55 protein-coding genes, 2 tRNA genes and 2 pseudogenes are annotated in these 56,537 nt (G+C 59.3%); 38 read left to right on the forward strand and 21 right to left on the reverse strand.

What is annotated here, in order from left to right; all coding sequences use genetic code 11:
- Positions 1-364: 364 nt before the first annotated feature.
- Positions 365-949: a YajG family lipoprotein gene (locus AK821_RS00355; protein WP_007912832.1), complete on the reverse strand. Its 585-nt coding sequence runs from the start codon at positions 947-949 to the stop codon at positions 365-367.
- Positions 950-1,154: 205 nt separating this feature from the next.
- On the opposite strand from AK821_RS00355, the gene AK821_RS00360 reads away from it, so the two are divergent.
- The gene (locus AK821_RS00360; protein WP_007912834.1) at positions 1,155-1,388 is read left to right on the forward strand and encodes a hypothetical protein; all 234 of its coding nucleotides are present in this window, start codon (positions 1,155-1,157) and stop codon (positions 1,386-1,388) included.
- 708 nt (positions 1,389-2,096) lie between these two features.
- Entirely contained in the window at positions 2,097-3,605 is a 1,509-nt protein-coding gene (mqo, locus tag AK821_RS00365) for a malate dehydrogenase (quinone) (RefSeq protein ID WP_064387622.1), read from the forward strand.
- Between the two features lie 125 nt (positions 3,606-3,730).
- On the opposite strand, the gene AK821_RS00370 is transcribed toward mqo, so the two are convergent.
- The 3 genes from AK821_RS00370 to AK821_RS00380 form a co-directional block, all read right to left on the reverse strand.
- On the reverse strand, positions 3,731-4,018 hold the full coding sequence (locus AK821_RS00370) for a PA4642 family protein (RefSeq protein ID WP_064387623.1): 288 nt from the start codon (positions 4,016-4,018) through the stop codon (positions 3,731-3,733).
- A gap of 63 nt (positions 4,019-4,081) precedes the next feature.
- Positions 4,082-4,561 (reverse strand): hypothetical protein, encoded by a 480-nt coding sequence (locus AK821_RS00375; RefSeq protein WP_064387624.1) that lies wholly within the window; start codon positions 4,559-4,561, stop codon positions 4,082-4,084.
- A 183-nt stretch (positions 4,562-4,744) separates the two neighbouring features.
- Positions 4,745-5,302, reverse strand: a complete 558-nt coding sequence (locus AK821_RS00380) for a hypoxanthine-guanine phosphoribosyltransferase (RefSeq protein WP_064387625.1) — start codon at positions 5,300-5,302, stop codon at positions 4,745-4,747.
- Positions 5,303-5,465: 163 nt separating this feature from the next.
- Between AK821_RS00380 and upp the strand changes: the two genes are divergently transcribed.
- Positions 5,466-6,104, forward strand: a complete 639-nt coding sequence (gene upp, locus AK821_RS00385; protein ID WP_007912842.1) for a uracil phosphoribosyltransferase — start codon at positions 5,466-5,468, stop codon at positions 6,102-6,104.
- A gap of 2 nt (positions 6,105-6,106) precedes the next feature.
- On the forward strand, positions 6,107-7,381 hold the full coding sequence (locus AK821_RS00390) for a uracil-xanthine permease family protein (protein ID WP_064387626.1): 1,275 nt from the start codon (positions 6,107-6,109) through the stop codon (positions 7,379-7,381).
- Between the two features lie 102 nt (positions 7,382-7,483).
- On the opposite strand, the gene hemH is transcribed toward AK821_RS00390, so the two are convergent.
- Both hemH and AK821_RS00400 read right to left on the reverse strand, forming a co-directional pair.
- Positions 7,484-8,509 (reverse strand): ferrochelatase, encoded by a 1,026-nt coding sequence (hemH, locus tag AK821_RS00395; RefSeq protein ID WP_064387627.1) that lies wholly within the window; start codon positions 8,507-8,509, stop codon positions 7,484-7,486.
- A gap of 13 nt (positions 8,510-8,522) precedes the next feature.
- The gene (locus tag AK821_RS00400; RefSeq protein ID WP_064387628.1) at positions 8,523-9,425 is read right to left on the reverse strand and encodes a TIGR01777 family oxidoreductase; all 903 of its coding nucleotides are present in this window, start codon (positions 9,423-9,425) and stop codon (positions 8,523-8,525) included.
- 197 nt (positions 9,426-9,622) lie between these two features.
- Between AK821_RS00400 and AK821_RS00405 the strand changes: the two genes are divergently transcribed.
- The 12 genes from AK821_RS00405 to AK821_RS00460 all read left to right on the forward strand — a co-directional run bounded on the left by AK821_RS00405 (position 9,623) and on the right by AK821_RS00460 (position 19,746).
- On the forward strand, positions 9,623-10,609 hold the full coding sequence (locus AK821_RS00405; protein WP_064387629.1) for an NAD(P)/FAD-dependent oxidoreductase: 987 nt from the start codon (positions 9,623-9,625) through the stop codon (positions 10,607-10,609).
- Positions 10,606-10,821, forward strand: a complete 216-nt coding sequence (locus tag AK821_RS00410) for a TIGR02450 family Trp-rich protein (protein ID WP_064387630.1) — start codon at positions 10,606-10,608, stop codon at positions 10,819-10,821. Before AK821_RS00405 ends, AK821_RS00410 begins: the two co-directional genes overlap by 4 nt.
- A gap of 214 nt (positions 10,822-11,035) precedes the next feature.
- Complete coding sequence (locus AK821_RS00415; protein WP_064387631.1) at positions 11,036-11,998, forward strand: YbgA family protein; 963 nt, start codon at positions 11,036-11,038, stop codon at positions 11,996-11,998.
- Complete coding sequence (locus AK821_RS00420; protein WP_064387632.1) at positions 11,998-12,939, forward strand: MerR family transcriptional regulator; 942 nt, start codon at positions 11,998-12,000, stop codon at positions 12,937-12,939. Before AK821_RS00415 ends, AK821_RS00420 begins: the two co-directional genes overlap by 1 nt.
- 20 nt (positions 12,940-12,959) lie before the next feature.
- Complete coding sequence (phrB, locus tag AK821_RS00425) at positions 12,960-14,402, forward strand: deoxyribodipyrimidine photo-lyase (RefSeq protein ID WP_177330932.1); 1,443 nt, start codon at positions 12,960-12,962, stop codon at positions 14,400-14,402.
- Positions 14,395-14,817, forward strand: coding sequence for a nuclear transport factor 2 family protein (locus AK821_RS00430; RefSeq protein WP_064387634.1), 423 nt, complete (start codon positions 14,395-14,397; stop codon positions 14,815-14,817). Before phrB ends, AK821_RS00430 begins: the two co-directional genes overlap by 8 nt.
- A complete protein-coding gene (locus AK821_RS00435; protein WP_064387635.1) occupies positions 14,814-15,596 on the forward strand; it encodes an SDR family NAD(P)-dependent oxidoreductase in 783 nt (260 codons plus the stop codon). The genes AK821_RS00430 and AK821_RS00435 overlap by 4 nt, the downstream gene beginning before the upstream one ends.
- Positions 15,593-16,840: an NAD(P)/FAD-dependent oxidoreductase gene (locus AK821_RS00440; protein WP_064387636.1), complete on the forward strand. Its 1,248-nt coding sequence runs from the start codon at positions 15,593-15,595 to the stop codon at positions 16,838-16,840. The genes AK821_RS00435 and AK821_RS00440 overlap by 4 nt, the downstream gene beginning before the upstream one ends.
- A complete protein-coding gene (locus tag AK821_RS00445) occupies positions 16,837-17,652 on the forward strand; it encodes a DUF1365 domain-containing protein (protein WP_064387637.1) in 816 nt (271 codons plus the stop codon). Before AK821_RS00440 ends, AK821_RS00445 begins: the two co-directional genes overlap by 4 nt.
- On the forward strand, positions 17,639-18,904 hold the full coding sequence (locus AK821_RS00450) for an SAM-dependent methyltransferase (RefSeq protein WP_064387638.1): 1,266 nt from the start codon (positions 17,639-17,641) through the stop codon (positions 18,902-18,904). Before AK821_RS00445 ends, AK821_RS00450 begins: the two co-directional genes overlap by 14 nt.
- The gene (locus tag AK821_RS00455) at positions 18,897-19,388 is read left to right on the forward strand and encodes a DUF2878 domain-containing protein (RefSeq protein WP_064387639.1); all 492 of its coding nucleotides are present in this window, start codon (positions 18,897-18,899) and stop codon (positions 19,386-19,388) included. Before AK821_RS00450 ends, AK821_RS00455 begins: the two co-directional genes overlap by 8 nt.
- Before the next feature lie 52 nt (positions 19,389-19,440).
- Positions 19,441-19,746 (forward strand): YkgJ family cysteine cluster protein, encoded by a 306-nt coding sequence (locus tag AK821_RS00460; RefSeq protein ID WP_064387640.1) that lies wholly within the window; start codon positions 19,441-19,443, stop codon positions 19,744-19,746.
- A gap of 129 nt (positions 19,747-19,875) precedes the next feature.
- Here AK821_RS00460 and AK821_RS00465 read toward each other — a convergent pair whose 3' ends face one another.
- From AK821_RS00465 to hemA, 6 genes and pseudogenes are all read right to left on the reverse strand, one after another.
- Positions 19,876-20,394 (reverse strand): acyloxyacyl hydrolase, encoded by a 519-nt coding sequence (locus tag AK821_RS00465; protein WP_064387641.1) that lies wholly within the window; start codon positions 20,392-20,394, stop codon positions 19,876-19,878.
- A gap of 112 nt (positions 20,395-20,506) precedes the next feature.
- Positions 20,507-21,298 (reverse strand): glutamate racemase, encoded by a 792-nt coding sequence (murI, locus tag AK821_RS00470; RefSeq protein ID WP_064387673.1) that lies wholly within the window; start codon positions 21,296-21,298, stop codon positions 20,507-20,509.
- Positions 21,291-22,045: pseudogene (gene moeB / locus AK821_RS00475) on the reverse strand (molybdopterin-synthase adenylyltransferase MoeB). The gene murI and the pseudogene moeB overlap by 8 nt, the downstream one beginning before the upstream one ends.
- Entirely contained in the window at positions 22,039-22,869 is an 831-nt protein-coding gene (gene prmC, locus AK821_RS00480; RefSeq protein ID WP_064387642.1) for a peptide chain release factor N(5)-glutamine methyltransferase, read from the reverse strand. The pseudogene moeB and the gene prmC overlap by 7 nt, the downstream one beginning before the upstream one ends.
- The gene (gene prfA / locus AK821_RS00485; protein WP_064387643.1) at positions 22,870-23,952 is read right to left on the reverse strand and encodes a peptide chain release factor 1; all 1,083 of its coding nucleotides are present in this window, start codon (positions 23,950-23,952) and stop codon (positions 22,870-22,872) included.
- Positions 23,949-25,235: a glutamyl-tRNA reductase gene (hemA, locus tag AK821_RS00490; protein WP_064120441.1), complete on the reverse strand. Its 1,287-nt coding sequence runs from the start codon at positions 25,233-25,235 to the stop codon at positions 23,949-23,951. Before hemA ends, prfA begins: the two co-directional genes overlap by 4 nt.
- A gap of 318 nt (positions 25,236-25,553) precedes the next feature.
- Between hemA and AK821_RS00495 the strand changes: the two genes are divergently transcribed.
- From AK821_RS00495 to ychF, 8 genes are all read left to right on the forward strand, one after another.
- Positions 25,554-27,278: a tetratricopeptide repeat protein gene (locus tag AK821_RS00495; RefSeq protein ID WP_064387644.1), complete on the forward strand. Its 1,725-nt coding sequence runs from the start codon at positions 25,554-25,556 to the stop codon at positions 27,276-27,278.
- 3 nt (positions 27,279-27,281) lie between these two features.
- The gene (gene lolB, locus AK821_RS00500) at positions 27,282-27,899 is read left to right on the forward strand and encodes a lipoprotein insertase outer membrane protein LolB (RefSeq protein WP_016987219.1); all 618 of its coding nucleotides are present in this window, start codon (positions 27,282-27,284) and stop codon (positions 27,897-27,899) included.
- A gap of 3 nt (positions 27,900-27,902) precedes the next feature.
- On the forward strand, positions 27,903-28,754 hold the full coding sequence (ispE, locus tag AK821_RS00505; protein ID WP_064387645.1) for a 4-(cytidine 5'-diphospho)-2-C-methyl-D-erythritol kinase: 852 nt from the start codon (positions 27,903-27,905) through the stop codon (positions 28,752-28,754).
- 36 nt (positions 28,755-28,790) lie between these two features.
- Positions 28,791-28,865: transfer RNA gene (locus AK821_RS00510), tRNA-Gln, on the forward strand.
- A 45-nt stretch (positions 28,866-28,910) separates the two neighbouring features.
- Complete coding sequence (locus AK821_RS00515) at positions 28,911-29,852, forward strand: ribose-phosphate pyrophosphokinase (RefSeq protein ID WP_003171603.1); 942 nt, start codon at positions 28,911-28,913, stop codon at positions 29,850-29,852.
- Positions 29,853-29,994: 142 nt separating this feature from the next.
- Complete coding sequence (locus tag AK821_RS00520; protein ID WP_064387646.1) at positions 29,995-30,594, forward strand: 50S ribosomal protein L25/general stress protein Ctc; 600 nt, start codon at positions 29,995-29,997, stop codon at positions 30,592-30,594.
- A 171-nt stretch (positions 30,595-30,765) separates the two neighbouring features.
- A complete protein-coding gene (gene pth / locus AK821_RS00525; protein WP_008079560.1) occupies positions 30,766-31,350 on the forward strand; it encodes an aminoacyl-tRNA hydrolase in 585 nt (194 codons plus the stop codon).
- A 22-nt stretch (positions 31,351-31,372) separates the two neighbouring features.
- Positions 31,373-32,473: a redox-regulated ATPase YchF gene (gene ychF, locus AK821_RS00530; RefSeq protein ID WP_007912904.1), complete on the forward strand. Its 1,101-nt coding sequence runs from the start codon at positions 31,373-31,375 to the stop codon at positions 32,471-32,473.
- A 185-nt stretch (positions 32,474-32,658) separates the two neighbouring features.
- Here ychF and AK821_RS00535 read toward each other — a convergent pair whose 3' ends face one another.
- Complete coding sequence (locus AK821_RS00535; protein WP_064387647.1) at positions 32,659-33,876, reverse strand: MFS transporter; 1,218 nt, start codon at positions 33,874-33,876, stop codon at positions 32,659-32,661.
- Between the two features lie 445 nt (positions 33,877-34,321).
- Between AK821_RS00535 and AK821_RS00540 the strand changes: the two genes are divergently transcribed.
- Positions 34,322-36,379 carry a methyl-accepting chemotaxis protein gene (locus AK821_RS00540; protein WP_064387648.1) on the forward strand — a complete coding sequence of 686 codons (2,058 nt, stop codon included), beginning with the start codon at positions 34,322-34,324 and terminating at the stop codon, positions 36,377-36,379.
- Positions 36,380-36,494: 115 nt separating this feature from the next.
- Positions 36,495-36,571 (forward strand) — tRNA-Met (locus AK821_RS00545).
- Positions 36,572-36,586: 15 nt separating this feature from the next.
- On the opposite strand, the gene AK821_RS31240 is transcribed toward AK821_RS00545, so the two are convergent.
- Both AK821_RS31240 and AK821_RS30765 read right to left on the reverse strand, forming a co-directional pair.
- Positions 36,587-36,748 carry a SymE family type I addiction module toxin gene (locus AK821_RS31240; protein WP_442965567.1) on the reverse strand — a complete coding sequence of 54 codons (162 nt, stop codon included), beginning with the start codon at positions 36,746-36,748 and terminating at the stop codon, positions 36,587-36,589.
- Positions 36,749-36,759: 11 nt separating this feature from the next.
- Positions 36,760-36,906, reverse strand: coding sequence for a hypothetical protein (locus tag AK821_RS30765; RefSeq protein WP_158260952.1), 147 nt, complete (start codon positions 36,904-36,906; stop codon positions 36,760-36,762).
- A gap of 195 nt (positions 36,907-37,101) precedes the next feature.
- Between AK821_RS30765 and AK821_RS29235 the strand changes: the two genes are divergently transcribed.
- The 3 genes from AK821_RS29235 to AK821_RS00565 are packed head-to-tail and all read left to right on the forward strand — an operon-like array spanning position 37,102 to position 38,893.
- Complete coding sequence (locus tag AK821_RS29235; RefSeq protein WP_082355399.1) at positions 37,102-38,349, forward strand: S-type pyocin domain-containing protein; 1,248 nt, start codon at positions 37,102-37,104, stop codon at positions 38,347-38,349.
- 4 nt (positions 38,350-38,353) lie between these two features.
- Entirely contained in the window at positions 38,354-38,611 is a 258-nt protein-coding gene (locus AK821_RS00560; RefSeq protein WP_064387650.1) for a bacteriocin immunity protein, read from the forward strand.
- A gap of 30 nt (positions 38,612-38,641) precedes the next feature.
- Positions 38,642-38,893, forward strand: coding sequence for a bacteriocin immunity protein (locus AK821_RS00565; RefSeq protein ID WP_064387651.1), 252 nt, complete (start codon positions 38,642-38,644; stop codon positions 38,891-38,893).
- 74 nt (positions 38,894-38,967) lie between these two features.
- Here the strand turns inward: AK821_RS00565 and AK821_RS00570 are convergent, their stop codons facing one another.
- Positions 38,968-40,080 (reverse strand): DUF2817 domain-containing protein, encoded by a 1,113-nt coding sequence (locus AK821_RS00570; protein WP_064387652.1) that lies wholly within the window; start codon positions 40,078-40,080, stop codon positions 38,968-38,970.
- Positions 40,081-40,349: 269 nt separating this feature from the next.
- Between AK821_RS00570 and ggt the strand changes: the two genes are divergently transcribed.
- The 3 genes from ggt (at position 40,350) to AK821_RS00585 (ending at position 43,109) form a co-directional block, all read left to right on the forward strand.
- Positions 40,350-42,182 carry a gamma-glutamyltransferase gene (gene ggt, locus AK821_RS00575; protein ID WP_064387653.1) on the forward strand — a complete coding sequence of 611 codons (1,833 nt, stop codon included), beginning with the start codon at positions 40,350-40,352 and terminating at the stop codon, positions 42,180-42,182.
- A gap of 249 nt (positions 42,183-42,431) precedes the next feature.
- On the forward strand, positions 42,432-42,734 hold the full coding sequence (locus AK821_RS00580; RefSeq protein ID WP_064387654.1) for a type II toxin-antitoxin system HigB family toxin: 303 nt from the start codon (positions 42,432-42,434) through the stop codon (positions 42,732-42,734).
- 3 nt (positions 42,735-42,737) lie between these two features.
- Positions 42,738-43,109 (forward strand): helix-turn-helix domain-containing protein, encoded by a 372-nt coding sequence (locus tag AK821_RS00585; RefSeq protein WP_064387655.1) that lies wholly within the window; start codon positions 42,738-42,740, stop codon positions 43,107-43,109.
- Between the two features lie 41 nt (positions 43,110-43,150).
- Here AK821_RS00585 and AK821_RS00590 read toward each other — a convergent pair whose 3' ends face one another.
- The 5 genes and pseudogenes from AK821_RS00590 to AK821_RS00605 form a co-directional block, all read right to left on the reverse strand.
- Positions 43,151-43,783, reverse strand: coding sequence for a LysE family translocator (locus AK821_RS00590; protein WP_064387656.1), 633 nt, complete (start codon positions 43,781-43,783; stop codon positions 43,151-43,153).
- Between the two features lie 76 nt (positions 43,784-43,859).
- Entirely contained in the window at positions 43,860-44,459 is a 600-nt protein-coding gene (locus tag AK821_RS00595) for a flavin reductase family protein (protein ID WP_064387657.1), read from the reverse strand.
- Between the two features lie 182 nt (positions 44,460-44,641).
- Complete coding sequence (locus AK821_RS31245; protein ID WP_371748318.1) at positions 44,642-45,202, reverse strand: methyl-accepting chemotaxis protein; 561 nt, start codon at positions 45,200-45,202, stop codon at positions 44,642-44,644.
- Positions 45,182-46,189: pseudogene (locus AK821_RS31250) on the reverse strand (PAS domain-containing protein); the annotation flags it as partial. The gene AK821_RS31245 and the pseudogene AK821_RS31250, both read right to left, overlap by 21 nt.
- The gene (locus AK821_RS00605; RefSeq protein WP_064387659.1) at positions 46,075-47,388 is read right to left on the reverse strand and encodes an MFS transporter; all 1,314 of its coding nucleotides are present in this window, start codon (positions 47,386-47,388) and stop codon (positions 46,075-46,077) included. The gene AK821_RS00605 and the pseudogene AK821_RS31250, both read right to left, overlap by 115 nt.
- A 312-nt stretch (positions 47,389-47,700) precedes the next feature.
- Between AK821_RS00605 and AK821_RS00610 the strand changes: the two genes are divergently transcribed.
- From AK821_RS00610 to AK821_RS00635, 6 genes are all read left to right on the forward strand, one after another.
- A complete protein-coding gene (locus tag AK821_RS00610) occupies positions 47,701-49,119 on the forward strand; it encodes a short-chain fatty acid transporter (RefSeq protein ID WP_064387660.1) in 1,419 nt (472 codons plus the stop codon).
- Between the two features lie 188 nt (positions 49,120-49,307).
- Entirely contained in the window at positions 49,308-51,005 is a 1,698-nt protein-coding gene (locus AK821_RS00615; protein WP_064387661.1) for a molecular chaperone HscC, read from the forward strand.
- 11 nt (positions 51,006-51,016) lie between these two features.
- Positions 51,017-52,744, forward strand: coding sequence for a J domain-containing protein (locus AK821_RS00620; protein WP_064387662.1), 1,728 nt, complete (start codon positions 51,017-51,019; stop codon positions 52,742-52,744).
- 98 nt (positions 52,745-52,842) lie between these two features.
- A complete protein-coding gene (gene acpA / locus AK821_RS00625; protein ID WP_064387663.1) occupies positions 52,843-54,537 on the forward strand; it encodes an acid phosphatase in 1,695 nt (564 codons plus the stop codon).
- 119 nt (positions 54,538-54,656) lie between these two features.
- Entirely contained in the window at positions 54,657-55,838 is a 1,182-nt protein-coding gene (locus AK821_RS00630; RefSeq protein ID WP_064387664.1) for a hypothetical protein, read from the forward strand.
- Positions 55,839-56,015: 177 nt separating this feature from the next.
- Positions 56,016-56,528 carry an SET domain-containing protein-lysine N-methyltransferase gene (locus AK821_RS00635; RefSeq protein ID WP_064387665.1) on the forward strand — a complete coding sequence of 171 codons (513 nt, stop codon included), beginning with the start codon at positions 56,016-56,018 and terminating at the stop codon, positions 56,526-56,528.
- Positions 56,529-56,537: the final 9 nt, after the last annotated feature.

Below are 56,537 nucleotides of genomic sequence, written 5' to 3' on the forward strand. Positions count from 1 at the left end.
AACGAAGCTGCACGGTGGACACCTCTTCCCAGGACACAGGTCATCTCCTTGGTGATGAGCAATGTGTCTATTAAAATGTGTCCACCATGTCTCCGAACACCCGTCCACCATGTGTCCGGTACATACACTCCCGGAGGGAGAGGGAACCGACCGAGTTGCTTGGTCGAGGTACATCGACCTGAAACATCCAGCCGAACTCCGGTTCTGAAAAGCCCCCGATCGGCTCCCTTCCCCCTCGCCCCCTTGGGGAGAGGGCTGGGGTGAGGGGGATCGATTTCCCATACGCCACAAGTCCCGAACCTGACACCCACAAAAAAGCCCGAAACCATCACTGGCCCCGGGCTTTTTCACATCCGTCGAAAACTTACTCAGCCAAAACCTGACCCACAGTCGGATCCTTGAACAGACGCGTCAGCGCATCACTCAACACATCGCTGACCAGTTTGGTGTTGGTTTCCTGGTTCGGCGCCATGCCGAAACGCTGGTCCAGCGACGCGCCGTAACGGCCGCTGTAACGGCGGTTGGCGTTCTGCACGTCGGAGCGGAACGTCGCGCCGATGGTCGCCTCGGTTACGTACATGCCTTCTTTCGGCGACTGATACTTCAGCTCGGCCAGGGTCACGGTCAGCTGTGGCGCGTTCGGCGCGTTGTTGGTCGGGGTGAAACCGAGCAGACGCACGGCGGCTTCAGCCTGAGCCTGCAGCTTCGGCAGGATCTGCTCGCGCTGCACGGTGATGGCGCTGGTTTCCGGGTACAGGCCGCCACGGGTACCGAGGGTTGGCGACGGGCGACCGTCGACCACACGCACGACGACTGGCTGGCCACGGCCGACCGCTGGCAGCTGGGTGGTCAGCTTCGGCTCCGGGCTCAGTTGTTGCGGGCTGTGGGCGCAGCCGGCCAGGGTCAAACCGGCCACAGTGATCAAACCGAACAACAGGCGTTGCAACATGCTCTTCTCTCCAGAATCAGGCACAAACAGGCCGGCAGTATAGCGGTGGGCCACTGCGGGTAACCAGCGCCCGGCAGCGAATACTGAAATGTCTGACAAACCCCGTTGAAGGCGGTTCCTGTCACAGATTGTTCACCGGCCATACACGTTCGCGTCACGGCGTGTTGCCAACCTTCACACAAGTCCTCCAGCAAGGTACTCAGCCATGCGTTATCTGATCTCGTTGTTCGCTCCACGCCCGCTGCATCGCAGCTTTGCCCTGCTCGACCGCAACGGCCATTGCCAGGCATTCAAGCAGTGCAGCCTGCAACCGATGGGCGACGGTTGGGTGGAAATCGAAGAAATCCGCCTCAACTGGTTACACCAGCCATTGCCCGCCAGCGCCCGCGTCATAGCGTCGCAGCCTCGCGCACGGGTGCAAGCGATGTTGAGCATCTGACCGGATGCCTAATAAAAGTCATTAAACACGAGCAACACCGCGCATTTCTTCGATACAATCTCCCCCCGATTATAAGGACGTCTCCTGATCGGGCCCCGCAACAGCGTCAATGCGCATGCATCGACACCCAAAATCGCCCACAGAGAGCCGCCCACACAGATCGAGTGAAGTTGGCGCGCTTGCCTGTTCTTCCGGCAAAAACCCGCTTTTCGCGAATCTGCAGAGCTGTCATGACGCTCGGCCACCGCGTTGTTTTGCCTTTGCGGGCAAGGTGCCAGGCCTGGACAGCCCTTTTTTGAGGTTCACGTCTTCAAAAGAGCGTGAAAAAAACGGGTTTTCACAACTTCACAAGAGTGTGGCGAGCAAATGAAAAGTTTTGCGTCTGAACATGCACCATTAGCGTCTGAAACAGCCCAACGACACAGGACCGGGTATACCTCGAATATCGGAGCCTGAAGCCTGTCCGCTACGGATTTGGTTGCACAAAAACGGATGTCTCGACCATAAGTCGAATTGCCAGCTGCGTGCTGAAATGAGTTCATGGAGCTCTTGAAAGCCAAGCCGCATACATCCGTCGAAGTTGCGAAAAATTGCGAAGATTCGGACATGACGACCTGACCACGGATAGCTGGGGCATAACTGATCTGTCCCGGAACGCCTGGCAGCCATGCCGACAATTTGGTGCTGCAGATTTTGGAGACGCGTTAAATGGCGCATAACGAAGCAGTCGACGTAGTTCTGGTTGGGGCGGGCATCATGAGTGCCACCCTGGCCGTGCTGCTCAAAGAGCTCGACCCCGCGATCAAGCTGGAAGTCGTCGAGCTGATGGATTCCGGTGCTGCGGAGAGTTCCAACCCTTGGAACAACGCCGGTACCGGCCACGCCGGCCTGTGCGAGCTGAACTACACGCCGCAAGCCGCCGATGGCACTGTCGACATCAAGAAAGCCGTGCACATCAACACCCAGTTCGAGGTGTCGAAGCAGTTCTGGTCGTACCTGACCAAGAAAGGCACCTTCGGCTCGTGCAAATCCTTTATCAGCCCGGTGCCGCACCTGAGCTTCGTCCAGGGCGACAGCGGCGTGTCTTTCCTCAAATCGCGCTTCGACGTGTTGAGCAAGCACCACGCCTTCGCTGACATGGAGTACACCGAAGACAAGGCCAAGATGGCCGAGTGGATGCCGTTGATGATGCCGGGCCGCTCACCGGACGAAGTCCTTGCCGCGACCCGCGTGATGAACGGTACCGACGTCAACTTCGGCGCCCTGACCAATCAGTTGCTCAAGCACCTGACCAGCGCCCCGGACACTCAAGTCAAATACTGCAAGCGCGTGACCGGCCTCAAGCGTAACGGCAGCGGCTGGACCGTCAGCATCAAGGACGTCAACAACGGCAACACCCGTGAAGTCGACGCGAAGTTCGTCTTCCTCGGCGCCGGTGGCGCGGCCCTGCCGTTGCTGCAGGCCTCGGGCATCGAAGAAAGCAAAGGCTTCGGCGGCTTCCCGATCAGCGGCCAGTGGCTGCGTTGCGATAATCCGGAAGTGGTCAAGCAGCACCAGGCCAAGGTTTACAGCCAGGCCGCTGTAGGTTCGCCACCGATGTCGGTGCCGCACCTCGACACCCGTGTGGTCGATGGCAAGAAGTCCCTGCTGTTCGGACCATACGCCGGTTTCACCACCAAGTTCCTCAAGCACGGCTCCTTCATGGACCTGCCGCTGTCGGTTCGCGCCGGCAACATCGGGCCGATGCTGGCGGTAGCGAAAAACAACATGGACCTGACCAAGTACCTGGTCAGCGAAGTGATGCAGTCGATGGAACAGCGTCTGGATTCCCTGCGCCGTTTCTACCCGGAAGCGAAAGCCGAAGACTGGCGCCTGGAAGTGGCCGGCCAACGGGTACAGATCATCAAGAAAGACCCGAAAAAGGGCGGCATCCTGCAGTTCGGTACGGAACTGGTGTCGGCCAAGGACGGTTCCCTTGCCGCACTGCTTGGCGCTTCGCCGGGTGCGTCGGTGACCGTTTCGATCATGCTGGAACTGATCGAGAAGTGCTTTCCGGCCAAGGCCAAGGGTGAGTGGGCTGGCAAACTGGCGGAGATCTTCCCGGCCCGTGAAAAAGTGCTGGAAACCGATGCTGCGTTGTATCGCAAGATCAACACGCAGAACAACATCGCGCTGGAGCTGGTTGAAGAAAGCAGCGAGACCCCAAGCTACGCTTGATCTTGCCGCATAAAAAACGCCCCGATCGGGGCGTTTTTTTATGCCTGTCAAAAGCAAAAGATCGCAGCCTTCGGCAGCTCCTACATGACCGTGTAGGAGCTGCCGAAGGCTGCGATCTTTTGATCTTAAGCGCGGGACTTTTCGATCAGCTCGATGTATTCCGGGGCGTTGCGCTGATCGGCGATCAGCTCAACGAAGGTCTTGCCCTGCTCGTCCTTGCCATCGACGTCGTAGCCAGCTGCAACGAAGAAACCCAGAAAGCGCTCGAAGTCATCGATGCGCAAACCACGGTAAGCCTTGATCAGTTTGTGCAGCGACGGCGAAGTGGCGTCGACCGGTTCAAAATCGAGGAACAGCTTGATCTGCTCATCGCCGATCTCGTCACCAATCACTTGTTTCTTATCTTTACGCATTGCCGACTCCAGCTCGCAGACATTACACGGGGCGGGCAGTTTACCCCTGCCCGACCGCCAGGCTCAACGCGAACGCACCGCCCCGGTGTGCAAATCGGCCCAGATGTGGCCGTTGGCGTAACTGAGGAACTGCACATACACGGTGTCATTGCGCAGCAGATCGATGATCACGCGGTATTGGGCCTGTGGATAAAACAACGTCAGGGTTTTGCTCTTGTCGTCGTAGATCGGCTTTTTCAGGCTTTTACTCTCGCCGTCGAAATTGACCAGCACCTGAGTAATGCTCGCGCCTTTGTTCAGGGACTTGCCCTTGAGGCGAATCATCAATGGCGAGGTGACCGGAATCGGCTGCTGATTGGACTGGCGTTGCGCGCCCACCACTACGGAATAGTCGGTGACCTGCATGAGTTGCTGCTGCTCAGGCTCGGCATCGCGCAGGGTCAGATCGTCCGGCGGCAGGAACTGGCTGTGCATCGGCGCGGCGGACAGCGGCAGGCTGACGGCCAGCAACAGGGCGGCAAAGCTGCGGATCAAGAGGCGCATGACAGGCTCCGGAGGGCGGGGCCGAGCACTCTAGCATGGGTGTACGAAATAGAATCAGCATACAAAAATCTCTGTGGGAGCGTGGCTTGCCCGCGATAGCGTCAGCACATCCAACATCAATGTGTCAGACATTCCGCCATCGCGGGCAAGCCCGCTCCCACAGGGATTGGGGGATGCCAAGGATTACATGCCTTTAACGGCAAAGATCCCGTTGGCGTTACGCCAGTAGCCTTTGTAGTCCATGCCGTAACCGAAGATGTAGCGGTCGATGCACGGCAGGCCGACGAAATCGGCTTTCAGGTCAGGACGTGCTTTGCGGTCGTGATCCTTGTCGATCAGCACGGCGGTGTGCACTTTGCGCGCGCCGGCGTGTTTGCAGAAGTCGATGATCGCGCCGAGGGTGTGACCTTCGTCGAGGATGTCGTCGATGATCAGCACGTCGCGGTCGATGAACGAAACTTCCGGCTTGGCTTTCCAGAACAGGTCGCCGCCGCTGGTTTCGTTGCGATAACGGGTCGCGTGCAGGTAGGACGCTTCCAGCGGGAAGTGCAGATGGGTCAGCAGCTTGCCGGAGAAGATCAGGCCGCCGTTCATCACGCAGAACACCACCGGGTTGCTGTCAGCCAGTTGTTCGTTGATTTGTGCACCGACACGGGCGATGGCCGCCTCGACTTCAGCTTCGGTGTACAGGCAGTCAGCCTCTCGCATGATTTGACGGATATGCTCGAGATCAGCGGACATGGCGCTCTCCAGGGGGGGATGTTTTCGGAAAAGCGGGCAAAGGTACGCATCCATTGAGGCCGAATCAAGCCTTTATGGACTAACGTACAGAATGTCCTATAGGACATCACCCTCGGATAGATTAATCTAGGCCGGTTTTTTTGCCCGCCGCCGGAGTTTTTCCATGCCCATCCTCGAGATCCGCCATCCGCTGATCCGTCATAAACTCGGCCTGATGCGCCGCGCCGATATCAGCACCAAGAACTTCCGTGAGCTCGCTCAGGAAGTCGGCGCCCTGTTGACCTATGAAGCTACAAAAGATTTGCCGTTGGAGTCCTACGATATTGCAGGCTGGTGCGGCACCGTGTCGGTCGAGAAGATCGCCGGCAAGAAGATCACCGTCGTGCCGATCCTGCGCGCCGGCATCGGCATGCTTGAAGGCGTGTTGAGCCTGATCCCGGGTGCAAAAGTCTCCGCTGTGGGCGTCGCCCGCAACGAAGAAACCCTGCAAGCGCACACTTATCTGGAAAAACTGGTTCCGGAAATCGACGAACGGTTGGCGATGATCATCGACCCGATGCTCGCCACCGGCAGTTCGATGGTTGCGACCATTGATCTGTTGAAGAAAGCCGGCTGCAAAGACATCCGCGCCATGGTGCTGGTTGCCGCGCCGGAAGGTATCGCAGCAGTCGAAAAAGCTCACCCGGACGTGACCATCTACACCGCGTCCATCGATGAGCGCTTGAACGAGCACGGTTACATCATCCCTGGACTTGGCGACGCCGGTGACAAGATCTTCGGCACCAAGCAGAAGGACGCGTAACCATGCAGCAAGAGTTCAACGATCCGCTCTGGCGCACGGTGCTGTCCGGCGCCCAGATGCTGTTCGTGGCTTTCGGCGCCTTGGTGCTGATGCCGCTGATCACGGGCCTGGACCCGAACGTGGCACTGTTTACCGCAGGTCTGGGAACGATCCTGTTCCAGATCGTCACCGGGCGTCAGGTGCCGGTGTTTCTGGCGTCGAGCTTCGCTTTCATCACCCCGATCATTCTCGCCAAGGGCCAGTTCGGCCTCGCCGCGACCATGGGCGGCGTGATGGCGGCCGGTTTCGTCTACACCTTCCTCGGCCTTGCCGTGAAGATCAAAGGCACCGGTTTCATTGACCGTTTGCTGCCGCCGGTGGTGATTGGTCCGGTGATCATTTCCATCGGTCTGGCCATGGCGCCGATTGCCGCGAACATGGCGATGGGCAAGGCTGGCGACGGTTCGGAACTGATCCACTACCAGACCGCAATGATGATCTCGATGCCGGCACTGCTGACCACGTTGATCGTGGCGGTGTTCGGCAAAGGCATCTTCCGTCTGGTGCCGATCATTTCCGGTGTGCTGGTCGGTTTTGCCATGGCGTTCTATTTCGGCGTGGTCGACACAGCGAAGATTGCCGCAGCGCCATGGTTTGCGATTCCGCATTTCACCGCGCCGGAGTTCAACTGGCAGGCGATTCTGTTCATCGTTCCGGTGGCCTTGGCCCCAGCCATTGAACACATCGGCGGCGTGATTGCTGTGGGTAGCGTGACCGGTCGCGACTATCTGAAGAAGCCGGGCCTGCATCGCACCCTGCTCGGTGACGGCATTGCCACCACCGCAGCCGGTCTGTTCGGTGGCCCGCCGAACACCACCTACGCCGAAGTGACTGGCGCCGTGATGCTGACCAAGAACTACAACCCGAAAATCATGACGTGGGCGGCGATTTTCGCCATCAGCCTGGCGTTCATCGGCAAATTCGGCGCGCTGCTGCAGAGCATTCCGGTACCGGTGATGGGCGGGATTCTGTGTCTGTTGTTCGGTTCGATCGCGGCGGTGGGCATGAACACCCTGATCCGTCACAAGATCGATCTGGGCGAAGCGCGCAATCTGGTGATTGTTTCGGTGACGTTGGTATTCGGGATTGGCGGTGTGCTGGTCGGCACTGGCACCGGTCCGGACGACTTCGGCCTCAAAGGCATCGCGCTGTGCGCGGGGGTGGCGATTGCGCTGAACCTGATTCTGCCGGGCAATGACGGCTGGAAAAACAAGAAGGCGGATGAGCCACTGATCTGAACCTTTAGATCTTCATCGCCTGACAGATAGCCATCGCGAGCAGGCTCACTCCTACAAGGTCAACGCAATACCTGTAGGAGTGAGCCTGCTCGCGATTCGCTTTCAGAGCGCCAGCGGCGCTCGTTCGCAAAGAGTTGCCAACGCCTTCGCCCAATGCGTGTCGTCGTTCAGACAAGGCACCAGCACCAACTCCTCGCCCCCCGCTTCGCGGAACTGTTCCTTGCCGCGATCACCAATCTCTTCCAGCGTCTCGATGCAATCGGCGACAAACGCCGGGCACATCACCAGAATTTTCTTCACGCCGCTTTTCGCCAGTTCATCCAGGCGCGCTTCGGTGTACGGCTCGATCCACTTCGCCCGCCCCAGACGCGACTGAAACGACACCGACCATTTGCCATCAGGCAGGCCCATGCGCTGAGCAAACAACGCCGCTGTACGCAGGCATTGCGCGCGATAACAGGTCGCCATGACCGCAGGAGAGGCGTTCTTGCAGCAGTCGTCATTCTTGAAGCAATGATTGCCGGTCGGATCGAGTTTGGTCAGATGCCGTTCCGGCAATCCATGGAAGCTCAGCAGCAAGTGATCGTAATCCTGCTGCAAATGCGGCCTGGCGCTTTCGACCAGCGCATCCAGATATTCCGGCTGATCGTAGAACGGTTGCAGCACTGACAATTTGACATCGAGCTTTTTCTCGCGGATCACCCGCTTGGCTTCCTCGATCACTGTGGTCGTGGTGCTGTCGGCGAACTGTGGATACAGCGGCGCCAGCGTGATGCGCTTGTGCCCCGCCGCGACCAGTTTCAGCAGGCCGGTTTCAATCGACGGCTCACCGTATCGCATCGCCAGCTCTACCGGCCCCTGCTTCCATTGCGCCTTCATCTGCTGTTGCAGGCGACGGCTGAGCACCACCAGCGGCGAACCCGCCTCCCACCAAATCGAGGCGTAGGCATGGGCCGATTGTTCCGGACGCTTGATCAGGATCAGCGACACCAGCAGACGCCGCACCGGCCATGGCAGGTCGATCACGTACGGGTCCATCAGGAATTGATTGAGGTAGCTGCGTACATCGGCCACCGAAGTGGAGGCCGGGGAACCCAGGTTGACCAGAAGCAAGGCGTGATCGGTCATGCAACGTCCTATTTCAGAGGCGGCTGGAAAGATCGTCCAGAGCCGCGCGTAAATCCGTGAACTGGAAAGTGAAACCCGCTTCCAGCAAGCGTGCTGGCAAGGCCTTCTGGCCACCGAGCAACAACAAAGACATCTCGCCGAGGCCGACCTTCAGCGCCAGGGTCGGCATCGGCATGAACGCCGGGCGGTGCAGAACGCTGCCCAGCGTCTTGGCAAATTCGCGATTGCGCACAGGTTGCGGCGCGCAGGCATTATAAGGACCACTGGCCTGATCGCGGTGCAGAAGAAAATCAATCAGGGCGATTTGATCGTCGATATGAATCCACGGCATCCACTGCCGCCCATTGCCCAAAGGCCCGCCGAGCCCGAGTTTGAACGGCAGCAACAGCCGTGACAAAAAGCCGCCCTCGGCCGACAGCACCAGACCGGTTCGCACCAGCACCACACGAATGCCTTGGGCCTCGGCACGCTGTGCGGTTTCCTCCCAGGCAATGCACAACTGGCTGGCGAAATCGTCGATCACCGGCGGTGAATCTTCCGTCAACTCGCGCTCACCACCGTCGCCATACCAGCCGATCGCCGAACCGGAAATCAGCAATGCCGGTTTCTGCGCGCGGGTTTCGAGCCACGCCAACAATGTTTCCGTCAGCTTGATGCGGCTGCTCCACAACAACGCCTTGCGGCGATGGGTCCACGGCCGATCGGCAATCGGCGCACCGGCCAGATTGATGATCGCGTCCACAGGCTCCTCGCCGAGATCTTCCAGACGCGCGATGCCACGCACCTGCGCGCCGCAGATCTTCGCGACCTTCTCCGGTTTACGGCTCCACACCGTCAGGCGATGGCCCTGCTGCGACCAGTGTCGGCAGAGCTGACGTCCGATCAAACCAGTACCGCCGGTCAGCAATATGTGCATGACATCTTCCTCGCGTGGCGTTTTACCCTGATCACTAGTCTATTTTTATAAACAGGGATCTTTTCTATCGGGCAGGCTCTATTGTTTAACCATAGGCCAAGCTGTCAGAACGAGAACGCTAGAAGTTATACCAAAAAACAAAATTGTACAGGTTTCATCCACGGCGTAGTCTGTACAGAAAGGTAAACGAGGCCCCTATGACTGTACCTATCGCAATCATCGGCACCGGCATCGCCGGACTCTCCGCCGCCCAGGCTCTGACAGAGACCGGGCATACCGTTCAATTATTCGACAAAAGTCGCGGCAGCGGCGGGCGCATGTCGAGCAAGCGTAGCGACGCTGGCTCACTGGACATGGGTGCGCAATATTTCACCGCACGTGACCGCCGCTTCGTCACCGAAGTGCAGCGCTGGCAAAGCCAGGGCTGGGTCGCCGAGTGGACGCCGCAGCTCTATACCTGCCAGGGTGGCCAATTGAACCTGTCGCCGGACGAACAGACCCGCTGGGTTGGTGCGCCGCGCATGAGCGCCATCACCCGTGGTTTGCTCGACGGTCTGGAAGTGCATTTCGCCTGCCGGATTACCGAGGTTTTTCGCGGTGAAGAACACTGGCATTTGCAAGACGCCGAAGGCTTCACCCACGGCCCGTTCAGCCACGTGGTGATTGCCACGCCGGCACCGCAAGCGACCGCGCTATTGGCCGCTGCACCGAAACTCGCCGGCGCCGCTGCGGGGGTGAAGATGGATCCGACCTGGGCCGTCGCCCTCGCCTTCGACACGCCACTGGATACGCCAATTGAAGGCTGCTTCGTGCAGGACAGTCCGCTCGACTGGCTGGCGCGCAACCGCAGCAAACCGGGGCGCGACAACACCCTCGACACCTGGGTACTGCATGCCACCAGTGCATGGAGTCGGCAACACATCGATTTGTCCAAGGAAGCAGTGATCGAGCAACTGCACGGCGCCTTTGCCGAGTTGCTGCACAGCGCCATGCCCGCGCCGACCTTCAGCCTCGCCCACCGCTGGCTCTATGCTCGCCCTGCGACAGGTCACGAATGGGGCACCTTGGCCGATGCCGATCTGGGCCTGTATGCCTGCGGCGACTGGTGCCTTTCTGGCCGCGTCGAAGGGGCCTGGCTGAGCGGTCAGGAGGCTGCACGTCGCTTGCATGAGCACCTGCAGTGAAGCGCATCAATCCGCAAAAATTGCTGCTGTCGAAATGGACAGCAGCCCATCCGCAGAACCGTGAAAAACACTTTCTGGTGACCGAGTTGTTCCGTGATGAGGAAGGCACGGTGCTGGAAGTCGAGTTGCAGGCGGTGTTGACCAAACGCGTTGAACGCTTCGATTGGCAAGTCCTCAAGAACAACGATCACTGGCTATTGGGCTGGCAATAAAGCCCCCTGTAGGAGTGAGCCTGCTCGCGATAGCGGGGGACCATTCAACATTTTTATTGAATGACATACCGCTATCGCGAGCAGGCTCACTCCTACAGGAATCGCATCAACCGGAAAAAGTTATACAAATAATTTGACTTGTACACCCATGAATCTATGCTGAGCAAAGTTGTACAGAGATTTACCTCTGTACAGGTATGGATTCGAGGTGTTCATGTCTGATCCTTGCGTAGCCAAACCTAAAATCGCCATCAGCGCCTGCTTGCTGGGCGCGGAGGTGCGCTACAACGGTGGACACAAGGAATCACGCCTGTGCAGCCGCACCCTCACCGAGCATTTCGAATTTGTTCCGGTGTGTCCGGAGGTCGCAATCGGCTTGGGCATTCCTCGCGAACCGATCCGCCTCGTCGGTGATCCAGAACATCCTGAAGCCATCGGCACGGTAAACCCGGCGATCAACGTCACCCGGCCATTGGCCGAATATGGCGAGAAAATGGCCGCTGAACTCGATGACATCTGCGGCTACATCTTCATGCAGCAATCGCCGTCCTGCGGCCTGGAACGGGTCAAGGTCTACCACGCCAACGGCGCCCCGGTGAACGGCGGCGGGCGCGGGATCTACGCCCAGGCGTTTTGCGCCCGACACCCGGATCTGCCCGTGGAAGAAGCCGGGCGCCTCAACGATCCAGTGCTGCGCGAGAACTTCATCACCCGCGTGTTCGCCTACAGCGAATGGCAACAAGTCATCGCTCGAGGCTTGAGCCGCCGCACGCTCACCGAATTCCATTCGCGCTACAAATACTTGCTGATGGCGCACAACCCGCTGCAATACAAGGCGCTGGGCAAACTGCTCGGCAACATGGCCGACACCGATCCCGTCGAACTGGGCCCGCGCTATTTCAGCGAACTGATGGCGGCGCTGAAAAAATGCGCCACCCGTGGCACGCACTGCAACGTGCTGCTGCACATCAGCGGTTATCTGAAACAAGTGATCAGCGCCGAAGACAAACAGGAAATGGTTCACGTCATCAGCCAATACCGCCTCGGCATCGTGCCCTTGGTGGTGCCGTTGACGCTGCTCAAGCATCACTTTCGCCTCCATCCGGACCCGTACATCGCGCAACAGGTTTACCTGCAACCGCACCCGGAAAACCTCAGTCTGCGAAACGCCATCTAATGAACGACAAACTCGATACCAGCGCTCAGGAAGACCTTGGCGCTGATTTTAAGAAAGCCCTCGACGAGGGCTGGCTGCCGATTCGCGAAGTCGCCCGGCAAACCGGCGTCAATGCGATCACCCTGCGTGCGTGGGAACGCCGTTATGGGCTGGTCGTGCCACAACGCACCCCCAAAGGTCACCGGCTGTATTCGGCCGAACATGTGCAGCGAATTCTGACGATCCTTACCTGGCTCAACCGTGGCGTGGCAGTCAGCCAGGTCAAACCACTGCTCGACACGCCACAGGCGTTCAGCGAATCAGTGGAAAACGACTGGCAGCGCTTGCGCCAGACACTGCTGGCGGCCGTTACGCAACTCAGTGAACGCAGCCTCGACGACAGCGTCAATCAAGCCATGGCGCTCTACCCGCCACGCACGCTGTGCGAGCAATTGCTCATGCCGTTGCTGACGGAACTGGAGCAGCGCTGGCAGGGCCAATTCGGTGCACAGATGGAACGCGTGTTTTTTTATTCGTGGCTGCGCAGCAAATTTGGCGCACGCATCTACCATAACAACCGTCAGTTGCATGCTGCGCCCTTGCTGTTGATCAATCATTCCGACCTGCCACTGGAACCTCATCTGTGGCTATGCGCGTGGCTGATCAGCAGCTCCGATTGCCCGGTGCACGTGTTTGACTGGCCGCTACCGGTGGGAGAACTGGCGCTGACAGCAGAACACCTGCAAGCGCGTGGCGTACTGCTGTATTCCAGCAAAGCCATGAACCTTGCGCAGTTGCCGAAACTATTGAACGGAGTGAGTTGCCCGAAATTACTGGTCGGACCAACGGTATGCATCCACCACGCCGAGTTGTCCGTAAAAACTTCCGAGATCGCTGATTTGTACCTGGCTGAAGACCCGCTTTCAGCGCACCAGGCACTCGTTCAGCGTGGGCTGATTTAATGGACGCAGTGAGTTCCGACATGCAATTGATCTGGCTACGCAGCGACTTGCGCCAACATGACAACACCGCCCTCGCGGCCGCCGCAGCGCGCGGTCCGACGGTCGCCGTGTACCTGTTGAGCCCGCAGCAATGGCTGGAACATGACGATGCTCCATGCAAGGTCGACTTCTGGTTGCGCAATCTCAATGAGCTGAGCAAAAGCCTCGACGAGCTGAACATCCCCTTGTTGATTCGCACCGCAGCGCATTGGGATCAGGCTCCGGCCGAACTGCTCAAGCTGTGCCAGCAACTGAAGATTGAAGCGCTGCACGTCAACGAAGAATACGGCGTCCATGAAAGCCGTCGCGATGCCGCAGTGGCTGAAACGTTGACAGCCAAGGGCATCGAGTTTCACAGTTATCTCGACCAGTTGCTGTTCAAACCCGGCACCGTGCTGACCAAGACCGAAACCTACTTCAAGGTCTTCAGCCAGTTCAGAAAAGTCTGTTATGAGCGCCTGCATCGCTCGATGCCGGCATTAGTCAAGGCACCCGGCAAGCAGGCAAAACTCAAAGTCGACAGCGACCCGGTTCCTGACGCGATCAAAGGCTTCGCCACCCCGAGTCCATCCCTCCAGGCTCTTTGGCCGGCCGGAGAAAAAGAAGCGCAGCGTCGCCTCGATACCTTCGCCGACGCACAAATCGACTACTACCAAAGCGAACGCGACTTCCCGGCCAAGCCCGGCACCAGTCAACTCTCGGCCTATCTCGCCGCTGGTGTGATTTCGCCGCGCCAATGCCTGCACGCCGCCCTGCAAAGCAATCAGGGTGAGTTCGAGAGCGGCAAAGTCGGTGCAGTCACCTGGATCAACGAGTTGCTTTGGCGCGAGTTCTACAAACACATCCTGGTCGGCTATCCGCGAGTCTCGCGGCACCGCGCCTTTCGCCCGGAAACCGAAGCCCTCGCCTGGCGTGATGCACCGGAAGATCTCGCCGCCTGGCAAGAAGCGCGCACTGGCCTGCCGATCATCGATGCGGCCATGCGCCAATTGCTGGAAACCGGCTGGATGCACAATCGCCTGCGCATGGTCGTGGCGATGTTCCTGACCAAAAACCTGTTGATCGACTGGCGCGAAGGCGAGCGCTTTTTCATGCGCCACTTGATCGATGGCGACCTCGCGGCGAACAACGGCGGCTGGCAATGGAGTTCGTCGACCGGCACCGATTCAGCACCGTACTTCCGTATCTTCAATCCGTTGAGCCAGTCGGAAAAATTCGACAGCGAAGGCCTGTTCATCAAGCACTGGCTGCCGCAACTCGCCGGTCTCAACAAAAAAGAAGTGCATAACCCGGCCAGCGCCGGTCTGTTCGGTGCCGCCGACTACCCGCCGCCGATCGTCAATCTGAGCGCTTCACGGGAGCGGGCGCTGACAGCGTTCAAGAACCTGCCCTCGCGCCAAGCCATCGGAGATGATCATGAGTGAATTCCTGCAGCGCTTCGCCCGGCAATTTTCAGCGTTGAACAAAGACAACCTGCAACGCCTGGGCGAGCTCTACAGCGATGACATTCATTTCACCGACCCGCTGCACGAAGTTCAGGGCCTGGCGCAATTGCGCGATTACTTTAGCGAGCTTTACGCCAACGTCAGCGAATTGCATTTCGACTTTCACGGTTTCGACCAGATCAGCGAGGGCGAAGGCTACTTGCGCTGGGTCATGCGTTATCGCCACCCGCGCCTGGCGGGTGGTCAGGTGATTCGCGTCAGCGGCTGCTCGCACCTGCTGTGGCACGACAAGGTTTATCGCCATCGGGATTATTTCGATGCCGGGGCACTGCTTTATGAACATTTACCCGTATTGGGCCGGGTGATCGCCTGGCTGAAAAGGAGAATGGGATGAGTCGTACAACTCCACGGCGTTATTGGTTGACCGGGGCCAGCAGTGGCATCGGCGCGGCGCTGGCTGAAGAGATACTGAAAACCGGTGCGCACCTGGCAGTCAGTTCACGCCAGCTCGCACCGCTCAAAGTGTTATCGCAACGCTATCCGGGACAGGTATTGGTAGTCCCGGGGGATTTGACCAACAGCCAGACCGTGCGCGAAATCGGCGAGCAGATTGCTGAGGACTGGGGTTCGCTGGACAGCGTCATCCTCAACGCCGGGACCTGTGAATACGTCGATGCCAAGCAGTTCGATGCCTCGATCATCGAACACGTGGTACGCACCAATCTGCTCGCCAGCAGTTACTGCATCGAGGCCGCCCTGCCGCTGCTGCGCAAAGGCAACGCACCGCATCTGGTCGGCGTGGCGAGTTCGGTGACCTATTTGCCGTTGCCTCGGGCTGAAGCCTACGGTGCATCGAAGGCCGGGCTGCGTTACTTGTTCGAATCGCTGCGCATTGATCTTGCGGACGAGGGCATTGAAGTCACTGTGGTCAGCCCGGGGTTTGTCGAGACGCCGCTGACCGCCAAAAACGATTTCCCGATGCCGCTCAGCTGGCCTGTGGATAAAGCCGCGCGGCACATCTTTGCCAAGCTCAAGGATCGACCTCTGGAGATCGCTTTTCCGGCACTGTTCATGGCGGCGCTATGGCCCTTGTCGAAACTGCCCGCGCGCGCGCAACTGGCCATCGGCAAGCGCATGGTGCGCAAGCCACCACCACAGACGGATCCGGCATGAAGATCGCCATCGTCGGGAGCGGCATCGCCGGGCTGACCTGCGCCTACCTGCTCAATCGCCGACACGACGTCACGGTGTTCGAAGCCAGCGACTGGGTCGGTGGTCACACGCATACCGTGGAGGTCACGGTCGAAGGTCGCAAGTACGCCGTGGACACCGGTTTCATCGTGTTCAACGACTGGACCTATCCGAACTTCATTCGCCTGCTGGGCCAACTGGGCGTGCCGTTCAAACCGACCGAAATGAGTTTTTCGGTGACCGATCCGGACACTGGCCTGGAATACAACGGCAACAACCTCAACAGCCTCTTTGCCCAGCGCAGCAATCTGCTGTCGCCGGGGTTCTGGGGCATGCTGCGTGACATTCTGCGCTTCAATAAAGAAGCGCAACGCGACCTCCTGGAGCTGCGCATCGCGGCCGACACCACCCTCGACGAATACCTCAAGGCTGGCGGTTACGGCGAACGTTTCATCCTGCATTACATCGTGCCGATGGGCGCGGCGATCTGGTCGATGCCGATGGCCGAAATGCTCAATTTTCCGCTGCAGTTTTTTGTCCGGTTTTTCAAGAACCACGGTTTGTTGTCTGTCAGTGACCGTCCGCAATGGCAAGTCATCGAAGGCGGTTCAAGCGCTTATATCGCACCGCTGACGGCCGCGTTCAAGGACAGAATCCGACTCGCTTGCCCAGTAACCCGAGTTGACCGCGATGTGCACGGTGTGATGATCCACAGCCCGGTGGGCATTGAGCATTTCGACCAGGTAGTGTTCGCCTGCCACAGCGATCAAGCGTTGAAACTGCTAGCGGTTCCGAGCGATGCCGAACGCGCGATCCTCGGCGCCCTGCCCTACGCCGACAATGAGGTGGTGCTGCACACCGACACGCGCTTGCTGCCGACACGCAAACTGGCGTGGGCGAGCTGGAATTATCGCCTCGGCGGATCCGGCCATACCCAGGCTGCGGTCACTTACGACATGAACATTCTGCAAGGTATCCAGAGCGACACGACATTTTGCGTCAGCCTCAACCAGAGTGCTGGCATCAGCCCGTTCAAAGTGCTCGCCAAATACACCTACGCGCACCCGCAATACAGCCTCGCGGCGGTCGCGGCGCAAAATCGCTGGGCCGAACTCGATGGCGCGCAACACAGCCATTATTGCGGCGCCTATTGGGCCAACGGTTTTCATGAAGACGGCGTGGTCAGCGCTTTACGTGTGGCTGCCGCGTTCGGGGAAACCTTATGAACAGCGCCCTGTACAGCGGCTGGATCGGCCATCGGCGCTTCTCGCCGCGCCAGCATCAATTCCGCTATCGGATCGGCCTGATCTACCTCGATCTAAGCGAGCAGGACGCGGTGCTGGCGCTGTCACCGCTGGCCGGGCGCAGCCGCTTTGCGCCGTTTTCGTTTCGGGAGAGCGACTACCTCAAGACCTATACCGGTCGTGGTGTGCGCCTGATCGATGCTGTGCGCCAACAAGTGGCTGCCGCCATCGGTCATGAGCCGCAAGGCGCGGTCTGCCTGCTGACTCAGGCGCGCAGTTGGGGCCTGTCGTTCAACCCGGTGAGTTTCTTTTACTGCCATGAGGCGGACGGGCAACTGGCGGCGATTGTCTGCGAGGTCACCAACACGCCGTGGCGCGAACGCTATCACTACGTGCTGCCGGCGCGCACGCCGGTCAATCTGCAGGATTTTCATCAGCACTTCGCCGTGGCCAAAGCCTTTCACGTTTCGCCGTTTTTGCCGCGCGATCTCGAATACCGCATGAGCTTCAGCCCCGCCGCGCAAACCCTCGGCGTGCACATGGCCGACTGGCAGGGCGAGCAAAAACTGTTCGACGCGACGCTCAATCTGCAACGCGAAACCCTTGATCGCCACAGCTTGCACCGTCACTTGCGGCGCTTTCCGTGGATGACCGCGAAAACCGCGTTGGCGATTTACTGGCAAGCGCTGCGACTGCTGCTCAAACGCGCTCCGATCTTTGCTCATCAGACTGCCGACGGCAGCTTTCAAACCGCCACTGTGCCTCCCAAGGAGCACCGCCATGAAATCCTCTAGCCTGTCGGTCAGTCGGCTCAGCACTAACGGTTTGACCGGATCGCTGCTGCGCCGAGGCGTATTGCGCCAACTCGCTCAGCTCAAACACGGGCAATTGATGGTGTTCGAAGACGGCGAACAAATGCTCTTCGGTACGCCCGGCAGTGCGCTGCTGGGAGAAATCCACATCACCGATCCAGCAGCCTGGGGGATGGTTGCCAGCAGTGGCTCGATTGGCGCCGGCGAAGCGTTTATTCATGGCTACTGGAGTTCGCCGGATCTGACGGCGGTGGTGCGCGTGTTTGTCAGCAACCTGGAAGTACTCGATGCCATGGAGGGCGGCCTCGCCCGCCTCGGGAGGCCATTGGTGCAAGGCCTGCACTGGCTCAATCGCAATACGCGCAAGGGCTCACAGAAAAACATCGCCGCGCACTACGACCTCGGCAATGACCTGTTCGAGCAGTTTCTCGACCCGACCATGATGTATTCGGCAGCGCAGTTTCTGACGCCCGAAGACACGCTTGAGCAGGCGCAACTGAACAAACTCGAACGGATCTGCCAGAAGCTCGCGCTCAAGCCCAGTGACCATTTGCTTGAGATCGGCACCGGTTGGGGCAGCATGGCGCTTTACGCGGCGCAACATTACGGCTGCCGCGTCACCACCACCACGCTGTCGAAAGAACAGTACGCCTTTACCGCACAGCGCATCGAACAACTTGGATTGCAGCAACAAGTGACGCTGCTGCTCAAGGACTATCGCGACCTCACCGGCGAGTACGACAAACTGGTGTCGATCGAGATGATCGAAGCGGTCGGTCATCGCTTTCTGCCGACCTACTTCAAACAGTGCGCGCACTTGCTCAAGAGCAACGGCCTGATGCTGATTCAGGCGATCACCATTCGCGAGCAACGCTATGAGCAGGCCAAGCGCGGCGTCGACTTCATCCAGCGCTACATCTTCCCCGGCGGTGCCCTGCCCTGTGTGCAGAAAATGCTCGAAGTGGTCGGCCGCGACACCGACATGAACCTGCTGCACATGGAGGATTTCGGCCTGCACTACGCGCGCACCCTGCGCCTGTGGCACGAGAACTTCCGCCGCGCCCATGGCCGTTTGAGCGAATTGGGCTACGACGATTATTTCCTGCGACTGTGGGAGTTCTACCTGTGCTACTGCGAAGGTGGTTTCCTGGAACGCACCATCGGCACCGCGCAATTGCTGCTGGCCAAACCGGCCGCGATAACTGCGCCGCTGCTCGGACGCTTCGATGCTTGAGCGTGTGGCCAATGCCGTGCTGTTCCAGATCGGCTGGCTGACGTGCGTGCTCGGCGGCAACAGTTTGTGGTTGTTGATCGCGTTAGCGGTGCTGGTGATCCATCTGCGCTGGATCAGCAGTTGGGCGGCTGAAGGCCGTTTGATTTTGAGCGTGGTGATTGTCGGCACGGCGGTGGACAGTGTGTTGCGTGGTGTCGGGGTATTCGAGTTTCAGGATCAGTCGCCACTGATTCCGTTGTGGCTGATGCTGCTGTGGGCGCTGCTCGCGACGACGCTGCGCCATTGCCTGCAATGGAGTGCCCGGCCCTGGTGGCTGGCGAGTGTGCTTGGCGCAGTCGGCGGAGCACTGTCGTATTACGCTGGCGGACGCCTGGCCGGGGTGCAATTTCCCTACGGCGAACTACCCACGCTGATCGGTATCGGCCTGCTCTGGGCGCTGCTGTTTCCGCTGCTGCATGGGATGGCGCGACGACTGGCACATTGAGCGTCTGTCAGACCTTTCACACGCACAGCAGCGACTGCCTTACACTGCCGCCATGAAGACCATTCCCCACCAACAAATCACGGAACCGGCGGTCACTTGTTCGACCTGCGCGGCGTGCTGCTGCCAGCTCGAAGTGATGCTGATCACCGACACCGGCGTACCTGATCGCTTTATCGATACCGATGAGTGGGGCGGCGAAGTGATGCTGCGCCTGGACGACGGCTGGTGCGCGGCGCTGGATCGCGACACGATGATGTGCACGATCTATGAGAAACGCCCGTTGATCTGCCGCGAGTTTGAGATGGGTGCACCGGAGTGCATTGAAGAGCGCCAGGGCATCAGTACTGCCTACCGCTGATTTTTGAGCATCACAAAAACCAATGTAGGAGTGAGCCTGCTCGCGATAGCGGAGTGTCAGTCAATATTTGTGTGACTGACACACCGCTATCGCGAGCAGGCTCACTCCTACAGGGGTTATGCGTACGGCTTAGAGCGGCATCGTGTAATGCAGCGCGTAACTTTCTACGCCGTCGTTGTCACTGGCCAGGCCAGCGTTGGAATAGTGCGTGGCACGGATCCCGACTTCATGCCCGCCATTGAAGCGCAGACCAAAACCGATACGGTCTTCGAACTGGAAAGAACCGCCGAGGTTGTTGCTTTCATACTTGGTGTTGGAGAACGCAGCCACACCAATGCCCGCTTCGATATACGGTTTGACCGACTGTCCGGCAAACTCGTAAACAAACACCGGCGAGAACGACAGGCTGTTGTTGCTGGAGGTCTTGTCGCCTTCCCAATAGGTATAGGCACCGCTCCAGTAACCGGTCAGGCGACCGACGTCGCTCTGCAGCCAGCTCTTGTCCCAATCGAAATTCATGCCCAAGCGGTACGTCATGGTCGAATCGCTAGTGGCCCCCACCGCAAACTCAACACCTGCCGCTTGTGCAGTAACACTTTGCCCCATCAGTGCGGCCGCAATCGCGGCCAAGCAGAATAGTCGCTTCACGTTGAAACTTCCTTTTCCGGAACGATCGTTTGGTTTTCTAGATAACTCTTCGCTATAGAAGCTGGCGCCTGCTTAGAAGTTCAGCTGATTTTTTAGTTATTTCACAATTTTTTTACAAGTCGAAGTTTTGCACTTCACCAGCGTTTTGTCCGAGCAGTGGCAGGATGTTTTTAAAGTACTCAGGATCGGCGCTGGTCCAGAATCTGACTGGTTGGTTCGGGCCGGCAGCGAGCAAATCACGCTCAGCCAAAAGCCGCTGAAGTTGCCGCGCTACAGCAGCACCGGTATCGATCAGGCTGATGTCCTCGGGGATCATCGACTTGAGCATCGGTTTTAGAAAGGGATAGTGAGTGCAGCCGAGAATGATCGTGTCGCAGCCGCTGGCCAACAGCGGGTCGACATAACTTTGCAGCAGCGCGCGCAACTCGGCGCTGTGCAGATCGCCACTCTCAATCAATTCGACCAGACCGGGACACGGCTGGGTGATCACCCGCACGTCAGTGGCGAAGCGATCAAGCAGCGCGGCGAACTTGGCGCTTTGCAAAGTCCCGGTGGTGGCGAGCACGCCGACCACTCCGCTGCGGGTAGCGGCAGCGGCGGGTTTGACCGCCGGCTCCATGCCGACCAGCGGCCAGTCGGGAAAATCACGCCGCAGATCGGCGACACCGGCAACGGTCGCGGTATTGCAGGCCAGCACCAACGCCTTGGCGCCCTGCTCGCGGAAAAACCCGGCCATCACGCTGCAGCGCTGACGAATGAATTCCGGAGTTTTCTCGCCATAGGGAATATGCCCGCAATCGGCGACGTAAAGCAGCGACTCATTGGGCAGCAAGCGCTGGATTTCCGCCAGCACCGACAAGCCGCCGACGCCGGAGTCGAACACGCCGATCGGCGCTTCACGCATGGCGCGGGCCACAGACGCTGCAACCCGGATCACGCTTGACGCGCAGCTCACGGAAACGCGAGCCCAGCGCATCGATCAGTAACAGACGCCCAACCAGCGGCTCGCCGAAACCGACCAACACCTTCAACGCTTCCAACGCCTGGAGACTGCCGACCAGACCGACCAGCGGCCCGACCACGCCTGCTTCGCTGCAGGTCAGTTCGGCTTCGCTGCCGTGGCCGTACAAGCAGTGGTAGCACGGGCTCTCGGCGCGACGCGGGTCGAACACCGACAACTGCCCTTCCAGACGAATCGCCGCGCCGCTGACCAACGGTTTGCACGCAGCCACACACGCAGCGTTGACCGCTTCGCGGGTGGAGAAATTATCGGAGCAGTCGAGCACCAGAGCCACCGCTGCCACGGCTGCGGCGAGAGAATCCTCGTCCAGCGCCTGACGATGGGCGATCAATTGAATCTCGGGATTGATCGAGCCCAGGCGCTTGAGCGCCGAGTCGACCTTGCTCATGCCGACGCTGTCGGTGTCATGAATGATCTGGCGTTGCAGGTTGGTCAGGTCGACTGTGTCGAAACCCGCCAAATGCAATTCCCCGACCCCGCCGCCGCCAGATACAGGGCACCCGGCGCACCGAGCCCGCCGAGGCCGATGATCAGCACGCGACTGTCCTTGAGCTTCAGTTGCCCGTCGATGTCGATGTGTTGCAGCAGAATCTGCCGGCTGTAGCGCAGCAATTCCTGATCATTCAGCACGGCAGGCGCCCCAGACTGATGCGTTGATGACCGCCCAGATCGGTGCGGCTGTGCACTTCTTCAAAACCGCGCGTCAGCAGCAAGTCACGGACGGCTTCGGCTTGATCATAGCCGTGTTCGAGCATCAACCAGCCAGCGGCCTCCAGATGATCCGGGGCCTGATCGACGATCAAGCGCAGATCGTCGAGCCCGTCCTCACCAGCAACCAGCGCGCTGGCCGGTTCGAAGCGCACATCGCCCTCGACCAGATGCGGATCGGCGGCGGCAATGTACGGCGGATTGCTGATGATCAACTGGAAACGCTGACCTTCAAGTGCGCTGAACCAGTGGCTGCTCAGCACCGTGGCGTTGTTCAAATGCAGGCGCTGGCGATTGCGTTCGGCGAGGGCCACGGCTTCGAGCACGCGATCCACCGCCGTGACTTTCCACGCCGGACGTTCGCTGGCCAACGCCAGGGCAATCGCGCCGCTGCCAGTGCCGAGATCGAGCACTTTGGCCGGGGTCGCGGGCAGCAATTCCAGCGCCGCTTCCACCAGCAACTCAGTGTCCGGGCGCGGGATCAGCGTGTGTGGCGCGACTTCCAGATCGAGTTTCCAGAAACCCTGCTGACCGAGAATGTAGGCCACCGGCTCACCGCCACGACGACGTTGCAAGTACTCGGCAAACGTCAGCGCTGCTTCACTCGGCACAATGCGCTCGGGCCAGGTGTGGAGAAAACTGCGCGACTTGCCCAACGCGGCGGCCAGGAGCAATTCGGCATCCAGGCGTGCGGTGGGCGAGTCAGGCAGTTCGGCTGCGCGCAACAGGCTGGCAATGATGGTCATTTATTCACCTATCGCGGCGAGTTGGTCAGCCTGGTATTCGGCCAGCAAAGGCTCGATCACCGCCTCAACGCCACCGGCAAGAATTTCGTCCAGCGAGTACAGGGTCAGGTTGACGCGATGGTCGGTGACTCGACCCTGGGCAAAGTTGTAGGTGCGAATGCGCTCGGAGCGGTCGCCGGAACCTACCAGCAATTTACGTTCGCTGGCGATCGCATTCGCCGCCGCTGCGGTTTGCTGATCGTTGAGCTTGGCCGACAGCCAAGCCATCGCCCGCGCCCGGTTCTTGTGTTGGGAACGTTCTTCCTGGCACTCGACGACGGTACCGGTCGGTATGTGCGTGATGCGGATCGCCGAGTCGGTGGTGTTGACGTGCTGACCACCGGCGCCGGAGGAGCGGAATGTATCGACACGCAAATCCGCCGGGTTGATCTCGATGGCTTCGCGCTCGTCCGGCTCGGGCAGCACCGCCACGGTGCAGGCCGAGGTGTGGATACGGCCCTGGGATTCGGTGGCGGGTACACGCTGTACGCGGTGCGCGCCGGATTCGAATTTCAGTTTGCCGTAAACATTGTCGCCTTCAATGCGGGCGATGACTTCTTTATAGCCACCGTGCTCGCCTTCGTTTTCCGACAGGATCTCCACACGCCAGCCGCGACGCTCGGCGTAACGCGAATACATGCGGAACAAATCGCCGGAGAAGATCGCCGCCTCGTCGCCACCGGTGCCGGCGCGGATTTCGAGAAACACGTTGCGCCCGTCGTTAGGATCTTTGGGCAGCAACATGCGCTGCAGATCGGATTCCAGGGTGATCAGCAATTCCTTGGCTTCGCGGACTTCTTCCACAGCCATTTCACGCATGTCCGGATCGTTGTCCTTGAGCAGTGCCTGCGCGCCTTCAAGATCGCTTTGTACGCCGAGCAGCTTTTTATAGCCTTGCACGACCGGCTCGAGTTCAGCGTATTCCTTGGAATAAGCGCGAAATTTGGCCTGATCGGAAATGACTTCGCCGTCGCCGAGCAACGCGGTCAGTTCCTCGAAACGGTCCTGGAGGATGTCCAGCTTATTGAGCAGTGACGCTTTCATTGCGGTTTTTTATCCGAAAAGCTATCCGGTGAGCCCTCGAGGGCAAAGAGTTCCTGGGCCATGGCCAGCGCATCGAGGCGGCCTTCGGCAGAAAGCTTTTTCAACTGCACGCTGGGCGCATGCAACAGTTTATTGGTCAGGCCACGGGCCAGTTGCCCGAGCACCTCTTCGGCGTTGCCACCGTTGGCCAGCAGGCGCAGGGCTTTTTGCAGTTCCTCGTCGCGCAGGCGTTCGCTCTGTTGACGATAGGCCTTGAGCACATCGACCGCCGCCAACTCGCGCAGGCGCACCATGAAATCATCGGCGCCGACCGAGACCATCTCTTCTGCCGCCTGGGCTGCGCCCTGACGACTCTTGAGGTTTTCGGCGACCACTTCGTGGAGATCGTCGACGCTGTAGAGGTAAACGTCGTCCAACTCGCCGACTTCCGGCTCGATATCGCGGGGAACAGCGATATCGACCATGAAAATCGGTTTGTGCTTGCGCAGCTTCAAAGCGCTTTCCACCGCGCCCTTACCGAGAATCGGCAACTGACTGGCGGTCGAACTGATGACGATGTCACTGCGCACCAGTTCTGCCGGGATGTCCGAGAGCAGCACCGCGTGGGCGCCGAACTGCTCGGCCAACAGACTGGCGCGCTCCAGCGTGCGGTTGGCGACGACAATGCGCTTGACGCCCAGCTCGTGCAAATGGCGGGCGACCAGGGTGATGGTCTCGCCCGCGCCGATCAGCAAGGCTTGGCTGCGCTGCAAATCACTGAAAATCTGTTTCGCCAGGCTGACCGCGGCAAACGCTACGGATACCGGGTTTTCACCGATCGCGGTGTCGGTGCGCACCTGTTTGGCGGCATTGAACGTTGCTTGAAACAGCCGCCCCAACAGCGGGCCGATGGTGCCGGCCTCGCGGGCCACGGCGTAGGCCGATTTCATCTGACCGAGAATCTGCGGTTCGCCCAGCACCAGCGAGTCGAGCCCGGAGGCGACGCGCATCATGTGACGAACTGCCGCATCATCTTCATGCACATAAGCACTCGCGCGCAGCTCATCGAGGCTTAAATGGTGATAGTCGGCCAGCCAGCGCAGCACGATATCGGCAGAAAGCTGATCCTGTTCTATATAAAGCTCACTGCGATTGCAGGTCGAGAGGATCGCAGCTTCGCGGCTGTCGGTCAGTCGGCAGAGCTGCTGCAAGGCTTCCACCAACTGCTCTGGCGTAAAGGCCACGCGCTCGCGGACGTCTACTGAAGCAGTCTTGTGGTTGATACCGAGTGCAAGGAAGGCCATTCAAGGTCGCTGATGGTGACGTGAAGCCGGCAATTGTCCTACTTCGCCAGATTCAGAACAACTATTGGATATCTATCGCCCTTATTGTATCCACCTTATGCTGCGATCCATTCTCGTTCATGTACACACCACCCCATGTAGGAGCTGCCGAAGGCTGCGATCTTTTGACTTTGTTTTTTGAAATCAAAAGCAAGATCAAAAGATCGCAGCCTGCGGCAGCTCCTACAGGGCGATCAGCGTAAATTGCCTGAGCGGTTATGTTTGGCCGAAGGCTTGTGTCATGATGATCCGACCGCAGGTTAGTCGTCCTTCTCCTATATGAATAGATCTTCCGCGTTGCTCCTCGCTTTTGTCTTCCTCAGCGGCTGCCAGGCCTTGGCTCCCGTGTCGCCGGACGGTACGCCGCCGGTTGAAGACACCACGCCCGCGCCTGAAAAGCCCAAGGTTTACAGCTCGTTCAGCGAGGAAACCGTTTTCAGCCTGTTGAGCGCCGAACTCGCCGGCCAGCGCAATCGTTTCGACATTGCTCTGGACAACTACGTGACCCAGGCCATCAATACCCAGGATCCGGGCGTCTCCGAGCGTGCATTCCGCATCGCCGAATATCTGGGCGCCGATCAACCGGCCCTCGATACCGCGCTGATCTGGGCCAAAAACGCGCCGGACGATCTCGAAGCGCAACGCGCCGCCGCCGTGCAACTGGCCCGTGCCGGGCGCTATGACGACTCCATGGTTTATATGGAGAAAGTCCTGCAGGGCAAAGGCGACACCCACTTCGACTTCCTCGCGCTGTCGGCCGCCGATACCGATCAGGAAACCCGCAACGGTCTGATGAAAAGTTTTGACCGTTTGTTGCAGCGTCATCCGAACAACAGCCAGCTGATTTTCGGCAAGGCGCTGCTCCTGCAGCAGGACGGCGACAACAAGGCCGCACTGAGCCTGCTCGAAGACCACCCGCCGGAAGAAGGCGAAATCGCCCCGATCCTGTTGCGTGCGCGCTTGCTGCAAATCATGAACCGTGGCGACGAAGCGTTGCCTTTGCTGCAAAAAAGCATCAAGAAATACCCGGACGACAAACGCCTGCGCCTGACTTACGCGCGCATGCTGGTTGAGCAAGACCGCATGGACGACGCCAAGGCCGAGTTCTCCAGCCTGGTTCAGCAATACCCGGAGGACGACGAACTGCGTTACTCACTGGCACTCGTCTGCCTGGAAGCCAAGGCCTGGGACGAGGCCAAGGGTTATCTGGAAGACCTGATCGCCCGCGAAAGCCACGTCGATTCGGCGCACCTGAACCTCGGTCGCATTGCAGAAGAACGCAACGACCCGCAAGGCGCTCTTCTCGAGTACGCCCAGGTCGGCCCGGGCAACGACTATCTGCCAGCGCAATTGCGTCAGGCCGACATCCTGATGAACAACGGCAAGACCGCTGAAGCGCAAAGCAAACTCGCCGCCCAGCGCGACGAGCAACCGGATTACGCGATTCAGCTGTACCTGATCGAATCGGAAACCCTGTCGGCCAACAAACAGGACGACAAGGCCTGGAAAGTCTTGCAGACAGCCTTGCAGCAGTACCCGGACGATCTGAATCTGCTGTATACCCGGGCAATGCTCGCGGAAAAACGCAATGACCTGGCGCAGATGGAAAAAGACCTGCGTCTGATCATCAAACGTGATCCGGACAACGCCATGGCGCTGAACGCTTTGGGTTACACCCTGTCCGATCGCACTACCCGCTACGCTGAAGCCAAGGCGCTGATCGAGCAGGCGCACCAGATCAATCCGGAAGACCCGGCCGTACTCGACAGCCTCGGCTGGGTGAATTACCGCATGGGCAACCTGGATGACGCCGAGAAATACCTGCGTCAGGCGCTGGAGCGCTTCCCTGACCACGAAGTCGCCGCTCACCTGGGCGAAGTGTTGTGGACCAAGGGCAATCAGCGTGAAGCCAAACAAATCTGGGGCAAATTCCTCAAGGATCAGCCCGACAGCACCATTCTGCGCAGCACCATCAAGCGCCTGACCGGATCCGAGACTCTTTAACTCATGTTTTTGCGCCACGTTATTGTTTTCAGCTTTATCGCCCTGCTCGCCGGCTGCTCGGGTTTTGGCACTCGTGAATCGGTCGAGGGCCACGGCAGTCCGGCTCAATGGGCCGCGAACAAACAGCAACTGACCGGCCTCGACGGCTGGCAGATCGATGGCAAGATCGGCATCCGCGCGCCGAAAGACTCCGGTAGCGGCACGCTGTTCTGGCTGCAACGTCAGGATTACTACGATATTCGTCTGTCCGGCCCGCTGGGTCGTGGCGCTGCACGCCTGACCGGGCGTCCGGGCAAGGTGTCGCTGGAAGTCGCCAATCAGGGCCGCTACGAATCGCAATCCCCGGAAGCCCTGCTTGAAGAGCAGTTGGGCTGGAAACTGCCAGTGTCAAATCTGGCCTGGTGGGTGCGTGGCCTGCCGGCTCCGGACAGCAAAAGTCGCCTGAACCTGGACGCCGACAGCCGTCTGGCCAACCTGGAACAGGATGGCTGGAAAGTCGAATACACCGCTTACACCGAACAGAATGGTTACTGGTTGCCCGAGCGCATCAAGCTGCACGGCACCGACCTCGACGTCACGCTGGTGATCAAGACCTGGCAACCGCGCAAGCTGGGGCAATAACGCATGACCGCTGCACGCCTGACCCTGCCCTCGCCGGCCAAACTCAACCTGATGCTGCACATTCTCGGTCGCCGTGAAGACGGTTATCACGAGTTGCAGACGCTGTTTCAGTTTGTCGATTACGGCGACGAAATCACTTTTGCCGTGCGCGATGACGGCGTGATTCAGCTGCACACCGAGTTTGCCGGCGTGCCGCATGACAGCAATCTGATCGTGCGCGCGGCGAAAATGCTTCAGCAACAATCGGGCTGTCCGCTGGGTATCGACATCTGGATCGACAAAGTGCTGCCCATGGGCGGTGGCATTGGTGGCGGCAGTTCAAATGCGGCGACCACTTTGCTCGGTCTGAATCATTTGTGGCAGTTGGGTTGGGATGAAGATCGCCTGGCTACTCTGGGCCTGACGCTGGGTGCCGACGTCCCGGTTTTCGTCCGTGGTCACGCAGCTTTCGCCGAGGGCGTGGGCGAGAAACTGACCCCGGTCGATCCCGAAGAACCGTGGTATCTGGTGCTCGTACCGCAAGTCTCTGTAAGTACGGCAGAAATTTTTTCCGATCCTTTGTTGACACGTAACACGCCGCCCATTAAAGTGCGCCCCGTTCCCGAGGGAAACAGTCGAAATGACTGCTTGCCGGTGGTTGCAAGGCGTTACCCAGAAGTACGTAACGCATTGGATTTGTTAGGTAAATTTACCGAAGCAAAACTCACCGGAACTGGAAGTTGTGTGTTTGGGGGCTTCCCAAGCAAAGCTGAAGCTGATAAAGTCTCGGCCCTTCTGACAGAGACCCTTACAGGGTTTGTAGCCAAAGGCAGCAACGTTTCGATGTTGCACCGCAAGCTGCAAAGTCTGCTCTAAAGGAACCAGGTGCTCGGCACTTGATGCAACAGATACAGGGGCGTCGCCAAGCGGTAAGGCAGCAGGTTTTGATCCTGCCATGCGTTGGTTCGAATCCAGCCGCCCCTGCCATTTTCTATACTCATCCAGGTTACCCTCAGCCTCTAGGTACTGCGCGTGTCCAAGATGATGGTCTTTACGGGGAACGCTAACCCCGATCTGGCTCGGCGTGTTGTACGTCAGCTGCATATCCCTCTCGGTGACATCTCTGTCGGTAAGTTCTCCGACGGCGAAATTACAGCCGAGATCAATGAAAACGTTCGCGGTAAAGACGTTTTCATTATTCAGCCGACTTGCGCTCCGACCAACGATAACCTGATGGAACTGGTAGTGATGGCTGATGCCTTCCGCCGCTCCTCGGCTACTCGTATCACTGCTGTTATTCCTTATTTTGGTTATGCCCGTCAGGATCGCCGTCCGCGTTCCGCACGTGTGGCTATCAGCGCGAAAGTCGTTGCTGACATGCTTACCGTAGTCGGCATCGACCGTGTTCTCACGGTTGATCTGCATGCTGACCAGATTCAGGGTTTCTTCGATATTCCGGTAGATAACATCTACGGCTCCCCGGTTCTGGTGGATGACATTGAAGATCAGCGCTTCGAAAACCTGATGATCGTTTCCCCGGACATTGGTGGCGTCGTGCGTGCACGTGCCGTTGCCAAATCCCTGGGCGTGGATCTCGGGATCATCGACAAACGCCGTGAGAAAGCCAATCACTCTGAAGTGATGCATATCATCGGTGATGTCGAAGGGCGTACCTGCATTCTGGTCGATGACATGGTCGATACCGCCGGCACTCTGTGTCACGCGGCCAAGGCCCTGAAAGAGCATGGCGCAGCCAAGGTCTTCGCCTACTGCACACACCCTGTGCTGTCGGGTCGGGCCATCGAGAATATCGAAAATTCCGTGCTGGACGAGCTGGTGGTGACCAACACCATCCCGCTGTCCGCTGCAGCACAAGCCTGTGCACGTATCCGTCAACTGGATATCGCACCGGTTGTTGCCGAAGCGGTTCGCCGCATCAGCAATGAAGAATCGATCAGCGCGATGTTCCGTTAAGGGCCCTGCCCTTCTCGAAATGTCTCGTTGACGAAAAGCGCCCCGCCCCGGCATTCCTGCCGGGGCGGGGCTTTTTTGCCCATACCGTGTTTGGCGCTGGTCGCAAACGCCACTCCGGTCATGGCTATTTTGGAGATACAAAATGAACGATTTTACTCTGAATGCTGAAGTGCGTTCCGACCTGGGGAAAGGTGCGAGCCGCCGCCTGCGTCGTCTCGCCGCTCTGGTTCCAGCTGTTGTTTACGGTGGCGAAAAAGCCCCTGAATCCATCAGCATGCTGGCCAAAGAAGTTGCCAAACTGCTCGAAAACGATGCTGCCTACAGCCACGTTATCGAACTGAACGTTGGCGGCAAAAAGCAGAACGTCATCATCAAAGCTCTGCAACGTCACCCGTCCAAGGGTCACGTTCTGCACGCTGACTTCGTACGCGTCGTAGCCGGCCAGAAACTGACCGCTATCGTGCCTGTGCACTTTGTCGGTGAAGAAGCTCCGATCAAGAAAGGCGGCGAGATCTCGCACGTCCTGAACGAAATCGAAGTAACTTGCCTGCCGAAAGATCTGCCTGAGTTCATCGAAGTCGACCTGTCGGCTCTGGAAATCGGCGCAATCGTTCACCTGTCCGACCTCAAAGCCCCTAAAGGCGTTGAGTTCGTTGCACTGGCTCACGGTGACGACAAAGCTGTTGCAAACGTACACGCTCCACGCGTTGCTCCAGAAGCTGAAGAAGGCGCAGCAGAGTAATTCACTCTGTCATGCCTGAGTGAGCAAGTAACATCGCGGACTGGAACGTAGCGAGAAAGCGGGCGAGAACGCGGAGTTTACATCCATGGTAAATGAGCATTTTTCGTCCACTTTCGCCGCTTTGCCTGATCGCGGCGATGTTACTCACCACTCAAAGGAAGGGCCCCTATCGTGACTGCCATCAAACTGATCGTTGGCCTGGGAAATCCAGGCGCCGAATACGACCAGACCCGGCACAACGCAGGGGCCCTTTTTGTTGAGCGCATCGCCCACGCACAGAATGTGAATCTTGTGGCCGATCGCAAATATTTCGGCCTGACCGGGCGCTATTCGCATCAGGGTCAGGATGTTCGTCTGCTGATTCCCACCACCTATATGAACCGCAGCGGCCAGGCCGTGGCGGCACTCGCCGGTTTCTTCCGTATCAAGCCTGAAGAAATCCTCGTGGCGCACGACGAACTCGACTTGCCTCCGGGCGTTGCCAAGCTCAAGCAGGGCGGCGGCCATGGCGGTCACAACGGGTTGCGCGACATCATTGCGCAACTGGGCAATCAGAATACGTTCTACCGCCTGCGGCTTGGCATTGGCCACCCGGGCGTTGCCAGTATGGTTTCAAATTTCGTCCTGGGTCGTGCGCCACGCGCCGAACAGGAAAAACTCGATGCCAGCATCGACTTTGCCCTCGGCGTGCTGCCGGATATCCTCGCAGGTGAATGGAACCGCGCGATGAAAAACCTGCACAGCCAGAAGGCCTGACTCTACTCCGAGGGGAAACACCATGGGATTCAATTGCGGCATCGTCGGTCTGCCTAACGTCGGCAAGTCCACCCTGTTCAACGCCCTGACCAAATCCGGTATCGCGGCCGAAAACTTCCCCTTCTGCACCATCGAGCCGAACAGCGGCATCGTGCCGATGCCGGATCCGCGTCTGGAAGCCCTGGCGGCCATCGTCAATCCGAAGCGCATCCTGCCGACCACCATGGAATTCGTCGACATCGCTGGCCTGGTAGCCGGCGCCTCGAAAGGTGAAGGCCTGGGCAACAAGTTCCTCGCCAACATCCGCGAAACCGACGCGATCGCTCACGTCGTGCGCTGCTTCGAAGACGAAAACGTGATCCACGTTTCCAACAGCGTCGATCCGAAGCGCGACATCGAAATCATCGACCTGGAACTGATCTTCGCCGACCTCGACAGCTGCGAGAAGCAACTGCAGAAAGTCGCGCGTAACGCCAAGGGCGGTGACAAGGACGCCGTGGTTCAGAAGGCTCTGCTTGAGCAACTGATCGCGCACTTCACCGAAGCCAAACCGGCGCGCAGCCTGATGAAGAACATGAGCGCTGACGAAAAAGCGGTGATCAAGGGCTTCCACCTGCTGACCACCAAACCGGTCATGTACATCGCCAACGTTGCTGAAGACGGTTTCGAGAACAACCCGCACCTGGACGTGGTTCGCGCCATCGCCGAAGAAGAAGGCGCGATGGTCGTTCCGGTCTGCAACAAGATCGAAGCTGAAATCGCCGAGCTCGATGACGGCGAAGAGAAGGACATGTTCCTCGAGGCCCTGGGCCTGGAAGAGCCTGGCCTCAACCGCGTGATCCGCGCCGGCTACGAAATGCTGCACCTGCAGACCTACTTCACCGCCGGTGTTGAAGAAGTCCGCGCCTGGACCGTCAAAGTCGGTGCCACAGCACCTCAGGCTGCCGGCGTGATCCACACCGACTTCGAGAAAGGCTTCATCCGCGCCGAAGTGATCGCCTACAACGACTTCATCCAGTACAAGGGCGAAGCCGGTACTAAAGAAGCCGGTAAATGGCGTCTGGAAGGCAAGGATTACATCGTCAAAGACGGCGACGTGATGCACTTCCGTTTTAACGTGTAAGCGTTACGCCGAAGAAAAAGCCGCGTTTGATACGCGGCTTTTTTGTGCCTGGAATATTTTCCGCCACGCCACCAATCCCCTGTAGGAGTGAGCCTGCTCGCGATAGCGGAGTGTCAGTCAATTCAACCGTAACTGACACACCGCTATCGCGAGCAGGCTCACTCCTACAATGGGAAATGTGTGAATCAGGTTTTTTTGGTCCGCGGCAGGAAAATCGCCAGTACGCCAAATAGTGGCAGGAACGAGCACAGGAAATACACGTACTCAATCCCGTGAATATCCGCCAGATGCCCCAGCAACGCCGCGCCAATCCCGCCGAAACCAAACATCAGACCGAAGAAGATTCCGGCGATCATCCCGACATTGCCCGGCACCAGTTCCTGCGCGTACACCACAATCGCCGAGAACGCCGACGCCAGAATGAAGCCAATCACCACGCTAAGAACACTGGTCCAGAACAGATCAACGTGGGGCATCAGCAGCGTGAACGGTGCCACGCCGAGGATCGAGAACCAGATCACCGCTTCACGCCCGATCTTGTCACCAATCGGCCCGCCGAAGAATGCCCCCGCCGCTACCGCCCCCAGGAACAGGAACAAGTGCAACTGCGAACTGGCCACCGACAGGTCGAACTTCTCGATCAGGTAAAACGTGAAGTAGCTGGTCAGGCTGGCCATGTAGAAATATTTGGAAAACACCAACAGCCCCAGCACCACCAGCGCACTTGTCACCCTGCCCTTCGACAGCCCGTGAGTCGCTGCCTGACCGGCCTTGAGCTTGAACAGATTGAGGTGATGGGCGTACCAGCGGCTGATGCGGTACAGCACGAACAGCGCAAACACCGCGAACAAACCGAACCACGCCACATTGCCCTGACCGAACGGAATGATGATCGCCGCCGCCAGCAACGGGCCAAACGCGGAACCGGCGTTACCGCCAACCTGAAAAGTCGATTGCGCCAGACCAAAGCGTCCGCCCGAGGCCAGTCGCGCAATCCGCGAGGCCTCGGGGTGGAACGTCGAGGAACCGATTCCGATCAGCGCCGCCGCCAGCAGAATCAACGGAAAACTGCCGACCATCGACATCATCACGATGCCAATTAGCGTGCAGATTGAACCGGCCGGCAACAGCCACGGTTTCGGATGCCGGTCGGTGTGATAACCGACCCACGGTTGCAGCAGCGACGCGGTCAGTTGAAAGGTCAAGGTGATCAGGCCGACCTGAGTAAAGGTCAGGCCGTAATTGGCCTTGAGCATCGGGTAGATCGACGGCAGCACCGACTGGATCAGATCGTTGATCAAATGCGCCAGCGCCACCGCGCCGATGATACGCATCACCAATGGACTGCTTTGGGGAGCAGCGGGCGCCGAGGCAGCGGCGGTCTGAACGTTGCTGATAGCCATGGAAGTTTTCCGGACAGCAGATGGGTGCACGCAGGCAGGTGCGTCAATGTGCCATTTTTCGGTGCGCCAGCGCCATCCCCTTAGCCAGCTAACTAACCAACTGAATCACAGATCAATCCCTGTAGGAGCTGCCGAAGGCTGCGATCTTTTGATCTTGATCTTAAAAACAAAGATCAAAAGATCGCAGCCTTCGGCAGCTCCTACACAAAGCCCGGATTATCTGGACAAGGTGATAGCGCAACGCCATGGTCTGAATCTTGCCTTGCTTCTCCCCTTGAACGCGGGCGCCTTACAAAGGCGACCGACAATGGGAAGTTTCGCTACAGAGCCGGCCTACAGAGCGGGCGAGAGTGAACTTTCGAGGCCTTTTAGCAGGGCACAACATCCAGGTCGCACGACCGCGATGCACGCCATTGGTGCGTGGTGTCCAGAGGAGTCATGGGGCATGCAGGCTTTCCTTTCACCGGGGATCAAATTGCTGGGGCGGTTTGGCTTCGCAGGTAAATTCCAGTTGTTGTTTCTGCTGTTCATTCTGCCGTTGGCCGGCAGCCTGTTGATGATCGGCCAGGACTATCGCGACAAGCTCAATCTGATTTCCGGCGAACGCGCCGGCGTGCGCCAGTTGCTCGCGCTGGATGCGCTGGATAACCTGCTCGCCGCCCAACGTGACCGCGCTGCCCGCTGGCGCGCCACCGAAACCAATCGCCAGCCGACACCGGCCACTCTCGCCGCCATGGCCGCGTTCGATGCGGTGCAACCGGCGGTTCTGCAAGCCACCACAGATTTGGGCAACGCGTTGAAAAACGAAGGTGCCGAAGGCGAAACCCTCAGTCGTTATCAAGCGCTGCAAACCGCGCTCAACGGCCTGGACTCGAAAAGCCTCAGCGGTGTCGGTTGGTGGCCGGACGGCTACGACCGTTTCACCAACGCCCTCAGCGCCCTGCAAGCGTTGCGCGAGCAGATCGTCATGGACAACCGCCTGACTCTCGCGCCGTGGCTGGAAACCTACTTGCTGACGCAAATTTCCACGCAACACGCGCCGGACCTGATCGAACGGGTCGGCCGCCTTGCCGCAGTCGGCCCGGCCTCGGTCGTCTCCGGCCAGTTCACCCTGCAAAGCCGTTTGCAGTTGCGTGACCTGCGCAGCCGCATCGGCGATGCCCGCGAGCAACTGGTGAAAACCGCCACGCTGCTCGAAGCACGCCTGCCGAAAGATCAGCAGAGTTGGGCCAGCCAATACCACGATAGCCTCAAACACCTCGACAGCGGTCTGAAGGTGCTGGATGACGGTGTGTTCGGCGGCTCTATCAATCTCAAACCGGAAGAATTCGAACGCAGCCTCGATGCGCTGTTGACCGACCTCGCCGCCCTGCGCCAGCAATCGCTGGTGTCGCTGGATCTGCGCCTCGACACCTACCACAGCTCAGCAATCCGACAGTTCATCCTCGTCGCAGCGATCTTCGGTTGCCTGCTGCTCGCGGCGTTGTATTTGTTCGTCTGCCTGCAAGCCTCGATCCGCCGCAGCGCCAGCGGAATTACTTTGCTGGCCGAAGCCCTGCGCGATGGCAACCTCAGCCTGCAAGTGCCGGTGGTGGGCCGCGACGAACTGGCGGCGATCAGCACTGCGCTCAACGTCGCCGTGGTGCAACTGCGCAACAGCATGCTCGGCGTCGATCACGAGACCTCGCAGTTGAGCAACGCGGTGCGCAGCCTCAACGAGCATTCCAGCGGCGCCCTCGGCGAAGTCGAGGCGCAACAGTTGCAGATCAGCCAGATCGCCGCTGCTGCCACGCAATTGGCCGCGACCTCGCAAGGCGTGGCGCAAAGCTGCGAACAGGCCTCCGGCAGCGCGCAGCACACCCGCCGCATCGCCGCCGACAGCAGCCGTGACAGCCAACGCACTACGGCGAGTATTCAGCAGCTCAATCAACGCCTCAACGACACCGCAGCGGCACTGGGCCGGGTCAGCGAGCAAGGTCAGCAGATCCAATTGGTCGTCGATACCATTCGCGGTGTTGCCGAACAGACCAACCTGCTCGCGCTTAACGCGGCCATCGAAGCTGCACGCGCAGGTGAACAAGGTCGCGGTTTCGCTGTGGTGGCGGATGAAGTGCGTAGCCTGTCGCAACGCACACAATCTTCGACAGCGCAGATTGCCGGCACAGTCGACAGCTTGCGCGCCACGGTCAACGAAGCCGTGAGTTTGATGGAAGCTGCGTGCGGCCAGGCGCAAACCGACGCCGAATCGGTCACCGGCCTCGGTGAACGCCTGGGCGAAATCGCCAGCGCCGTACAGAGCGTCACTGACACGCTCGCGCAGATCGCTACGGCGGTCGAGGAACAGGCCAGCACCGCCGATGAAGTCAGCGGCAATATCCAGCAGGTCGATCAGGCGGCCGTGCGTTTGCTTGAAGGCGCACGCGCGGTGAACCTCGCGGCGGATACCCTGAGTCAGGGCAGCCACGCCTTGAGCGCCAATACCGCAAGATTTCAGCTGCGTTGAGGCCCTGCCCGGCCCGGATTTTCCGGGCTGGAGGATAAGCGGTTGAAAATAAGAAGAAATATTTTAAATTTACGCTTGACGCTTTTCCATTTCAGGGGAATAATGCGCGCCACTTGGCTACATAGCTCAGTTGGTTAGAGCATAGCATTCATAATGCTGGGGTCCGGGGTTCAAGTCCCTGTGTAGCCACCAAGTACTAAAAACGGCTTACCGAAAGGTAGGCCGTTTTTTTATGCCTCGAGAAAAGTCTCGGTAATCTGTTATTCCGCAGTAATCACCAGCCCCCTTCATCACGCGCACTTTGACGTTCTCGTTTACCTCGAATCCTGCCCGCCGTAACCACAGGCCGCGGAACTTGATCCAAGGCACGGGTTTGGCGTTCAAACCTCTTTTTCTTCGTCGCTCGTTTTGGTCGCTGCCTGTGCGATCAGGGCGTCGAGCATCTGCGTAATGACCTTCTGTTGGACCTTCGAAAGCGCCTTGATGGACTGCAGCCGTCCCCATGCAAAGCGAAAGACTACAAGCACGAAACACCCCGGCTTCAGCTGAATCAATCGCCAATCAACAGGCCGAGAGAGCGCTGTAGGAAACAGGTCCGATTCAGGTACGAATTGGATTTTTCGTAAAACCAAGCGCCTGAAACTTGCCCCACCGGTTTGCCCGAATTCCCCATTGACCGACAAGCTTCCCTGGCTCGATTCAAAGCCATACAGGGAGTTGGCATGGCTCGATTCAAATCGCTCTTCGATGAAGATTGGCCCTGGAAGCGCGACTACGGCGGCGCTTCATGGGGCGGGTGGTTTCCACCCAAAGCGCCGGGGCCGGTGTACAGCGAAAAGGATGAATGGCCAACGCCCAAGCGCCGCGAAGATCAGGTGTTCGCCAAGTCCTGCACGGTGGATAACTGGTGCCGAACGGCCGCCGGTCCGGCACCCGACCCCGCCAGCAACTTCGGCAAGATCATGGTCGCCGGCGCCATGCTCTTGCCCTCTGCCAGCACCGCTGTCGCGACGGCAATAGGTGCCGATCTGGCCTTGGGGCGTTTGGCGGGCGGCGGCATTTTGCAACAACGCCTCAACTGGGCAATTCGCGGCGCTGCTGGGCCGGCCAGCGTGTTCGTCCTCGGGATGCTGCCGACCCGCATGGGTGACGGCACGCTGCACACCGACGAACAACTGCGCCGCATGAGCCGCGCCCCCACTCGTGTGCGCTTCCAGTTTCGACGTAATACTGAAGGAGTCATGCAGGTTTACGGCATCCACTCCGGCGCTTCGGGCGATGACTCGGTGCGCACTGTCAAAGTCGAGTGGAACAGCGACAAGACTGCGATGGAGGCCAAGCTCAACGGCATCACGATTTTGTGGACGCCACAACGCGGGCCACTCGGTTCGATGCCGCCGCTGGTTTATCCCGAACACGGCGAGCAACTGAACACGATCCTTGTTCATCCGATTCCCGAGAACACTGATACCCAGATAGAAGGCCTGCCCGGCGAGGACATTACTGCCGAGGATTGTATTCTGGTGTTCCCGGCGGACACTGGGCTTAAGTCGCTGTATGTGGTGTTTTCGAGGCCGGCCAGACTGACGCCAGGTACGGTGACGGGTGTTGGTGAGGATGTGTCGGGGATATGGCTTACTGGGGCGGGAACGGGGGTCGGCGCGCCGATTCCGACACGGATTGCGGATAGGCTTAGGGGGCGGGAGTTTTCAAGCTTCGATGCCTTCAGAAAGGCGTTTTGGACTGAGGTTGTGAATGATCCAGAACTGGCTGAGCAATTTAAACCGCAGAATATTGCGCTTATGCGCAGTGGCAGCGCACCTCATGCCCGGTATCAAGATGCTGTGGGTAAAAGAAAAACTTACGAACTACATCACGTTGTATGGGTATCGGAAGGTGGTGATGTATATGACATCGAGAACTTAAGGGTCAGCACGCCAAAAAATCATATAGATATTCACCGGAAATAACCTCATGGCAAATAAAATTACTGATTACACCGAAGAGCAATTCATTAGCTTATTGCAGGAAATATTCACTTCCAATGGGGATGGCACGCCAGAGATGGTGTTGGCGGATCTATTGGATAAATTCTGTGACCTCGCCGAGCACCCCGCCGGTACTGACCTGATTTATTGGCCGGAGGATGACGCTGATTGCACCCCTGAAGGCATCACCGAAACCGTAAAGAAATGGCGCGCCACCAATGAGCTACCCGGATTCAAACGGTAATTCAATCCGCCCATTTAAACCGACCATTGCATGACAAAAATATCTGACTACACAGAAGCTGATTTCGTCGAATTTCTAAAATCCGTACTAGCCGCCAACACCAGCCCCGATGAAATACTTGATCCGCTATTACTGGAGTTTGCGCGTCTATCAGAACACCCGGCGGGATCTGATCTGATTTACTGGCCGGAAGATCTGAGCAAATCCCTAACGGCCGAAGAAATCACCGAAACAGTAAAGCGGTGGCGCGCGGCGAATGGACTGCCTGGGTTCAAGCAATAAGTACCTATACCTCGAGATGATCACCGAACTTGTGTCGAGGGGATAAACCTCCTCACCATAACGCTATGCCTGACCTACTCAGGTTTCTCTGTCGACAGGGCTGCCAACCCCTTCGCCCAAATCTGCCGAGTCCGCAGCCCCACCATCGCCCGCCAATCCGGATCAGCCGGATAAAACTGCTCGAGCAAATTCACTTTGATCCCCCTCCCCGTCGCATCCAGCGGATCGCCATGCAGATGCAGCCAATGGTCATCGCGCAAATGCCGGTGCACATCCGGCCCCGGATACGTCCCGCACTCGATCACGAACGGCATCAACTGCACGTCCGGTAGAGCATTGAGCAACGCTTGGGAGGTGTACCCGGTAGCCGTCGCTGCCACACCGGTTTCGCTCAAGGTGTCGGCGCCCGTGTGCAGGGTGTAAAGCCATGGACCATAAATCGCCTGCGCTTGCGCAAGTGCCGGGTAAGGCGCCTGGGTGATGGTCAGCAACATCGGATGGCCGTACTCACCGGCGCCGGTGTGCAGGTCGAAACACATCACGGTTTCAGCGCCAGCCAGATGCGTTTCGATGATTTGCTGCAAGGTGCGATTCGACCAGCTCGGCGCACGGCCGCCGTAAAACAGGCCGTCGGGATGGCTGTGCTGACCGCCCTCGACAATCGACATCACCGCCGGCCAGCCGTGTTCGTTGATCTGCGCATCGAGCAAGACATCGGCGCGTTGGCGCTCGGGGCCGTGCAAATCGGTGCAGGCGTAGATTTCATGAAGTGCCGCGTAAGCGCGGTTATCTGGGAGAGGCCCGGTGAAATCCAGATGATTGCGGTTGAGGTCGATGTTGTCTTCGTTGACCCGGCGTAACCACGCCGTGCCCCATGGGTTGATCAGGTGAACCATGACCACCGCAACATCCTTGGGCAGCGAACCGGGTTCGAAGGTTTTCAGCCATTCGATCTGGCAATCCGAGCCGTAATAGCCCTCGACCCCGTGCGTACCGCTGAGCGTTACCAGACGACGTTTGGCCTGTGGATCACCGAGCACGACGACGTCGGTGCTCAGCGGTTCGCCGAATGGCCCGCAGCGTGGATGTGCGTAGGCGGTGAGCGTGGCGCCGGCGGCATTGGCGGCGGCGAGAAACTGTTCGCGTTGATTGCGGTAACTGGCTTCGGTGGGGAACTCGCTGTGCATTCTTGGCCTCTTGTGATTTTTATGGTTTGACCTCTGTAGGAGTGAGCCTGCTCGCGATCGCGGTGGGTCAGTCAGCAATGATGTTGAATGTGATGACGCTATCGCGAGCAGGCTCACTCCTACAGGGGATGCTGGTGCTCTATAAATTTGAGCTTGACCCTAGCGAACATCCGCCCCGAAAAGAAAGACAAAAATACCCATCGGTTTGCGTCGCGACCGAGCGGTCGATAAAGTCCCTGAGACTTTTATCCCACGGACGGAGAGCCCGCGTGTTTTCAGCCTTGCCTTTGAGCCGCTTTCGCCTGCCAGCCCTGACGCTGATCATCAGCGCCCTGACCCTCACCGCCTGCAACGCCCCGCCCTCCTCGACTTTGCCGCTGCCCCCGGAAGCCGCGTCCGGTTTCCGCACCGACCTGCAAACCCGTCACGCCAGTAAACACATGGCAGCGGCTGCCAACCCTCTGGCTGCTGAAGCTGGTCGGGAGATGCTGCGTCAGGGTGGTTCGGCGATTGATGCGGCGATTGCGATGCAAGCGGTGTTGACGCTGGTTGAGCCGCAATCGTCCGGGATCGGCGGCGGTGCGATGATCGTGTTGTGGGACGGCAAACAAGTGCGCACTTATGACGGCCGCGAAACCGCTCCGGCCGGGGCGACCGAGAAGCTGTTCTTGCGTGCTGATGGCCAGCCGATGTCGTTCCCGCAGGCGCAGATTGGCGGGCGTTCGGTCGGTACACCGGGCGTGCTGCGCGCGCTGGAGATGGCACACGAACAACACGGTCGTCTGCCATGGGCGAAGCTGTTTGAACCGGCGATCAAACTGTCCGAACAAGGTTTCGCGATCTCTGCGCGTTTGCACTCGCTGCTGGAATCAGATTCCGTGATCCGCAAATCACCCGACATGGCCAAGTATTTCCTCAACGCCGACGGCAGCGTCAAAGCCGTCGGCACACGTCTGCAAAACCCGGCGCTGGCCGCCGTGCTCAAACGCATCGCCAACGAAGGTGCGGATGCGTTGTACAAAGGCCCGATCGCCGAAGAAATCGTCGCCAAGGTGCAGGGTCACGCCAACCCCGGCAGCCTGTCGCTGAACGATCTGCAGCGCTATCAGGCCAAGGAACGCGCGCCGCTGTGCACCGATTACAAGCGCTGGCAGGTCTGCGGCATGCCGCCGCCGTCGTCGGGCGGGATTGCCGTGGCGCAGATTCTCGGTACGTTGCAGGCACTGGAAACGCGCGATCCACGTCTTTCCCTGACGCCGCTCAAACCAGTGAAAACCGACAAACCGGCGGGCATCGAACCGGCGCCAGAGGCTGTGCATCTGATCGCCGAAGCCGAACGTCTGGCCTACGCCGACCGTGCGCAATACGTCGCCGACACTGACTTTGTACCAGTGCCGGTCAAAGGCCTGGTCGATCCAGGTTATCTCGCCAGCCGCGCCAGCCTGATCGGCGAACGCAGCACGGGCAGCGCCAAACCGGGCACGCCACCGGGTGTGCAGGTTGCCTACGCGCCGGACCGCTCGCCGCTGCGCATCTCCACCTCGCAAGTGGTCGCGGTGGATGACCTCGGCGGCGCCGTGTCGATGACCACCACCATCGAAGCCGCGTTCGGCTCACACCTGATGGTGCAGGGCTTTTTGCTGAACAACCAGATGACCGACTTCTCGTTCATCCCCGAAGAGAACGGCCAGAAAGTCGCCAACCGCGTCGAGCCCGGCAAACGCCCGCGCTCGTCGATGGCGCCAACGCTGATCTTCGATCGCCACAGCGGCGAATTCGTCGCCACGGTCGGCTCACCGGGTGGTTCGCAAATCATCGAATACGTCGCCAAAACCACCGTCGGCCTGCTCGACTGGAACCTCGACCCTCAAAGCGCCATCAGCCTGCCCAACTTCGGCAGCCGCAACGGCCCGACCGAACTGGAACAAGGTCAGTTCAGCCCGGCGCTGATTCAGACACTGAAAGACAAAGGGCATGCGGTGAATGAAATCGACATGACCAGCGGCACCCAGGCCATCGTGCGGGTCAAGGATGCGCAGGGCAAAGCGTCGTTGGAGGGTGGCGCGGATCCACGGCGTGAAGGGGAAGCGTTGGGGGATTGAGGCTAGGACGCAAAGAGAAAAGGCTTACCGTGAGGTAGGCCTTTTTTGTGGCCAACAGATTGTGTTCACTCGCATCCCGTCGCCTTTTCCTACACCGAAAATTTGCTGCCACGGATAGAGTAAGTGGCCGTTCAGCAAACAACACTTTCGGAATCTGCTGGCATTTATGAACACGCAAATATTAGAACCGTACGTCCACCGACAGCCAACAGCCTTGCATCAGTCCCATAGCGGGACTAGGATCGCGTCATGAGAATTATCGCTGTCAGTCAGCTCAAAAATTTTTGGCAACGGTATCCGGACTCAGAGCAACCACTGTTGGCGTGGATAGATGAAGCGAGGAAAGCAAGCTGGTCAACGCCCTCGGACATCAAGGCACATTTTACTTCTGCGAGCATTCTGAAAAGCCGCAGAGTGGTGTTCAACATCAAGGGCAATGACTTTCGCCTGATCGTAGCCGTGGCCTACCGCTTCGGCGCCATATACATAAAATTCGTCGGCACCCACAAGCAGTACGATGCAATCGACGCTGATACCGTCGAAATGGAGTAACCCATGAACATACGTCCGATTCATAACGAAGAAGACTACCGTGCGGCGCTCAAAAACGTGTCTGCACTTTTCGACAACGAGCCAGAACCGGGTACCCCTGAAGGTGATTACTTCGACATCATGATCACTCTCATTGAGGCCTATGAAGCCAAACAGTTTCCACTGGATTTGCCCAATCCGATCGATGCCATCAAATTCCGAATGGAACAGTCAGGCCTGTCAGCCGCGGATCTCGCTCCGGCTATTGGTCGAACAAACAGGGTCTATGAAGTGTTGAATGGCAAGCGGGCACTCACTTTGCCAATGATATGGAAACTTCATGAGCTGTTTGGAATTCCTGCCGAAAGCCTGATCAAACCAATGAAGCAAATCTGATACAAATTGCAGCAACCCAGCCTTTGACTGCAGCTTAGCGATCAGCGATTAGCCACCAGATGCGCCCCAAACAGCAAATAACAACCACCGGCCAAGCGATCAAGCCATTGCCTTGACCGCTCATACACACCAGCGATTCGCCGGCTGGCGAAGAACAGCGCCACGCAGCAATACCAACTGAACGACAGCGTCGCCATGGTCAGCACCGCCAGCGCCAGCAACAGCGGCGGGATGTGAGCTGGCATGGCGGTGGCGAAGATGGTGGCGACGAACAGTGCTGACTTGGGATTGGTCATGTTGCCCAGAAAGCCCCGCCCGTAAGCGCTGAGCAACGTCTGCTCCGAGGTATCGAGCGTGCCAGGGACGATCGGCGCCTTGCGCTTGAACTGCTTGAGCCCGAGGTAGATCAGGTAGCAGCCACCGGCAATCTTGAAGCTCAGGTACAGCGTCGGCGCGGCACTGAACAGCGACTGAATGCCCAGGCCACCCGCCAGCCCCCACAACACGGTTCCGCTGGCGACGCCGAGCGCCGCGACTACGCCATGACGGCGGGAACGGCTGACCGCGAGTTGCGCGATGTTGAAGAAGTTCGGGCCGGGCGTGACCACCGCCACGGTCCACAACAGGGCCAGCGACAGTAACGGCGCCAGATAACTCGAAAGGGAAAGATCCATGGGGGTATGCGCCTGATTGGGTTCGACGATGCCCCTACCTTGCAACATCCTGCAATGTTTTGCCATCAGCCGTCATTCAGACCGCTAGCGTCTTGCCATCCACCGCATCACCAATCTTCAGAAAATGCCCGCCCGCCACGTGGTGCAAGGTGCGCAAACCGTCATGCCCTTCGAAATGCCAGCGTCCGTCGCTGAACACGCGTTCATCGGCGTGGGCGGCGATCACTTCGGCGAGGAACAGGTCGTACTGCTCGTGGTTGCGCGGCTCCGGCAGCAAACGGCATTCGAGCCAAGCGACGCAGCCTTCGAGCAAAGGTGCTTCGACTTGTTCGCCGGCGAAGGTCTGCAGGCCATACGCCTGAAATTTGTCTTGCCCTTGGCTTTGGGTGATGTCCAGGCCTGATGTATTGCCGACGGTTTGCACGATGTCGGCCTGATCGACGCACGGCACGTTGAGCACGAAGGTGCCGGACGCTTCGAGCAACTGGCGGGTCCAAGTGGATTTGTCGAGGACGACCGCGACTTTCGGTGGCTCGAAATCCAGCGGCATGGCCCAAGCGGCAGCCATGATGTTGCGCTGACCGTCGTGAGCGGCGCTGACCAGCACGGTCGGCCCGTGGTTGAGCAAACGGTAGGCTTTGTTCAGGGGCACCGGGCGGCGGTGGGAATCGCTCATGGAGTCTGCTCCGGGGGAAAAGGAGCCGATTGTAGCGCCAGCATCGAAATACAGGCAGGTGAAAACTCTGTAGGAGCTGCGGCACGCTGCGATCTTTTGATCTTGATGTTGATCCTCTGAATCAAGATCAAAAGATCGCAGCCTCGTTTCACTCGACAGCTCCTACAGAGGCTGGGTGCAGGTCAGTGGGAGAGTTGATTGGCGAACTGGCCTACCGCATTCACGACTTTCTGCGCACCGTCCTGAATCTCGACAATCACCGTGCCCGCCTCGGCCGCCAGCGCCAGACCTTGTTCAGCCTGAAGCTTGCCGTCGGTCATCAGCGCCACGGCATTGCGCGCCATTTCCTGGTTCTGCCGCACCACAGTGACGATCTCTTCGGTCGCCTGGCTGGTGCGCGAGGCCAGTTGTCGCACTTCGTCGGCCACCACCGCAAAACCACGGCCCTGCTCACCGGCGCGCGCCGCCTCAATGGCAGCGTTGAGCGCCAGCAGGTTAGTCTGCTCGGCGATGCCGCTGATGGTTTTAACGATGGTGCCAATCACCTGCGACTGCTCGTTCAATGCCTCGATGCCCTCACCCGCCGCCTGCATGTGCCGCGACAGATCACGCATCACATTCACCGCCTCGGTGACCACAGTGGTGCCACGTTGCGCAGTGCTGTCGGTTTGCTGCGAGGTGCTGTAGGCAATGCTCGCCGCGTCGGCTACCGCTTGTTCGCGGTTGACCTGATCAGTGATCACGGTGGCGAACTTCACCACTTTGTACAGTTTCTCGTTAGCATCGACCACCGGGTTGTAGGACGCCTCCAGCCACACCGTACGACCATGACTGTCGACTCGCTTGAAGCGATCAGCCACAAATTCGCCGTTGTTCAAGCGGCGCCAGAAGTTCTGGTACTCGGCGCTGTTGTATTCCTCCGAGGTGCAGAACAGGCGGTGATGTTTGCCCTTGATCTGCGCCAGGCTGTAACCCATGCCGCTGAGGAAGCGATCGTTGGCATTCAGCACATTGCCGTTGAGGTCGAACTCGATCACCGCAGTCGAACGCACCAGCGCACCGATCAGGTTTTCGTGTTCACGGGAGGCTTCAATGGTGCGGGTCAGGTCGCTGGCGAACAGCGAAATGTGCTTGATCCGCCCATCCGAAGAACGCACCGGTTGCACGATCGAACGCAGCCACGCTTCTTCACCATTGCCACGCAGCAGGCGCACGGCACCGGCGAAATGCTCGCCGCGGGTCATGGCGTTTTTGAAGCGCTGGTGGAATTCGTCAGTCTTCACATGCGCCGGGACGATGTCTTCAATCGCCCGACCGATCAGGTCCTGACTCTTGTAAAGCATCTCGGTGAGGAAGTTCTGATTGACCGACTGAATGCGCCCGTCGGGCTCAAGGTTCAGCACCAGCATCTCGCTTTCCAGGCTTTCCTTTACCTGCACGAGGCTGGAGAGTTCTTCACGAAGAGCGGCCAGCTCTTGCTTCAAGCGTTTGTTGAACATGGGAAAGTACCGATGGGCAGGATAGAAAGCGGGATGCAGCCTAACCATCGGCCTTGAAAATCTTTTCTGAAGAGCGTTTGCGACCCGTCGGTCAAAAATAGTGCCGCGCCACCGCGTCAGGCAGTTCCCGCCACCTGACACGGTCCCTTGCGCGGCATTCGCGAGCCGAAATACGCCGCCGTCAGGAGACCCACCACGCCCATCACCGCGCAGAACATCACACAGATCCATGGGCTCCAAGGCATCAGACCGATCAGTAACAGCGGTGTGATACTCGCCCAAGCGGCGTAGGCAATGTTGTAAGTGAAGGAAATGCCTGACACGCGAATGCGCGCAGGAAACAAGCCGACCATCACAGATGGCACTGCGCCGACAACGCCACAGGCGAGACCGGCCACCGCGTATGCCAAGCCTACCCAGCTACCGCCCATGATCAGGCAGCCATACAGCACGCCGATGCCCAGTGGCAGCAACAGGCTGTAGAGCATGACCGTGCGCCAGGCGCCAAGACGATCGACCAACAACCCGGCGATCACGCAGCCGATATTGAGAAACACGATGCCCAATGCACTGAGGGCGAAGGTGTGGCTGGCGGTCATGCCAAAGGTTTTCTGCATCATGGTCGGCGTAATGACGACGAACACCACCACCGCCGAGGTCAGCACGCAGGTCAGCAACATCGCCGGCAGCATCGCCAGTCGATGCTCGCGCAGCACCGTGCGCAGCGGCAGTTCAACCCGCGCCTCGCGCTGCGCTTCCATGGCCATGAACACCGGGGTTTCGCTCAGCCAGCGGCGCAGGTAAACGCCAATCACGCCGAACACGCCACCGAGCAGGAACGGGTAACGCCAGGCGTAATCGAGAATTTCCGCCGGGGTGAACACTTGCGCGAGAAAGGTCGCGGTCAATGCACCGATCAGATAACCGAAAGTCAGCCCGGCCTGCAAAAAGCCCAGGGCGTAACCGCGATGGCCGGTCGGCGCGTGCTCGGCAACGAACACCCAGGCGCTCGGCACCTCACCGCCCACCGCTGCACCTTGCAGGATGCGCAGCGCCAGCAACAGCAGCGGTGCGAAGTAACCGATCTGCGCGTAGGTCGGCATGATCCCGATCAGCAGGCACGGCAGCGCCATCATCAGGATGCTCAGGCTGAAGACTTTCTTGCGCCCGAGTTTGTCGGCGAAATGCGCCATCAGAATCCCGCCCAACGGCCGCGCCAGATAACCGGTGACAAAAATCCCGAAACTTTGCAGCAAACGCAGCCACTCGGGCATTTCCGGGGGGAAAAACAATTGGCTGAGGGTCAGGGCGAAGAACACGAAGATGATGAAATCGTAAATTTCCAGCGCACCGCCAAGGGCCGCAAGGCCGAGGGTCTTGTAGTCGGAACGGCTGAACGGCGCGGGTTTGGCCGCGGTTTGGGCAGTCATGGCAAAGAACTCTGAATCAGGCAAAAAACCAAGGCGCCCATGGTCTACGCAAATGGGCGGATGGACAACCCGTTAGACCATAGTCCCGGTTTTGCAAAAGCTGCTCACAAAGCACCGGCAGTTGAATTACTGTTGAGACTTGGCGAATCCCACAGTCAAAACCCTGTAGGAGTGAGCCTGCTCGCGATAGCGTTTTTACATTCAACAGGTGTATCGACTGACTCGACGCCATCGCGAGCAGGCTCACTCCTACAGGGGATATGTGTTTCGTCCGCAAGACCACAATAACCATAAAAATCCGAGGTACTCCCTGTGGCCGTTGATATCGAAGATAGCCGCTCCGCACGCTTTGCCCTGCGCTGTTCAAGTTTCGCCGAACGCTGGTTCCCCGATTCCTGGGTGTTCGCCGCGCTGGCCGTGATCATCGTGGCCGTCGCCACACTGGCCATGGGCGCCAAGCCCACCGATGCCGCCATGGCGTTCGGTGACGGCTTCTGGAGTCTGATTCCGTTCACTATGCAAATGGCCTTCGTGGTGATCGGTGGCTACGTGGTCGCCAGTTCTCCGCCCGCCGTGAAGTTGATCGACCGCCTGGCACGCATTCCGAAAAACGGCCGCTCCGCCGTGGCCTGGGTGGCGCTGATCTCGATGGTCGCCTCGTTGCTCAACTGGGGCCTGTCGCTGGTGTTCGGCGGGTTGCTGGTGCGCGCCCTCGCCCGCCGCACCGACCTGAAAATGGACTACCGCGCCGCCGGTGCCGCTGCCTATCTGGGCCTTGGCGCGGTGTGGGCGCTGGGCTTGTCGTCGTCGGCTGCGCAGTTGCAGGCCAACCCCGCCAGCCTGCCACCGTCGATCCTGTCGATCACCGGGGTGATTCCGTTCACCGAAACGATTTTCCTCTGGCAGTCCGGCGTGATGCTGCTGGCGCTGATCGTGATCTCGATCATCATCGCCTACGCCACCGCTCCCGGGCCGAACTCGGCGCGCGACGCCAAGGCCTGCGGCATCGACCCGGCCTTCAACCTGCCTCCGCTGCAACCGCGCACCCGTCCAGGTGAATGGCTGGAACACAGTCCACTGCTGATCATTGTGCTGGTGCTGTTGGCGGCGGGATGGCTGTTCCATGAGTTTTCGACCAAACCGGCGATCACCGCGATTTCCGGCCTCAATACCTACAACTTCCTGTTCATCATGCTCGGCGCATTGTTGCACTGGCGCCCGCGCAGTTTCCTCGATGCCGTGGCCCGCGCGGTGCCGACCACCACCGGCGTACTGATTCAATTCCCGCTGTACGGCTCGATTGCCGCCCTGATGACCACGGTCAAAGGCACTGACGCGCAAACCCTGGCGCATCACATCTCGACCTTCTTCGTCAGCATCGCCTCCCACGACACCTATGCGCTGTTGATGGGCGTGTACTCGGCGATTCTCGGTTTCTTCATTCCGTCGGGCGGCGGCAAGTGGATCATCGAAGCGCCGTACGTGATGCAGGTCGCCAATGATCTGCAATATCACCTCGGCTGGGCGGTGCAGATTTATAACGCTGCAGAAGCGCTACCGAACCTGATCAACCCGTTCTACATGCTGCCGCTGCTCGGCGTACTTGGGCTGAAGGCGCGGGACCTGATCGGATTCTCGTTCGTACAGTTGCTGGTGCACACGCCGCTGGTGCTGCTGGTGCTATGGGCGCTGGGGACGACATTGGCGTATACGCCGCCGGTCATGCCGTAAAGCCAAGCGGGGCAAAGTCATCAAGGCCGCGCCCCGCACTTCTCTCCCGAACAGCTCTGTATCGGGCTGTCCGTCGCAAATAATGGCTCAGAGCCATCATCCCGCTTTACCGCATCACACCCTCGGTAATATTCTGCGCGCCCATAAATGTTTCATTTTTTTACCAAGCGCAAAGGGAGTTCGTTGCAATGATCGTAGGGATTGACCTGGGAACCACCAACAGCCTGGTCGCCGTCTGGCGTGGTGATGCCACCGAGTTGGTGCCCAATGCCCTGGGTCAGTTCCTGACACCGAGCGTTGTCGGCCTGGATGATCAGGGCCGGATTCTGGTCGGCCAAGCCGCGCGTGAGCGTCTGCACACCCATCCGCGTCTGACCGCGTCATTGTTCAAGCGCCACATGGGCAGCGCCACGGAAGTTTATCTGGCCGACAAAGCGTTTCGCCCGGAAGAGCTGTCCGCGCTGGTGCTCAAAAGCCTGAAAGAAGACGTCGAGCGCGCGTTTGGCGAAACCGTCACCGAAGCGGTGATCAGTGTTCCGGCCTACTTCAGCGACGCCCAGCGCAAGGCCACGCGGATCGCTGGTGAACTGGCCGGGCTGAAAGTCGAGAAGTTGATCAACGAACCGACTGCCGCCGCCCTCGCCTATGGGCTGCATCAGCGGGACAAGGAAACGTCGTTCCTGGTTTTCGACCTCGGTGGCGGCACGTTTGACGTGTCGATTCTGGAGCTGTTCGAAGGCGTGATGGAAGTCCGCGCCAGCGCTGGTGACAACTTCCTCGGCGGCGAAGACTTCGACACCGTGCTGCTTGAGCACTTCATCAGCCAGCAGCGTTCGGCCGCAGACTTCCCTGAGCGCAGCAGCGTCATCCAGCCGCTGCGTCGCGAGGCCGAGCGCGTGCGCAAGGCGCTGGGCCAGGACGACAGCGCCGAATTCCGCTTGCAACTCGGTGAGCGGCAGTGGACGCAAACCATCACCCAGCAACAGTTGGCGACGCTGTACATGCCGCTGCTCGAGCGCCTGCGCGCGCCGATTGAGCGGGCGCTGCGCGATGCGCGCATCCGTGTCAGCGACCTCGACGAGATTTTGCTGGTCGGCGGCACCACGCGCATGCCGCTGGTGCGCAAACTCGCTGCCGGGCTGTTCGGCAGGTTCCCGTCGATCACCCTCGACCCGGATCAGGTCGTGGCACAGGGCGCGGCCATTCAAGCAGCACTCAAAGCCCGCGCCGCCGCGCTGGAAGAAGTGGTGCTGACCGATGTCTGCTCCTACACGCTGGGGATCGAGACCTCCACTCAGGTCGGCCGCAACTATGAGAGCGGCCACTACCTGCCGATCATCGAGCGCAACAGCATCGTCCCGGTCAGTCGGGTGAAAACCGTGTACACCCTGCACGACAATCAGGAACAGGTGGTCGTGCGCATCTTTCAGGGCGAAAGCCGTCTGGTCAAAGACAACGTGGCGCTCGGCGAACTGGACATCAAGGTGCCGAAACGCAAGGCCGGCGAAGTAGCCCTCGACGTGCGCTTCACCTACGACAACAACGGTCTGCTCGAAGCCCAGGTGAAAATCCCCCTGACTGGGCAACAGCATTCGCTGGTCATCGAGAACAACCCGGGCGTGCTGTCTCCCGAGGAAATCCAGCAACGCCTGCAGAACCTGGCACAGCTGAAGATTCATCCGCGCGAGCAACAGGTCAACACGCTACTGACTGCACGTCTGGAGCGCCTCTATCAGGAAAGCCTGGGTGATCTGCGTGATCTGATGGGCGATTGGGCCAAGCAATTCCAGATCGCCCTCGACTCTCAGGACGAGCGCCAGATCCGTGAAGTGCGCACTGACTTGAGCCGACGCCTGAGCGAACTTGATCGCACTCCGTGGCAATAAGGAGTCTGGCCATGGATTGCTGGTCGGTGCTGCACCTGCACGATGACGCTGAAGCGCGCGACATCAAGCGCAGCTATGCGCGCTTGCTGAAAACCTTCCGCCCCGATGAGGATGCCGAAGGTTTCCAGCGCCTGCGCGAAGCCTACGAACAAGCGCTGGCGATTGCCCGGTGGCGCGTTGAAAACGCTGAGCCTGCCGACGAAGAAGATGTCGCCGTGGCCACGGCTTCCAGCGCCTTTGCCGCACTGGCAATCGATGCTGCGCTGGCAAACAAACATAGCCAACCGCAAAACACCGCGTGGGATTTTGCCGATCTCGACTTTCCGCCCGTCAACCCGGCAGCCCCCGAGCCTTTTGCGCCGCCAGCGAAGGATGATGTTTTGCCTGTCGAGCCACTGACGGCGGCTCCGGACACAGAGGCGTATGCGCTTGAAGTGCAGGCCGCACGGCAACTGCTTGAGGGGCTGTCGCCCGAAAATCTCGACAAGCGTTGGGATCAGGCGCAACAGCAAGGCTGCGCCAAGGCCTTCGAAAGGCTGTTACTGCAATTGTGTTTTGAACAGCCACAACTGCGCAGCCCGGTGCTGAACTGGGCCGTCGAGCAACTTGGATGGTTGGGTCCGTGGCAGGACGTGCTGATCAATGATCGCCAGCATGAGGTTCTCGCCGAGAATCTGATGGCCGACTATCGAGACAACCTGCAAGCGCTGCTCGAAAGCCAGAGCGAACGCGAATTTCTCAACGTGCTCAAACGCTACAGCGCCCAGCCGTGGCTGCAGGTATTCGATCGCCGCGAACAATGGCAGCAAACCCTGCTGCACTTGCTCAATGACAGCGAGTGGAGCGTGCCGCTGTTCGACCGCATCGGCCAACTGTTCGGCTGGGATCACAACAAAGGCCTGCACCCGCAACCGGACTGGCTCTGGGACACGTTGATCGAACGCTGCAATCAGGAAAGTTTCTACGACGATCTGCGCGCCAAGGCTGAAAGCGACCGGATGTCGGCGGCCGACGTTCAGGCGGCCCATCTGTTGATCAACCCGCTCAAGCCGCTGCAGCAAAAGAAGCTGACAGACGTCTTTGGGAGGGATGAATGGAAGGCCTGTTACGAGCTCTCGAACAAACTCAAATGGCGTTTTCCCGACCTGCTTGCCCGATTGCCCTACGCTGATGTTTTCTTCTGGCGGCGTTTCCTTCCACGTGCCATCGCCGCCGAAACCTGGGTACGGTTATGGACGGCGATTGCCTTGGCGCTGTGCCTGTTCTATCTGCCATCCCAACAAAAAACCGCCATGAACCTCGTCTTCATTCCGATGATATTTGCCTGCGTGCCGGTCTGGTTTTTTCGCATTGCACTGAGTTGGTGGGTGGTGCTCACGGCCCACGTGGTCCTGCCGGACCTGTGGCTCAGCGAGTGGCTGATTCCACGTAAATGGAACCCCTACACGCGATGGCTGGTGATACGCCACGGGGTTCCGCAGGGGGTCATGCTGCTGCTGTTTTCGCTGCTGCTCGGCCCGCTGGGGGCGCTCACTTACGTTGGCACGATGCTGATCGGGCGGGTACACAAACGCCGTATCGGTTCGCTCGATCCAGTGCTGAGCAGCCGCCGTCCTTGGCTGACCGCGCTGCACTGGGCGCATTTCAGTCCGCTGCAATTGCTGTTTCTGGTGGTGATGATTGCGATCATGGCGGCCAGCCGACTCGGTTACTCGCTCACTCAATTCATGCCTGGCTAATCCTGCAGCACCCGCAAGACCTGTCACCCAACCGTCACATGACCTTGCTAGCGTCCGCCCGAAACATACTGAAACAATTAAGCTAAACGGGCTGAACGATGAAAGACGAAACAGACGGCACTGATGCACCTGAATCAGACAACCCGACCGACACCAGTCGCCGCCGTTTCCTCGGCGGCGTTGCGGTGCTCGGTGTCGGTGCCACGCTGGCCGGGTGTGGCAGCGCCAGCGATCAACCGGGCAAACCGGTCGAGCGCCCGCTGACGCCCGCCGAGCTGGACAAGGCCCTGCGCGACCAAGTGAAAACCGTGGTGGTGATCTACGCCGAAAACCGCAGCTTCAATAACCTGTTCGGTGATTTCCCCGGTGTCGAAAAACCGCTGTCAGCGCTCAAGCCTGCCGACTATCAACAACGGGACCGCGACGGCTCGCTGCTGCAAACCCTGCCGCCCGTCTGGGGCGGCGTGCTGCAAATCGGCCCGCAAACCCTCGATGGCGTGACTTATCCCAGCGCCACGCAGTTTCAGCAAAACCTGCCCAACGCGCCCTTCGCCCTCAAAGGTCCGAACGCTGAAGACTTGCCGTTCGGTCTGGTGACCCGCGATTTGTGGCATGTGTTCTATCAGAATCAGATGCAGATCAACGGTGGCAGGAACGACGGCTTTGTCGCTTGGGCCGACTCCGGCGGTTTAACCATGGGCCACTACGCCCAGAGCCGTTATTCCCTGCGCCTGTGGGACGTCGCTCAGGAATTCGTGCTGTGCGACAACTTCTTCCAGGGCGCCTTCGGTGGCTCATTCCTCAATCACCAGTATCTGATCAGCGCCACCGCGCCGTTCTATCCGGACGTTGCCAATTCCGTGGCCAAATCACAGATCGCCGCGCTGCAAAGCGATGATCCCGCCGATCCGCGTCTCAAGCCGCTGGACGCATCGCCGGCCAGCGCCATGACCGGTCCACCGCAGTTCGGCCCGAGCGCATTGACCCCGGATGGCTTCGGCGTCAACACCCTCGCCCCGCCCTACTGGCCAACCTGGCTTCGCGACCCTGAGCGCCCGGCGTATTCGAAAGCGGATCTGCCCAACGTCATGGTGCCGCAGACCCACGAACACATCGGCGACAAGCTGTCGAAAAACAACATCGATTGGGCTTGGTACGCCGGCGCTTGGCAAGCGACGCTGGATCAATACAAGGACTCCGGTGGCATACCAAAGATTCCTAATTTTCAGTATCACCACCAGCCGTTCAACTACTTCAAGCAGCAAGGGCCGGAAAACCCGCAAGAGCGCAATAAACGCCTGCGCGATGCCGGCCTGGGCGACGAGTCGAGCAGCAATAAATTCTTCGCCGACGCCGAGGCCGGCCAGTTGCCTGCGGTGAGTTTCTACAAACCTCAGGGTAATCTGAACATGCACGCCGGTTATGCCGACGTGGCCTCCGGGGATCGGCACATCGTCCGCGCGCTGAAAGTCCTGCGCGAGAGCCCGCAGTGGCAAAACATGGTGGTGATCGTCACGGTCGACGAGAACGGCGGCTGGTGGGATCACGTCGCGCCGCCCAAGGGTGACCGCTGGGGTCCGGGCTCGCGTGTGCCAGCGCTGGTGGTGTCGCCGTTTGCACGCAAGGGCACGGTGGATCACACTGTCTACGACACCGCATCGATCCTGCGCCTGATTACCCGGGTATTCCAGCTCGAAACGCTCGACGGCCTCAAGCAGCGCGATGAGGCGATGATCGCCCGAGGGCAGAAACCGATGGGTGACCTGACCAACGCCCTGCATTTTCATGCCTGAAGTCGCACCCTGTGCAGCGCTGAAAAAAACTGCCATTGACGGCTTCTCTGCGCAACACGGCTGATCCACTATGAGGCGCCCCCGACCTATGGGGAACCCACGCTGAAAAGGATCTGAGCATGTTCAAAATCGCAGGACTCACGCCCACCGCCCTGACCCTCGCCGCGCTCACACTGAGCGCGGCCGCCCACGCCGATGTCGATCTGAAACTGGGCAGCACCGAACGCGTCACCCGCCTCTTCGCCTACCCCAACAACTGCAGCGTGATCTGCTACCGCAACTGGACCCTGGAACAGACCGTCGCCCATTACCTGACCCAGAGCGTGCAGCGCGACGGTTATGCCGCAGCGAAGGTCCTGGTGAAAACCGATAACGACCAGCTCTACGCTGAAATCAGTGGCGTGCCGAAGGGCTATGACAAGCCGTTGTCGGCGTTGCTCGACGCGGGAGATCTGGCCTACACCGGCGCCAGCAAGCTCAACGCCGACGGCAAGTGGGCGTACAGCTGGTATCTGTTCCTGCCACTGGGCATGGCGCTGGAAAATCGCAAGAGTGTCGAGTTGCTGCACTTCCCGCCAGACTATTCACTGACTCAAGCGCAGGATTATCTGCGCTCCAACACCACTGATCGCTGGGCAACACTACTCACCGACAACGGTATTCCGGCTGACCAGACGCCGGCCTTCCAGACCATCATTGACATCGCCCCGATCGCCGCGCCATCCAGCGCGGGCAAGGATCTGGAAGGTGTCTACGACTACTTCAAGGACTATCAGACCACGCTGGTCAAACAGTTCAGCCAGACCGCCGCCGGCACTACCTTGCCGATGGTGGCGTTCGGTGCGCCGGTGCGAAACTGGATCAAGCAGCAATACGGGCCGACTGTGAATGTGCTGGGCCTGGCAACCATCAGTCCGAGCGAAGGTGTGAAAGTGCCGGTACTGGGTTCAAACCATCCGAGCTACATCTGGTACGCCGCTGACCCGGCAAGCTACGACGGCGATGAGACCAAGGCGGATGCAGCCGGCCTGAAGGTCATGGGCCAGGATCTGAGCGCTGCCTGCTGGCAGGCCGGCATGGGCAGCAAACCGGGGAGCGATGCCCAAACCACGCTGACCAATTGCACTCAAACCTGGCAGGTGACGCAGAAAATCAAAACCTGCGAGCTGTTCTACACCTCGATCCGCAACCTGACTGCGGAACAAGCTGCAAGCAAGTGTGCGACGCCACCAATCAAGGCGCAGTTGCAGCAACTGAAGAGCGCATTGCCCGCCACCGCCATTCCCGCCCCACACCTGTAACCGGTGATATGTCTTCCCGTGTCAGCCTTTGCTGACGCGGGAATGCGCTCATTACGCCTGTCAGATCTGACAGTAGACCGCTACTGTCGCATACACGAAAATTCGATCCACAATCCGTTGCAGGACTGACATGACGTCAGCCAAAGGAAGTCGCAGCCCCTGACGACAAGGATCGTTATGAACAGTCACGCACTCGCCAGCGATGCTCGCGATACCGAAGGCATTTACCCGTTCGCCGGCCTGCCGGTTCGCCTCGGTTTTCCGTCGAGCAGCGACTTCGAAATAGTCCTCGATAACCACTGCCATGCGGTGGCCATCGCCGCGCGCCGGGATTTTCCGCGTACCGGCCGCATGTGCCGGGTTTCCGGGCAATTGTTGCCCTATCGCTGCCGACAGACTCGACAGCTGCTCTCAGGCATCCACGTCTACGACCCGCGCTTTTGCGGGCTGCTGGAACACGCTTGCGACCCGAACGTATTTCTCGACATGAGCGAGCTGTGGTTGTGGGCGTTGAAAGATATCCACAGGGGCGAGCGGCTGACCATCGATTACGCCGCCACCGAAGACAAACTGCTGCAACAGTTCGCCTGTGAGTGCGGCTCGACAAAGTGTCGCGGGTGGATCACAGGTTACGACGAACCACCCAGTATCGAAGGCCACGCCTTTCTGCAACGCTTGTGGAGCCACTAGCGTCTCGCT

This window comes from Pseudomonas sp. RIT-PI-r (assembly GCF_001297015.1).
Classification (GTDB): Bacteria; Pseudomonadota; Gammaproteobacteria; order Pseudomonadales; family Pseudomonadaceae; genus Aquipseudomonas.

Excerpts from the sequence above, each read along its gene's own strand:
- AK821_RS00355 (WP_007912832.1), bottom strand. The coding sequence starts at position 949 with ATGTTGCAACGCCTGTTGTTCGGTTTGATCACTGTGGCCGGTTTGACC.
- AK821_RS00360 (WP_007912834.1), top strand. The coding sequence starts at position 1,155 with ATGCGTTATCTGATCTCGTTGTTCGCTCCACGCCCGCTGCATCGCAGC.
- mqo (WP_064387622.1), top strand. The coding sequence starts at position 2,097 with ATGGCGCATAACGAAGCAGTCGACGTAGTTCTGGTTGGGGCGGGCATC.
- AK821_RS00370 (WP_064387623.1), bottom strand. The coding sequence starts at position 4,018 with ATGCGTAAAGATAAGAAACAAGTGATTGGTGACGAGATCGGCGATGAG.
- AK821_RS00375 (WP_064387624.1), bottom strand. The coding sequence starts at position 4,561 with ATGCGCCTCTTGATCCGCAGCTTTGCCGCCCTGTTGCTGGCCGTCAGC.
- AK821_RS00380 (WP_064387625.1), bottom strand. The coding sequence starts at position 5,302 with ATGTCCGCTGATCTCGAGCATATCCGTCAAATCATGCGAGAGGCTGAC.
- upp (WP_007912842.1), top strand. The coding sequence starts at position 5,466 with ATGCCCATCCTCGAGATCCGCCATCCGCTGATCCGTCATAAACTCGGC.
- AK821_RS00390 (WP_064387626.1), top strand. The coding sequence starts at position 6,107 with ATGCAGCAAGAGTTCAACGATCCGCTCTGGCGCACGGTGCTGTCCGGC.
- hemH (WP_064387627.1), bottom strand. The coding sequence starts at position 8,509 with ATGACCGATCACGCCTTGCTTCTGGTCAACCTGGGTTCCCCGGCCTCC.
- AK821_RS00400 (WP_064387628.1), bottom strand. The coding sequence starts at position 9,425 with ATGCACATATTGCTGACCGGCGGTACTGGTTTGATCGGACGTCAGCTC.
- AK821_RS00405 (WP_064387629.1), top strand. The coding sequence starts at position 9,623 with ATGACTGTACCTATCGCAATCATCGGCACCGGCATCGCCGGACTCTCC.
- AK821_RS00415 (WP_064387631.1), top strand. The coding sequence starts at position 11,036 with ATGTCTGATCCTTGCGTAGCCAAACCTAAAATCGCCATCAGCGCCTGC.
- AK821_RS00420 (WP_064387632.1), top strand. The coding sequence starts at position 11,998 with ATGAACGACAAACTCGATACCAGCGCTCAGGAAGACCTTGGCGCTGAT.
- phrB (WP_177330932.1), top strand. The coding sequence starts at position 12,960 with ATGCAATTGATCTGGCTACGCAGCGACTTGCGCCAACATGACAACACC.
- AK821_RS00430 (WP_064387634.1), top strand. The coding sequence starts at position 14,395 with ATGAGTGAATTCCTGCAGCGCTTCGCCCGGCAATTTTCAGCGTTGAAC.
- AK821_RS00435 (WP_064387635.1), top strand. The coding sequence starts at position 14,814 with ATGAGTCGTACAACTCCACGGCGTTATTGGTTGACCGGGGCCAGCAGT.
- AK821_RS00440 (WP_064387636.1), top strand. The coding sequence starts at position 15,593 with ATGAAGATCGCCATCGTCGGGAGCGGCATCGCCGGGCTGACCTGCGCC.
- AK821_RS00445 (WP_064387637.1), top strand. The coding sequence starts at position 16,837 with ATGAACAGCGCCCTGTACAGCGGCTGGATCGGCCATCGGCGCTTCTCG.
- AK821_RS00450 (WP_064387638.1), top strand. The coding sequence starts at position 17,639 with ATGAAATCCTCTAGCCTGTCGGTCAGTCGGCTCAGCACTAACGGTTTG.
- AK821_RS00455 (WP_064387639.1), top strand. The coding sequence starts at position 18,897 with ATGCTTGAGCGTGTGGCCAATGCCGTGCTGTTCCAGATCGGCTGGCTG.
- AK821_RS00460 (WP_064387640.1), top strand. The coding sequence starts at position 19,441 with ATGAAGACCATTCCCCACCAACAAATCACGGAACCGGCGGTCACTTGT.
- murI (WP_064387673.1), bottom strand. The coding sequence starts at position 21,298 with ATGCGTGAAGCGCCGATCGGCGTGTTCGACTCCGGCGTCGGCGGCTTG.
- prmC (WP_064387642.1), bottom strand. The coding sequence starts at position 22,869 with ATGACCATCATTGCCAGCCTGTTGCGCGCAGCCGAACTGCCTGACTCG.
- prfA (WP_064387643.1), bottom strand. The coding sequence starts at position 23,952 with ATGAAAGCGTCACTGCTCAATAAGCTGGACATCCTCCAGGACCGTTTC.
- hemA (WP_064120441.1), bottom strand. The coding sequence starts at position 25,235 with ATGGCCTTCCTTGCACTCGGTATCAACCACAAGACTGCTTCAGTAGAC.
- AK821_RS00495 (WP_064387644.1), top strand. The coding sequence starts at position 25,554 with ATGAATAGATCTTCCGCGTTGCTCCTCGCTTTTGTCTTCCTCAGCGGC.
- lolB (WP_016987219.1), top strand. The coding sequence starts at position 27,282 with ATGTTTTTGCGCCACGTTATTGTTTTCAGCTTTATCGCCCTGCTCGCC.
- ispE (WP_064387645.1), top strand. The coding sequence starts at position 27,903 with ATGACCGCTGCACGCCTGACCCTGCCCTCGCCGGCCAAACTCAACCTG.
- AK821_RS00520 (WP_064387646.1), top strand. The coding sequence starts at position 29,995 with ATGAACGATTTTACTCTGAATGCTGAAGTGCGTTCCGACCTGGGGAAA.
- ychF (WP_007912904.1), top strand. The coding sequence starts at position 31,373 with ATGGGATTCAATTGCGGCATCGTCGGTCTGCCTAACGTCGGCAAGTCC.
- AK821_RS00535 (WP_064387647.1), bottom strand. The coding sequence starts at position 33,876 with ATGGCTATCAGCAACGTTCAGACCGCCGCTGCCTCGGCGCCCGCTGCT.
- AK821_RS00540 (WP_064387648.1), top strand. The coding sequence starts at position 34,322 with ATGCAGGCTTTCCTTTCACCGGGGATCAAATTGCTGGGGCGGTTTGGC.
- AK821_RS29235 (WP_082355399.1), top strand. The coding sequence starts at position 37,102 with ATGGCTCGATTCAAATCGCTCTTCGATGAAGATTGGCCCTGGAAGCGC.
- AK821_RS00560 (WP_064387650.1), top strand. The coding sequence starts at position 38,354 with ATGGCAAATAAAATTACTGATTACACCGAAGAGCAATTCATTAGCTTA.
- AK821_RS00565 (WP_064387651.1), top strand. The coding sequence starts at position 38,642 with ATGACAAAAATATCTGACTACACAGAAGCTGATTTCGTCGAATTTCTA.
- AK821_RS00570 (WP_064387652.1), bottom strand. The coding sequence starts at position 40,080 with ATGCACAGCGAGTTCCCCACCGAAGCCAGTTACCGCAATCAACGCGAA.
- AK821_RS00580 (WP_064387654.1), top strand. The coding sequence starts at position 42,432 with ATGAGAATTATCGCTGTCAGTCAGCTCAAAAATTTTTGGCAACGGTAT.
- AK821_RS00585 (WP_064387655.1), top strand. The coding sequence starts at position 42,738 with ATGAACATACGTCCGATTCATAACGAAGAAGACTACCGTGCGGCGCTC.
- AK821_RS00590 (WP_064387656.1), bottom strand. The coding sequence starts at position 43,783 with ATGGATCTTTCCCTTTCGAGTTATCTGGCGCCGTTACTGTCGCTGGCC.
- AK821_RS00595 (WP_064387657.1), bottom strand. The coding sequence starts at position 44,459 with ATGAGCGATTCCCACCGCCGCCCGGTGCCCCTGAACAAAGCCTACCGT.
- AK821_RS00605 (WP_064387659.1), bottom strand. The coding sequence starts at position 47,388 with ATGACTGCCCAAACCGCGGCCAAACCCGCGCCGTTCAGCCGTTCCGAC.
- AK821_RS00615 (WP_064387661.1), top strand. The coding sequence starts at position 49,308 with ATGATCGTAGGGATTGACCTGGGAACCACCAACAGCCTGGTCGCCGTC.
- AK821_RS00620 (WP_064387662.1), top strand. The coding sequence starts at position 51,017 with ATGGATTGCTGGTCGGTGCTGCACCTGCACGATGACGCTGAAGCGCGC.
- acpA (WP_064387663.1), top strand. The coding sequence starts at position 52,843 with ATGAAAGACGAAACAGACGGCACTGATGCACCTGAATCAGACAACCCG.
- AK821_RS00630 (WP_064387664.1), top strand. The coding sequence starts at position 54,657 with ATGTTCAAAATCGCAGGACTCACGCCCACCGCCCTGACCCTCGCCGCG.
- AK821_RS00635 (WP_064387665.1), top strand. The coding sequence starts at position 56,016 with ATGAACAGTCACGCACTCGCCAGCGATGCTCGCGATACCGAAGGCATT.